The organism is Aquimarina celericrescens (assembly GCF_042682765.1).
Classification (GTDB): Bacteria; Bacteroidota; Bacteroidia; order Flavobacteriales; family Flavobacteriaceae; genus Aquimarina; species Aquimarina celericrescens.
This window is the reverse complement of record NZ_JBHUHY010000003.1, coordinates 576713-634383: the sequence shown is the minus strand read 5'-3', so window position 1 is coordinate 634383 and position 57671 is coordinate 576713. Positions and strand designations below refer to the sequence as shown.

The 57671-nt window shown below is 33.3% G+C and carries 58 protein-coding genes (2 of these 58 running past the window's edge); 23 read left to right on the top strand and 35 right to left on the bottom strand.

Features of this window, described 5'->3' with window-relative positions:
• The 3 genes in view from ACFSJT_RS06615 to ACFSJT_RS06605 are tightly spaced (at most 51 nt apart) and all read right to left on the bottom strand, a layout consistent with a single transcriptional unit that may run on beyond the window.
• Positions 1-1135 carry the 5' portion of a hypothetical protein gene (locus ACFSJT_RS06615; RefSeq protein WP_378319433.1) on the bottom strand. It extends 119 nt beyond the left edge of the window, so only the first 1135 of its 1254 coding nucleotides appear in the window; the start codon lies at positions 1133-1135; the stop codon falls past the left edge of the window.
• 51 nt (positions 1136-1186) lie between these two features.
• Positions 1187-2095, bottom strand: coding sequence for a hypothetical protein (locus ACFSJT_RS06610; RefSeq protein ID WP_378319432.1), 909 nt, complete (start codon positions 2093-2095; stop codon positions 1187-1189).
• Positions 2095-2556, bottom strand: a complete 462-nt coding sequence (locus tag ACFSJT_RS06605; protein WP_378319431.1) for a hypothetical protein — start codon at positions 2554-2556, stop codon at positions 2095-2097. Before ACFSJT_RS06605 ends, ACFSJT_RS06610 begins: the two co-directional genes overlap by 1 nt.
• Positions 2557-2747: 191 nt before the next feature.
• Between ACFSJT_RS06605 and ACFSJT_RS06600 the strand changes: the two genes are divergently transcribed.
• Positions 2748-2927: a hypothetical protein gene (locus ACFSJT_RS06600; RefSeq protein ID WP_378319430.1), complete on the top strand. Its 180-nt coding sequence runs from the start codon at positions 2748-2750 to the stop codon at positions 2925-2927.
• On the opposite strand, the gene ACFSJT_RS06595 is transcribed toward ACFSJT_RS06600, so the two are convergent.
• Positions 2924-3685: a hypothetical protein gene (locus ACFSJT_RS06595; RefSeq protein WP_378319429.1), complete on the bottom strand. Its 762-nt coding sequence runs from the start codon at positions 3683-3685 to the stop codon at positions 2924-2926. The two genes, ACFSJT_RS06600 and ACFSJT_RS06595, sit on opposite strands and share 4 nt — an antisense overlap.
• 547 nt (positions 3686-4232) lie before the next feature.
• Here ACFSJT_RS06595 and ACFSJT_RS06590 point away from each other — a divergent pair.
• Positions 4233-5681, top strand: coding sequence for a response regulator (locus ACFSJT_RS06590; protein WP_378319428.1), 1449 nt, complete (start codon positions 4233-4235; stop codon positions 5679-5681).
• Positions 5682-5930: 249 nt separating this feature from the next.
• Positions 5931-8111: an RICIN domain-containing protein gene (locus ACFSJT_RS06585; RefSeq protein ID WP_378319427.1), complete on the top strand. Its 2181-nt coding sequence runs from the start codon at positions 5931-5933 to the stop codon at positions 8109-8111.
• Positions 8112-8172: 61 nt separating this feature from the next.
• On the opposite strand, the gene ACFSJT_RS06580 is transcribed toward ACFSJT_RS06585, so the two are convergent.
• The 14 genes from ACFSJT_RS06580 to ACFSJT_RS06515 all read right to left on the bottom strand — a co-directional run bounded on the left by ACFSJT_RS06580 (position 8173) and on the right by ACFSJT_RS06515 (position 18826).
• Positions 8173-8430 carry a hypothetical protein gene (locus ACFSJT_RS06580; protein ID WP_378319426.1) on the bottom strand — a complete coding sequence of 86 codons (258 nt, stop codon included), beginning with the start codon at positions 8428-8430 and terminating at the stop codon, positions 8173-8175.
• On the bottom strand, positions 8427-9578 hold the full coding sequence (locus ACFSJT_RS06575; protein ID WP_378319425.1) for a hypothetical protein: 1152 nt from the start codon (positions 9576-9578) through the stop codon (positions 8427-8429). The genes ACFSJT_RS06580 and ACFSJT_RS06575 overlap by 4 nt, the downstream gene beginning before the upstream one ends.
• Entirely contained in the window at positions 9568-9774 is a 207-nt protein-coding gene (locus tag ACFSJT_RS06570; RefSeq protein WP_378319424.1) for a hypothetical protein, read from the bottom strand. Before ACFSJT_RS06570 ends, ACFSJT_RS06575 begins: the two co-directional genes overlap by 11 nt.
• A gap of 18 nt (positions 9775-9792) precedes the next feature.
• Positions 9793-10149: a helix-turn-helix domain-containing protein gene (locus ACFSJT_RS06565; RefSeq protein ID WP_378319423.1), complete on the bottom strand. Its 357-nt coding sequence runs from the start codon at positions 10147-10149 to the stop codon at positions 9793-9795.
• On the bottom strand, positions 10136-10342 hold the full coding sequence (locus ACFSJT_RS06560; RefSeq protein WP_378319422.1) for a hypothetical protein: 207 nt from the start codon (positions 10340-10342) through the stop codon (positions 10136-10138). Before ACFSJT_RS06560 ends, ACFSJT_RS06565 begins: the two co-directional genes overlap by 14 nt.
• Positions 10343-10768: 426 nt before the next feature.
• Positions 10769-12052: a hypothetical protein gene (locus tag ACFSJT_RS06555; RefSeq protein ID WP_378319421.1), complete on the bottom strand. Its 1284-nt coding sequence runs from the start codon at positions 12050-12052 to the stop codon at positions 10769-10771.
• Between the two features lie 255 nt (positions 12053-12307).
• Positions 12308-12931 carry a hypothetical protein gene (locus tag ACFSJT_RS06550; RefSeq protein ID WP_378319420.1) on the bottom strand — a complete coding sequence of 208 codons (624 nt, stop codon included), beginning with the start codon at positions 12929-12931 and terminating at the stop codon, positions 12308-12310.
• Between the two features lie 131 nt (positions 12932-13062).
• Positions 13063-14025 (bottom strand): hypothetical protein, encoded by a 963-nt coding sequence (locus ACFSJT_RS06545; protein ID WP_378319419.1) that lies wholly within the window; start codon positions 14023-14025, stop codon positions 13063-13065.
• Positions 14026-14032: 7 nt separating this feature from the next.
• Positions 14033-14518: a hypothetical protein gene (locus ACFSJT_RS06540; RefSeq protein ID WP_378319418.1), complete on the bottom strand. Its 486-nt coding sequence runs from the start codon at positions 14516-14518 to the stop codon at positions 14033-14035.
• Positions 14508-15521, bottom strand: a complete 1014-nt coding sequence (locus ACFSJT_RS06535) for an RHS repeat-associated core domain-containing protein (RefSeq protein WP_378319417.1) — start codon at positions 15519-15521, stop codon at positions 14508-14510. Before ACFSJT_RS06535 ends, ACFSJT_RS06540 begins: the two co-directional genes overlap by 11 nt.
• A gap of 1 nt (position 15522) precedes the next feature.
• The gene (locus ACFSJT_RS06530; protein ID WP_378319416.1) at positions 15523-16596 is read right to left on the bottom strand and encodes a hypothetical protein; all 1074 of its coding nucleotides are present in this window, start codon (positions 16594-16596) and stop codon (positions 15523-15525) included.
• A complete protein-coding gene (locus tag ACFSJT_RS06525) occupies positions 16593-17951 on the bottom strand; it encodes a hypothetical protein (protein WP_378319415.1) in 1359 nt (452 codons plus the stop codon). Before ACFSJT_RS06525 ends, ACFSJT_RS06530 begins: the two co-directional genes overlap by 4 nt.
• Before the next feature lie 152 nt (positions 17952-18103).
• Entirely contained in the window at positions 18104-18355 is a 252-nt protein-coding gene (locus tag ACFSJT_RS06520) for a hypothetical protein (protein WP_378319414.1), read from the bottom strand.
• 210 nt (positions 18356-18565) lie between these two features.
• Positions 18566-18826, bottom strand: a complete 261-nt coding sequence (locus tag ACFSJT_RS06515) for a hypothetical protein (RefSeq protein WP_378319413.1) — start codon at positions 18824-18826, stop codon at positions 18566-18568.
• A gap of 298 nt (positions 18827-19124) precedes the next feature.
• Here ACFSJT_RS06515 and ACFSJT_RS06510 point away from each other — a divergent pair, with 298 nt between their 5' ends.
• The 3 genes from ACFSJT_RS06510 (at position 19125) to ACFSJT_RS06500 (ending at position 22715) form a co-directional block, all read left to right on the top strand.
• The gene (locus ACFSJT_RS06510) at positions 19125-20774 is read left to right on the top strand and encodes a helix-turn-helix domain-containing protein (RefSeq protein WP_378319412.1); all 1650 of its coding nucleotides are present in this window, start codon (positions 19125-19127) and stop codon (positions 20772-20774) included.
• A gap of 144 nt (positions 20775-20918) precedes the next feature.
• Positions 20919-21062 carry a TIGR04149 family rSAM-modified RiPP gene (locus ACFSJT_RS06505; RefSeq protein ID WP_378319411.1) on the top strand — a complete coding sequence of 48 codons (144 nt, stop codon included), beginning with the start codon at positions 20919-20921 and terminating at the stop codon, positions 21060-21062.
• Positions 21063-21080: 18 nt separating this feature from the next.
• A complete protein-coding gene (locus tag ACFSJT_RS06500; protein ID WP_378319410.1) occupies positions 21081-22715 on the top strand; it encodes a S8 family peptidase in 1635 nt (544 codons plus the stop codon).
• A gap of 52 nt (positions 22716-22767) precedes the next feature.
• Here ACFSJT_RS06500 and ACFSJT_RS06495 read toward each other — a convergent pair whose 3' ends face one another.
• Both ACFSJT_RS06495 and ACFSJT_RS06490 read right to left on the bottom strand, forming a co-directional pair.
• A complete protein-coding gene (locus ACFSJT_RS06495) occupies positions 22768-24051 on the bottom strand; it encodes a tyrosine-type recombinase/integrase (protein WP_378319409.1) in 1284 nt (427 codons plus the stop codon).
• A 432-nt stretch (positions 24052-24483) separates the two neighbouring features.
• Entirely contained in the window at positions 24484-25071 is a 588-nt protein-coding gene (locus tag ACFSJT_RS06490; RefSeq protein WP_378319408.1) for a hypothetical protein, read from the bottom strand.
• Between the two features lie 207 nt (positions 25072-25278).
• Here ACFSJT_RS06490 and ACFSJT_RS06485 point away from each other — a divergent pair, with 207 nt between their 5' ends.
• Positions 25279-25575 (top strand): hypothetical protein, encoded by a 297-nt coding sequence (locus tag ACFSJT_RS06485; RefSeq protein WP_378319407.1) that lies wholly within the window; start codon positions 25279-25281, stop codon positions 25573-25575.
• Between the two features lie 173 nt (positions 25576-25748).
• On the opposite strand, the gene ACFSJT_RS06480 is transcribed toward ACFSJT_RS06485, so the two are convergent.
• From ACFSJT_RS06480 to ACFSJT_RS06455, 6 genes are all read right to left on the bottom strand, one after another.
• Positions 25749-26249: a hypothetical protein gene (locus ACFSJT_RS06480; protein WP_378319406.1), complete on the bottom strand. Its 501-nt coding sequence runs from the start codon at positions 26247-26249 to the stop codon at positions 25749-25751.
• A gap of 101 nt (positions 26250-26350) precedes the next feature.
• Positions 26351-26860 carry a hypothetical protein gene (locus ACFSJT_RS06475; protein ID WP_378319405.1) on the bottom strand — a complete coding sequence of 170 codons (510 nt, stop codon included), beginning with the start codon at positions 26858-26860 and terminating at the stop codon, positions 26351-26353.
• Positions 26861-26900: 40 nt separating this feature from the next.
• Positions 26901-27455, bottom strand: a complete 555-nt coding sequence (locus ACFSJT_RS06470; protein WP_378319404.1) for a hypothetical protein — start codon at positions 27453-27455, stop codon at positions 26901-26903.
• Between the two features lie 111 nt (positions 27456-27566).
• A complete protein-coding gene (locus ACFSJT_RS06465; protein WP_378319403.1) occupies positions 27567-31376 on the bottom strand; it encodes a hypothetical protein in 3810 nt (1269 codons plus the stop codon).
• Positions 31377-31491: 115 nt separating this feature from the next.
• Positions 31492-32388, bottom strand: coding sequence for a putative phage abortive infection protein (locus ACFSJT_RS06460; protein WP_378319402.1), 897 nt, complete (start codon positions 32386-32388; stop codon positions 31492-31494).
• Between the two features lie 163 nt (positions 32389-32551).
• The gene (locus ACFSJT_RS06455; RefSeq protein ID WP_378319401.1) at positions 32552-33214 is read right to left on the bottom strand and encodes a recombinase family protein; all 663 of its coding nucleotides are present in this window, start codon (positions 33212-33214) and stop codon (positions 32552-32554) included.
• Between the two features lie 194 nt (positions 33215-33408).
• Here ACFSJT_RS06455 and ACFSJT_RS06450 point away from each other — a divergent pair, with 194 nt between their 5' ends.
• On the top strand, positions 33409-36729 hold the full coding sequence (locus tag ACFSJT_RS06450; protein WP_378319399.1) for a T9SS type B sorting domain-containing protein: 3321 nt from the start codon (positions 33409-33411) through the stop codon (positions 36727-36729).
• A gap of 42 nt (positions 36730-36771) precedes the next feature.
• Here ACFSJT_RS06450 and ACFSJT_RS06445 read toward each other — a convergent pair whose 3' ends face one another.
• The 5 genes from ACFSJT_RS06445 to ACFSJT_RS06425 form a co-directional block, all read right to left on the bottom strand.
• Complete coding sequence (locus ACFSJT_RS06445; RefSeq protein ID WP_378319398.1) at positions 36772-37950, bottom strand: antirestriction protein; 1179 nt, start codon at positions 37948-37950, stop codon at positions 36772-36774.
• Positions 37951-38020: 70 nt separating this feature from the next.
• Positions 38021-38836 (bottom strand): DNA adenine methylase, encoded by an 816-nt coding sequence (locus ACFSJT_RS06440; protein WP_378319397.1) that lies wholly within the window; start codon positions 38834-38836, stop codon positions 38021-38023.
• Entirely contained in the window at positions 38805-39590 is a 786-nt protein-coding gene (locus ACFSJT_RS06435; protein WP_378319396.1) for a hypothetical protein, read from the bottom strand. The genes ACFSJT_RS06440 and ACFSJT_RS06435 overlap by 32 nt, the downstream gene beginning before the upstream one ends.
• A gap of 161 nt (positions 39591-39751) precedes the next feature.
• The gene (locus tag ACFSJT_RS06430) at positions 39752-40003 is read right to left on the bottom strand and encodes a hypothetical protein (RefSeq protein WP_378319395.1); all 252 of its coding nucleotides are present in this window, start codon (positions 40001-40003) and stop codon (positions 39752-39754) included.
• 208 nt (positions 40004-40211) lie between these two features.
• Entirely contained in the window at positions 40212-40472 is a 261-nt protein-coding gene (locus tag ACFSJT_RS06425) for a hypothetical protein (protein WP_378319394.1), read from the bottom strand.
• A gap of 298 nt (positions 40473-40770) precedes the next feature.
• On the opposite strand from ACFSJT_RS06425, the gene ACFSJT_RS06420 reads away from it, so the two are divergent.
• The 3 genes from ACFSJT_RS06420 to ACFSJT_RS06410 all read left to right on the top strand — a co-directional run bounded on the left by ACFSJT_RS06420 (position 40771) and on the right by ACFSJT_RS06410 (position 44380).
• Positions 40771-41958, top strand: coding sequence for a tetratricopeptide repeat protein (locus tag ACFSJT_RS06420; protein WP_378319393.1), 1188 nt, complete (start codon positions 40771-40773; stop codon positions 41956-41958).
• A gap of 272 nt (positions 41959-42230) precedes the next feature.
• A complete protein-coding gene (locus ACFSJT_RS06415; protein ID WP_378319392.1) occupies positions 42231-42506 on the top strand; it encodes a helix-turn-helix domain-containing protein in 276 nt (91 codons plus the stop codon).
• A 239-nt stretch (positions 42507-42745) separates the two neighbouring features.
• On the top strand, positions 42746-44380 hold the full coding sequence (locus ACFSJT_RS06410) for a S8 family serine peptidase (RefSeq protein ID WP_378319391.1): 1635 nt from the start codon (positions 42746-42748) through the stop codon (positions 44378-44380).
• A 118-nt stretch (positions 44381-44498) separates the two neighbouring features.
• On the opposite strand, the gene ACFSJT_RS06405 is transcribed toward ACFSJT_RS06410, so the two are convergent.
• Positions 44499-44876 carry a hypothetical protein gene (locus ACFSJT_RS06405; protein WP_378319390.1) on the bottom strand — a complete coding sequence of 126 codons (378 nt, stop codon included), beginning with the start codon at positions 44874-44876 and terminating at the stop codon, positions 44499-44501.
• Positions 44877-45280: 404 nt separating this feature from the next.
• On the opposite strand from ACFSJT_RS06405, the gene ACFSJT_RS06400 reads away from it, so the two are divergent.
• Positions 45281-45436, top strand: coding sequence for a hypothetical protein (locus tag ACFSJT_RS06400; RefSeq protein WP_210196187.1), 156 nt, complete (start codon positions 45281-45283; stop codon positions 45434-45436).
• Between the two features lie 20 nt (positions 45437-45456).
• On the opposite strand, the gene ACFSJT_RS06395 is transcribed toward ACFSJT_RS06400, so the two are convergent.
• A complete protein-coding gene (locus tag ACFSJT_RS06395) occupies positions 45457-46044 on the bottom strand; it encodes a riboflavin synthase (RefSeq protein ID WP_378319389.1) in 588 nt (195 codons plus the stop codon).
• Positions 46045-46130: 86 nt separating this feature from the next.
• Between ACFSJT_RS06395 and pdxA the strand changes: the two genes are divergently transcribed.
• The 10 genes from pdxA (at position 46131) to ACFSJT_RS06345 (ending at position 54824) form a co-directional block, all read left to right on the top strand.
• Positions 46131-47186, top strand: a complete 1056-nt coding sequence (gene pdxA / locus ACFSJT_RS06390) for a 4-hydroxythreonine-4-phosphate dehydrogenase PdxA (protein WP_378319388.1) — start codon at positions 46131-46133, stop codon at positions 47184-47186.
• 244 nt (positions 47187-47430) lie between these two features.
• The gene (locus ACFSJT_RS06385) at positions 47431-47970 is read left to right on the top strand and encodes a YceD family protein (RefSeq protein ID WP_378319387.1); all 540 of its coding nucleotides are present in this window, start codon (positions 47431-47433) and stop codon (positions 47968-47970) included.
• 10 nt (positions 47971-47980) lie between these two features.
• Complete coding sequence (gene rpmF, locus ACFSJT_RS06380) at positions 47981-48178, top strand: 50S ribosomal protein L32 (RefSeq protein WP_024768393.1); 198 nt, start codon at positions 47981-47983, stop codon at positions 48176-48178.
• 172 nt (positions 48179-48350) lie between these two features.
• The gene (locus ACFSJT_RS06375; RefSeq protein WP_378319386.1) at positions 48351-49346 is read left to right on the top strand and encodes a beta-ketoacyl-ACP synthase III; all 996 of its coding nucleotides are present in this window, start codon (positions 48351-48353) and stop codon (positions 49344-49346) included.
• 27 nt (positions 49347-49373) lie between these two features.
• Positions 49374-49865, top strand: coding sequence for an acetyl-CoA carboxylase biotin carboxyl carrier protein (gene accB, locus ACFSJT_RS06370; protein WP_378319385.1), 492 nt, complete (start codon positions 49374-49376; stop codon positions 49863-49865).
• Positions 49866-49954: 89 nt separating this feature from the next.
• Positions 49955-51304 (top strand): acetyl-CoA carboxylase biotin carboxylase subunit, encoded by a 1350-nt coding sequence (accC, locus tag ACFSJT_RS06365; protein WP_378319384.1) that lies wholly within the window; start codon positions 49955-49957, stop codon positions 51302-51304.
• Positions 51305-51375: 71 nt separating this feature from the next.
• Positions 51376-52488 carry an NAD(P)/FAD-dependent oxidoreductase gene (locus tag ACFSJT_RS06360; RefSeq protein ID WP_378319382.1) on the top strand — a complete coding sequence of 371 codons (1113 nt, stop codon included), beginning with the start codon at positions 51376-51378 and terminating at the stop codon, positions 52486-52488.
• Between the two features lie 155 nt (positions 52489-52643).
• Complete coding sequence (gene mtgA / locus ACFSJT_RS06355) at positions 52644-53345, top strand: monofunctional biosynthetic peptidoglycan transglycosylase (RefSeq protein ID WP_378319381.1); 702 nt, start codon at positions 52644-52646, stop codon at positions 53343-53345.
• Positions 53326-53784, top strand: a complete 459-nt coding sequence (locus ACFSJT_RS06350; RefSeq protein WP_378319380.1) for a 3-oxoacyl-ACP synthase — start codon at positions 53326-53328, stop codon at positions 53782-53784. The genes mtgA and ACFSJT_RS06350 overlap by 20 nt, the downstream gene beginning before the upstream one ends.
• Before the next feature lie 107 nt (positions 53785-53891).
• Positions 53892-54824 carry an alpha/beta fold hydrolase gene (locus ACFSJT_RS06345; protein ID WP_378319379.1) on the top strand — a complete coding sequence of 311 codons (933 nt, stop codon included), beginning with the start codon at positions 53892-53894 and terminating at the stop codon, positions 54822-54824.
• Here the strand turns inward: ACFSJT_RS06345 and ACFSJT_RS06340 are convergent.
• On the bottom strand, positions 54817-55170 hold the full coding sequence (locus ACFSJT_RS06340; RefSeq protein ID WP_378319378.1) for a hypothetical protein: 354 nt from the start codon (positions 55168-55170) through the stop codon (positions 54817-54819). The two genes, ACFSJT_RS06345 and ACFSJT_RS06340, sit on opposite strands and share 8 nt — an antisense overlap.
• Positions 55171-55297: 127 nt before the next feature.
• Positions 55298-56983: a single-stranded-DNA-specific exonuclease RecJ gene (gene recJ / locus ACFSJT_RS06335; protein WP_378319377.1), complete on the bottom strand. Its 1686-nt coding sequence runs from the start codon at positions 56981-56983 to the stop codon at positions 55298-55300.
• 127 nt (positions 56984-57110) lie between these two features.
• Here recJ and ACFSJT_RS06330 point away from each other — a divergent pair, with 127 nt between their 5' ends.
• Positions 57111-57671 carry the 5' portion of a carboxymuconolactone decarboxylase family protein gene (locus tag ACFSJT_RS06330; protein ID WP_378319376.1) on the top strand. Its footprint extends 30 nt past the window's final position, so 561 of the gene's 591 nt are visible here — the first part of the coding sequence; it begins with the start codon at positions 57111-57113; its stop codon lies beyond the right edge, outside the window.

Sequence of the window (57671 nt, the reverse complement as noted above, 5' to 3'; positions counted from 1 at the left end):
TCTTGGGAATTCCTGAAACGGGTTTGCTTGATTTTTTATTCGATCGCATGGCAATCACCACTCCTCCTGCAGCCACCAATCCAACTGCTCCGATAAGTAATGGAGTTTTGTTTCTCTCGATCCAGGGCTTCTTTTCTGTAGAAGTGCTGGTAGTTCGGTTTCGTACCACACGATTTTGAGTGGTAACTACGGAAGTAGGTCTATTTCTTCTAAAAAAAGGGGAGGGCCTGAACCCAGAAGTTCTTGGAATACCGGTTCTTATGGGCGTATTGGTTCGTGATGGTGGCAATGAAGGAACCAATCTTCTTGGTTTTTGAAACAAGGTTTGTGCTTGTTGCTTTACCTTTTGTGCCCGGCCAAAGATATTACCTATCTTACTCAGCACAGTTGAAATGCTGGCGACAGCTCCACTCGCAGTTGCCATGGCAGGTCCGGTAGCGACGGCTCCTAGTCCATCAACTTGTACTTCATTATTTAAAAAGGCTTCAAATGTATCCAGATCTGATTCAACGACGAACTTTTCGAAAGGATCATTAAATAGCTCAGGTTCATTATCAATTGTCCCTAAACCAAAGCCACTAAGTGGTACTTTTCGGTCTTTGTTCCCTTTTCCGCGTAAAATGGCTTTTCGAAGATTTCTACCTCTTCCTCCTGCTATTCGATAGATCTTTTCTGCTTTGGAAACCGCTTTTTTAAGCTTACGAAACTTGCCCATATCAATCCCCATTCTCTTTGCCTGAGCTTCGCTCAGATACCCGAAACGTAGTCGACTGGCCACCTTCATCATATCCGCTTTCATCGCCAGTAAAAATCCATTTCTTAAAAGGATGGTGGCTGGGTTTAAAAATCGATTGAAGGTTCTAACCACGGGTTTGATCACTTTTCTACCAATATTTTTGGTGAACTTTTTTAGGCCTCTTCCTATTTTTCTAAAGAATCCATTCAATCCATCAATTACATAGATATTCTCTTCGGCATCGGCATACAATACCACATTTCCATCTTCATCGAATATCTCATAAGCAATTTCTGGGGCATCATTGATGCCTTCAAGTATGAAATCGGGTTGTGTATCCATAACTTCCATATGATCTATTCCTGCGGCATCCAAGCCGTCCAATCGATGTAATTCCATAACAGTTAAAATTTTTTCAATATTCAAATCTCAAATTCCAAAGCCTTAGCCTTAGCTGATATTTGCTTTCGATTTTGTGTTGGTTTTTGTTTTTCGTTTACTAAATAGTTTTACTACGCCTGCCCCTGCAGCAATGGATATAGTGGTGATCAGAAAAAGGTCTAATAATCCCAAATCATAGTATTTTCGATTCATCTTTCCAGTAGGTGCTCTACTATGCAATCGGAACGGAGATAGTACTTTTCCTTGTTTTGCCTTTTTTGATAATGCCTTTGGAATAGAGCAACCTCGCGAGTTTGGGAAAATTTCTAAAGGTGTGTAAATCCTGTGTAATGAAATACGAGGCTGCTCTAAGGCATTGAGTCCGATAGCCAGGGTATCTACACCGCTGAGTTCGGATATGGGTTTTATATTTATAGTGTCTTTGACAAGGATATCTTTCTTTTCTGAATAGGGAACTTCATAATTAAATCGATCATTGACACAATCCAGGATAATCTCTTTTCCTGCACTGTTGACCACCGGATATACATGTTGGAAATGTTGTTTTCCTCCATATTTAGTAATTCGGATCGTATATGGAATACCCATGTTGGACAAAATACTACCAATAAATACCGTATAGCAATCGCAATCTACTCCGCTTTTACGATCAGCCCAGGTTCTAGACGGTCGACGCACTTGTTCAACTCCTCTTTTATCCATTTTGTATTGGATGTGGCCATACACGAAATGCCAAATTTTTCTACAGCTGTCAGCCACGGTCTGACTTTTTAGTTTTTGAGCAAGTAAAGCAGTATCTGATAGCGTTTCAGCAATCACTTGTTGCATCAATTTTAAGGTATCACTGAGTTCTGCCATACCTCTTCCTTTTATCACCGAGTCTTTTTGAACACTCTTTGGAATCAAAGGATCGTATCGTCTTCCGGGGTTAATATGTCTAAGTGCTTGTGCCTGCATTAGAGTTGTAAAAGGATGTTTTCTTGTTTTTCATAAGGCAATCCGTTAACTCTTGTGATTACCTGGGTTTGAATATTGAGTTGAATCGGGTTTCCGGATCGGATATCACTCACCATTTTAGTGCCTAATATCTGAATCAAGGTGAGCCAACCTGCCGATTGTATGGTGAGATCAAAATTTTTTTCGCTATTTTCTTCTACCTGGATCACTGCATTTTCTACTGCAGAAGTTCCCAGAATCTTATCCTTGAATAAAATCTTTACAAAAGGATGTTGTATTCGTAGACTTACCGGGTTTGGATTTTGAAGGGTCACTTCTGCTTTTAGTTCGATACCGGTTAAGTTCACCTTATGGATCCTTACCCGAATCCTTGAGGTGATATTGGTACTCGCCCTTTGCAAGCGAGATAGGTATCGAATCGAAAAAAAAGCTGCCAATCCTCCGGCAATCCATTTAAACATACTTCCTTGTTTTATCTCAAAGGAATAGTTTTACATGATCTCTTACAAATGAGCTTGTTTAAGCCTGTTTTGGTTATGGTTTTTTGTAGTATTTATGGTAGCTTGGTGATGTAGAAGGAGCTTGTTTACACCTATGGTATACTCTTGGTTCTTGACATCTAAAAAAGCTAAAAACAACCTAAAATACTACGATGGAAATGAGATTTTGGAGTAAGGCAGAACTTGCTATTCGATTTGGAATAAGTCGAGAAACGCTTCGATTAAAACTAAAGGAAATTGAAGGATTAAATACCGGGCGAAGGCAATTGCTGTATCCTTATGAGGTACGGATGGTGTTTAAGGCGTTTGGGGTGGAGCAAAAAATTAATTAAGTGGGGTTAAAATTAAACAATGCTCTACAATAGGGTGCATTCTTCTTAAGAAAGGCTTCCATTGATTCTTTTTTAGAGTATTCCCTTTTTTGTTCATAAGCAATGCAAAGTACCCAAGCAACTATTAACTTGAGTAAAAATAAAATAGAAGAAAATCTTTCAAACTTTTTTTCAAGACTTATTATTATACTCTCATTATAATTACAATTTAAAACTTCTCCTATTTCAATGTAGGTCTCACAACTTTTTTCTGCTATTTTTCTGAACAATCTAATAGTTCTCCTATTTTGTCTTATCAACTCTACTGCTTTTTCTATCATTGCGATAGATTCATCAATATTTTTTCTTCTCAAATAATTATTCAAAGCAATGGCATTTAATCGCCAAACTTCGTATGTACTTGAAAGATTTACAAGGTCTATTTTATGCATTTCCAATAGCCCTTCTTCAAACCTACCATATAATGAAAATACAAGTGACTTAAAATGTAAATAGGCAAAATTCATCTCTTTACTAGAATAAAACATTTGGGAACTTCTATAATTTTTAAAAATATGTTCAACATCTGGTTGCTTAAATGAATTAACGATTTTACGAAAAGAAAAATATATCATAACGCCTAAAACAATAATCAAGATCAAACTGAAAAGGAGTATGAATAACCAACTATTGGAGTTTATTTCAAACACTACAGGAACTATTGAAAAAATTAAAATGGTAATGGTAAAAAAAACAAAATAGACCAAAAATTTATTCATAACTAATTGTAATTATTGATACTAAAATACAAAACACAGAAGGCTTAAATAAAAAAGTTTGGCACAAAAAATGAATAAGCAATTAAAAATCGGAAAATTATTAGGCTTTTTATAAAAAGAATTACCCCAATAAATAATTTTTAAATTTGGATCAATCATGAAAAGTAGTTCTTTAAATCTTAAGTATAATTCAATAGTTCAGAAAACTATTAATTGGAAGACAATACAATCTCCTTCTTTATTAATAATATTTTTAACACTGTTAATAGGAATTAGTAAATCACTAAATGAATCAATTCTATTAAAGGGTGAGGCTCTTGTAATTTGTTTTCTCATTTTAATATTTCCAATTATTAGTTTTTGCTCAATTCGATATATATCTACTAAAAGGAAATATTTTGGCTTACAGATAATCCACTTAGTCTCTTTGGTTTTTACTTCAGTTTTATCATTCCCAATAATTAATTCAAAACTACAAGATAAAATAGTACAAAATGAATCATTGGAAGTAGCTTATGTGTTTGTATTTTTCAGTTGTTACCTCTTTATGAAAGAACTTATTAAAGCAATTGACAATCAAACTATACTTGATCGCAAATATTATCTAATTATGTTACCTCAGGTAATATTACTATGTATACATTTTGCTTTTTTTGACAAAACAGATTTTTTAAAGATTCTAATTTTGCTCTCTATTGCAATTCATTTTCTCTATACGGTACATCTTAATATTCATAAGAAGTTTCCTTTAATCAAATTTTTAATGCTTAACACAAACGGAATCATTTCGTTAGCATTCTTTATTATGGTCTTTAATAATTGGGCATTTTGTATGTTAATACTCTTAGTTATTCTAATAACCCTTTGGGGAATTATTGATGTGGATAAAAAAAATTACAAAAAAATATTTGAGGTAGATAATCTTAAAAAGGAGTTCAATGCAAGAAAACAAATGCTTACTAATTTATCTCATAAATTTCGAACTCCTCTTACCAAAATATCTCTTGTAATCCAACGTAAACTAAATGAAACTAGCTTATCAGAAAAGGACAAAGAAGAATATGAATTAATTCTAAAAATCATACAACAACTTGCAAATCAAGCAGGAGAAATTTTGGAATACTCCAATTACAATGGCGTTTTGGATATCTTTGAAAATGAAATAAATAAAATCGTAATTCCTGAAGAAGAGGTATCGGAAGAAGTCAAAAACTTAAACCCAAAAAAGAGAGAAAAACCTTTAGTATTAATTGTAGAAGATGATCAAGTAATCAGGAAATACCTTAAGGTAAAATTTGAAACTCTTAATTATCTAGTTAAAACAGTAGAAAATGGTAAAGAAGGAGTTAAATTTGCCAAAAAGCTTATTCCGGATGTTATTATTTCTGACATCATGATGCCTAGTTCTGATATTGATGGAATCTCCTTAACAATACTTTTAAAAAATGATTATGCTACTGAGGATATTCCTATTATTTTACTTTCTGCCAAAGCTAGTTCTGATGATATTTTGGAAGGAACTAAAATGAAAGCAGATGCTTATATTACTAAACCACCTCCACTTGGTGTCTTAGAAGAAAAAGTTTCTAATCTGATAAATATAAGATGGCATTTCTGGGCAAAGTACAAGGATTCATGCTTAAAACTTACTCCAGCACAATTTACTTCTCATGATGTAAAGCTGATTAAAAGGATTAATTCAGTCTTGAAAGAAAAACTCTTCAACAAAGAGTTTGGAGTAAAAGAATTTGCATTCGATTTGGGAATAAGTCAAAAGCAGTTAGGTCGTGAGATATCGCGCCTATACCATAAAAAACCATTGGAGTATATCCATTTTCGAAGAATTGAACATGCATCATACTTACTTACAACTTATGTGAAAGAATTTGTTGGAGAAATTGCTGAGTTAGTTGGATATGAAAATGAAGAAACTTTTCGGAAATATTTTAAAAAATTCTACAATTGTTCACCTTCAGAGTATAGAAAAAACAATTAAATCACTGTTTTAATTATTACTTTTTGACTTCATACCTTTAAAACCTCCTTTATTTACTAGGGTTATCAAAGAGTGTCCATTTTGAGGGGTGTTTTAGTCGTTTTTGATCCTACGTACTTGTACGGTTTTGCCATAGCTTTGACTCAAAACTAAACAAGTGCGCACTTAATAGTTTGAAAATTAATGATAGTCAGAAAGTCTTATTTGCTTTCTGAATTACAAAATTTATTAATCTAAAATTATTAAGTAATGAATGATTTAATTTTATTAGTTAACCAAATCAACCTTAAAAGAGCTGTTAAACTTATTTTATCTAGAAAAAAGTTTTTGGATGAATTAATAAAAACTTTTTGCTTGTTAACCTTATTTTCAAGTTCTCTTGTTTGTTCACAACAACCAGGGATCTACAAATTTGAAACTGCTTTAAAAAGCAACATGTATTTGGATGTTAAATGGGCAAATACCCAAAATGGTACTCCATTACATTTATGGCCAGGGAATAATGGTAAAGCGCAAAAATTTATCCTAGAAAATGCAGGGGAAGGATATCTGTATATTAAATCAGCTTTAGGCAAGTATTTACATGTTCAAAACAGATCTAATAAACCAAGAGCCCTTGTATTAATATGGAGTGGTAAAGGAAATGATAATACTAAATGGAAATTTATAAAAGCAGGTAATGGTTATTATTATTTAAAATCGAAAAAAGGAACTTTTTTGGATGTTCAATGGGCATCCACTAAACCAGGTACTCCAATATGGATGTGGTCATATAATGGTGGAAATGCTCAGAAATGGAAATTAATTGATTTAAATAATCCAACATCTAACTATCCTTCAAAAAAGGTTTCTGGGCGTGTTGTTCGAGGAAAAGCGCAATATAATACTCAAGAAAAAATTCTTAAAGAGGATTACGATGACGAAAGTCTACAACAGTATTGTACCTTCAAACAAATTTCTGTCGATGAAAGTTCACAAGAAGATATTGGTTTTCTAATTACATCTGGTGATGCATCCGAAGTTTATCCTGGAGCAATTTACAAGAGTAATGCATTCACCGAAGGAACCTATGCTAGACCAAATTTGAAATATCAAGATTACAAAATTACAATTGATTTAGTAAGTAGTTCAAGTGGGAATACAGGTAAAAAGGTTCAAGCCGATGACCAAGGAAATGTTTATAAATCGGATGTTTATAATGCCATGTCTGATTTAATAAAGGTAAATCAAAGTGTTATTAACCCAGCCAGTTTCACATATACAATTCATAAGATTGAAGATCAGAGAGATTTAGATGTTATGGCTTATGGTGAATTTAATGGTTTTGGGGCTTCATTAAAGGCAGAATTTAATTACTCTCGAAAAACTAAGAAAAATCTCTATGTTGTAAGATTTCATCAAAAGTATTATACAATTTCCTTAGACCGTCAAAATATTGTTGATGTTAATAAGTCTCAAGATCAAGTTAAGAATGATGATGTTTACATTTCTGAAGTAACTTATGGAAGAGCTGGGTTTCTGAAGATAGATTCCGACTACGACGAGGAAACTATACGTGGAGCTGTAGAGGCAGCCTACAAAAACATTAATTACAATCTTAAGTTAAAAGGAGGGGTTACTCTTAGGCAAGTAGCAAATGATTGGCGTTTTACTGCTTATGCTGTTGGAGGGGATAACCAAACTTTTATAAATCTTGAAGGTTTCAATCGCTGGGTTAAAATTTCGAACTGGAGACCAGAAATAGCTCAAGTCCCAATAGGGTATAAACTTAGTTTTATAAATAATCATCAAATTGCAGATGTTAGAGTAACCGCTAAATACACAAAAAGAGAATGTCGCCCTTACACAGCAACTAGAGTAACATTTTTGGGAATAGAAATATCTAATGGTTGGCATAATGACGATTGTACTAGAATCGGTCACGACATATATATTTCCATGGCTAAAGTTGATAATAAAGGAAATATAGAAGAATACTACAATGGCTTTAAACAAGATAGATCTGTTTCTACAAGACCAATACTTAGTCAATGGTCTCAACATGAAGGTTATCATCGAGGAAGAAAAATATTTATAAAAAGACCGAAAGAAATAATCCGGGGTGGCACAATTAATGTTGACAATCCGAAATCTGTTCCAACATATGTAGAATTTAAAGTAGATCAAAAAGCCTATGAAAATAATCAAGTGATTTTAATATTAGAACATAAATTAAACTCTTGCCATAAATGGGGTGATTTTAGTACTGATTTTAACTGCGGAATAAGAACAAAAAATGGAAAGTTTATTGTTACAAAACGTTTAAAAAGTGATTTATTATCGAATAATGGTTTAGAAGGTAAGGTCTTCAATTCAGGCAACATCCCAACTGAGAACAATGATAGATGGAATCATAAATGGAAAGTATGGTATAAAGTGAAGCAATTCTAAAACTAATTTAATGACAGTTAGTTTATAAATGAGCCCATGAGATTTCATGGGCTTATCTCCATTACAATACCCTCACCCCATTCTTAAACTTAGCCAACTCTACACCTTTAACTCGATTTTCATAGATAATAGCAGTTTCCCAGGTACCTTTTAGTTTTCCTTGAAGTAACATTTTTTCTAATCTTTGCATTCCGAGAGCTTTATTGAGTTTTGAATTTCGATGACTTCGGTCCAGAGAGTAGAAGGTACGAGAACTTCCATCGTAAAAATAGACTACACATTTGGTTAAGGCTATTTGGGGTAGGTTGGTTGGCATCATAGTGTAGACAATTTGATCAATATTCGTTGTAAACTTTGTTCATAGGCTTTAATAAGGGCCTCATCTCCATAATTGGCAATGCGTTTACGTTGTAAACTGAACAATTGTAAACGGGATTTGTGTTTGTGTTTTCCTTCTCCTTTATGATGTGCGAACCATTCGGCTTCGGTTTTCTGGATCAGGATCTGGTTTCTGATATTTCGTTTTAAGGTTTCTTGTTTGATAAACCACTCATAGGTTTTGTTGAATCCATTTTTCTTGTTTTCAGGATGGAAATACAAATGTGCAGGAGGAACCCATCGATTAGGATTTCGCTCTAACCATCGAGATACCATATCCACCCGTTTGTAGAGGATTTCCTGGTAGTTTTTCCAATCTTTTTTACTGCCTTTAATCTTGAATTTTCGATATACCGAGGCCCAAATCTGATTCAGGATATCATTTTCTTCAGGTTGACTTAGCATAGCATCAGGATACAATATCACTTTGCTGTATTTCCAGAAATCTTTGACCAAGTTCAGTAAAAAAGCCGACTCCGACTCCCAAGTGCTTGAATTTTTCTCGCACCTGGTTTGTGATTTTGAGTCAGAAATTCGGCTTTCCTCCGTGTTCATGTCTTGTTCGTGTAGAGTTCCTGTAACATAGTTATCTTTTTGCTCGTGAGCCTGTGGGCGAACTCCTTCTTCTGGAGTTGTCATTATATCAACATCCCTATTATTACTTATTTGTTCTTGTTGTACATGAACTAATGGGTGTAAATTTTTCACTCTTTCAGAAAAAATTTCAGTATTGATCCATAATTCGATTCCGGATTTTCCATGATGTACTTCTTTGAGGATAAACCCAGCTGCTTTTAATCGCGCTTTATGATTCATAATGGTCCTAACCGTACATCCTTTACAACTTGCCAAACTTGGGTTGTAGGTTCTAAATCCTGGCATTCCCTTATCAAAGGTGTCTCCAAGTTGTATGGCCTTATTTAGTTGTTTGGCATACAATCTTGTAATCAGTTCTGCGGTAGCCCTATGGTTGGCATTAAGACGTTCTTTGATGTCTTGTTTGTTTTGATTATAGGTATCAATAAAGGATTTGGTTGCCTTAAACAGCTTCCCAAAATCATAGTTTTGCCTGTTGGGTTTATTTTCCATGTGTTTTGCTTTTTAAGGCTTGTAATTCTAGGATAGATTGCAAAATAGAATCATAGCAAAAGATGGTATGACCTATTTGCCTTGTAAACATCTGTTTATTGATTTCACCAAACTGTTTACTTACATGTTCTAAGAATTTGATTTGTTGTTTACGGCTTTCTTTTAAGAAAACGATTTGTTCGTCTAGGGTGAGCATAGTATAGTGTTTACAGGTTTACATGACAATATTTCTTTCTAAATACTCAAGGATACTTTTTTTCGAATAGCGAATTACTTTCTTTCCTGCCTGAGAAAATGTGATTTCGTTATAATCACGTAGTTCCTGTAGTTTTGACTTACTCTTAATACCCAATATACTCTTAGCTTCTTCGGCATCAATCCAATCTGTTGCAGGATCCGAAAAAGATTTCATAGCTTCAATTTTTGCATCTCTCACGGCCAATTTCATTAAACGAATAAAATCATTAAGCAACTCACTATAAGCATCAGATTCTAGTACAATTAATTTTACTCGATCTTCTTTAGGGAAATTTCCACTTTCTTCTAATGGTAGTTCTTCAATGTTTTCCATAAATATATCTTTCTAGTTTTTGAAGTACTTCTTGTCTTGCAACATATCCGTCATAAACAGTAACAAGATTTCTCAAAGGAAAAATTGTGTTCAATCTTCGAAATGATTCACTCCCAACACTAATTATTTCATTGTCAGGAAATAAACATTCTAAGTCTGATACAGGCTGTTTACAATGATTTTTTAAAGACATTTACCTCGATGTTTTATATTTTGGTGTAAAGAGAAGGATTTGAAAAGCATTAAAACAGTGGCAAAAGGATGGACCACCCCAAAATAATTTTTAACTAATTGATTTCAAGACAAATAAAATTGTTAAAACTGAACAATTAATAAAAGGATGGTCTATATTTGTGGCCATGAAATTAGAAAATTCGTTCAAGAAAACCACCCTAAAGCAACCCCCTTTTTTAGTGGAATCGTTGGATAAACTTGAAATTGGTCAGCATCTGAGGAAATTTATGGACCAAAAAGGGTACACTTGCATTAAACAGTTGGTGGATATAGGGGGACCCGCCCTTCTTAAACTAGAAGGTTTTTCTTATCTATGTCTATATGACCTCCTGAAAGTGCTGGATACTTATGGAGATATTAGTTTGTTAAGTGAGAAATAATTTAATTACTCCATCCTACCTAAATCATTAAGCATGTGTTGCAAATAACCCCGCATTCTTTCTTTAGTAATATCAGATACATTATAATATCTATTATCTAGATTCTTTACTGATATATTCTTTGTACTTTCATTGTAGTAAGATCTGGAAACAAATTCTATCAAGTCTTTTTTCTTTCCATGAGTGATACCTGCTTCGTAGCAGAGTTTGGTAAATAGGCTTATCTCCTCTACGGTCATATTCAGTTTAAATTTTTGGGTATTGTTATCATCCTTTGATTCTAACTCTGCCATCTTTTTTGTAAGCTCGATTTCATTGACCAAATAATCCATTATACTCGTCTTTAAGTGGGGTAATTTTGGATTGAATCTTACCTCGGTTTCTATTATTATACTTTTGTATTTCCTATGGTATTCGTATAACTGTTTTTGATAAATATTCAGGTTTACCTCTTCTTCAAGTTGAGATTTGATCTCTTCAATAACACCGAAATAGATTTTGAAAGTATAGAAATCGTATCTAATAAAAAATTCAACCAACTTCTCAATAGAAGGTTTAGGCTCAGTGTTTAGCAATTCATATAGAGCATTAATAAATATAGAGTAATACTGTCTATTATTATAGGTTAGAAAACTTCTCTTATCTTGAATCGTTTTATTCAAAAAACGGACTAACTCTTCATTAATTTGGTCCGGCAAATTGATTGCTCTAAGCTTTTTTACTAGTTCTCTCACTTTTTTTTGATGAGAAGCGATAAACCACAGCTGCTGGGTATATGAAATTTCTAAGTCCTTGTCCATATATGATGGATAATGGTTTTCTATAAAGTCTAACACATAACTTAAATTGGTGTAGATTATCTTATAGATATCTTGTGTCTTTTTTTTATCAGAGATTTGAAATACAGATATTCTGTCTTCATCATAAAAATAATGCTGTTCGATGGTTTTTAAGTGTCCATTAATGAGCATCTGTAAATCATGTACTGTCTTTTTAAAGTCTTTTACATTTCTGTTATTCTCGAAGAAATCTGTGTACAATTCTTTTTGGATGCTTTTACAGATTAATTGTATCAAGATATCATAGTAGTAAAACTTAAGATGTTGATATGAAAGTTCTTCCAAATCAAAATCTCCAATAAAATATTTTTTCAATTCAAGATAGTGTCTAGCCTTAAGTTGTACCTTATTTTTTATGAGAAAAGAATATAGTTCTTCTCTTGGTATTTGCGATACCCCAGGTCGCAAATCATCATGAAAAATACGATACAGAATATCCATATACTCCATACAGTAAGATGTTTGTGTTGAATTAGTATTCTTTTGTTTTCCAATTTGACCAGTTTCGGTTTAAGGTAGGACTACTGGTGACTATAAATGAACCATAATTATTCACTGAACACACTTTAATAATGTCCAATAATAATTTTGACTCTGAGCCAATAGTTAATGTTATAAAAACAAGTATTCCGCGCCCCCCAGACGAGTAAACTGTATTCCTTTAATCTAAAATTGTAATAATACTAATCTATAAACTATCTTACTTTAGTTAATTTTTTGTGTTATTTCTTCTGTCAATTCAATGACCCCGTTTTCATTTAGTTTACCCTCCTTATAGACAACTTTGATTCTTTCTGTACCAACAATAGCATTATAATTTTTATCGCAATCATAAGTTTTAATAGTATCAGCCACATAAATTCTATAGTCACTTTTAATTGTCATACTTTCTATACATTCATAACATGGGTCTGGGCCGCAATAACCTATAGAAATAGGCTTTGAGTTAATACGCTCTCCATTTAATCTGTATGTTGTTATAATTGGAATGAAACAATCTGCTGATCCAAGAGTGATGGTAGTAATGTAATTCCCATTAGAAGGAATTATTCCATAAATATGTTCATATTTTGCATCAGACGAGTATTCTGAGCTTATTTCAAAATCAAGCTTCGGCAATTCAAGTATTTCATCTAAGCAACCATTAATTATTAATGGTAACTCAACCTTTGGGAACTGATCCATAAAAACTTGAAATTGATCATTTACTTCTTGAGTTTCTGAAATTGGTTTTTCACTCTTTTTTGATTCTATTTTCGAATTGCCTTCATTACCCTTTCTACAACCTCCAAGTATAATCATTACAACAACTAACATTATTCTTTTCATCTAAATGAGTTCATTTATGTTTTCAAATTTCTACTTCGATTCAAACGGTAGCTTATTGTTATTGAAAAGTCTATTTACAATACTCTTTCGCTTTAAAGGCCTATTTTCTTTCCAAAGTAAGTCTATTTTATCTACTGCAATTTCACAGGCTGAATACCAATAACTTTATCAGTTTCATCAAACAAAATTTTGATCATCTCTTTGGGTGGAGTCAATGTATCTTTTTTATATCGATAGAATAAGCTTAAATAAGTATCACCGGTCATAGTCATTTGAACCCCATGATGATACATTTTTAACTCTTGGCTAAAATCAATATTACTTATCAGATCTTCAATCTGCTGATTAGTTACTCTGTCAATCAGTCGCTCTGATAAAAATGTCTTTGACTTTTCCATGTCTCCGTTCCTTAGTGTCAATAAGTATGCTTCGCTCTTAATCGTAAGTTCTTTGAGCCTTTTCCCAATATCAGCTTCATTTCTTTTCTTTTGAACATCACGAGTAATATACAATCTTATTCTATGAATAGGGTTTTTGGTTGTCCTTCCTATTTGCTCATAATAATTAGAAATCATAATATATAAACTTACTTTGGTGCTATCATTTGGGGTCCAAGTATTTGATTTTCGAAGCCCTTCTTTTTTATCAATTAAAGAAAGGTCCTCAAGACTTCCTTTTATTTCACTTTTACCAAAGATCTTTGTTAACTTATCTTCTAACTCAGTATATTTTTTTATTAAGGCTTTTTGAAAATCCAGAGGTTTTTTGTTGTTTTTACTTTTTTCAAAGTTTCTAACATCCCACTCGTGTAAAACTTCTTTTATGATAGAATCTTTTTTAAAAAATAAATATTTTGTTTTTAAGTCAGGAATTATTTCTTCATCATGAAAGAATTGAAGAGGTTGTGCCAAACCTTTACCTTGCATATTAAGATATCTAGAGGTATAAGGAACTTGTTTACTCCCTCTTTTTATTTCATAATCTATATAATATGATACCTTTTTATTATGAATATCGTAATCAAAGTTTTCACCTTGACTCATAACGAATAATGGAAACATTAGTAGATAACTAAAATAAAGCTTCTTTTTCATCTACAATTTACTTTTGAACCTTATCAATTTTGGCTAAATCTTTTACCAACTCATACATTTTGTCGGCATTAAAAAACTCTCCTTCGTCTATTTGAAATTTTGTTTTTGGGTCAACCTTAAAAATTTGTCCTGTAACTTTGCCATTAGTATATTTTTTAAACAAAAACTTATAATCAACAAATCTTTTTCCTTTTAAATAAACATTTAATAATGTAACATGTTCTTTGTTTTGTTTTCCAGTCTGTTTGAGAGAATCACGATGAATTTTGCTAAAAGACTCCATAAAGTTTTTGATTATAGTACTATCACTGATTTTTAATGTTCTTAAAGAATCTTTTGTATAGCTCTGAATTTCTTTTAGTTTAAAACTCTTAAAAGGATATTCGGCATAATGAATGTCTGTTCTGAAAGCAAATGGATTTTTCTTACAACTTATCAAAATGCATATTAATATTATCCATATAAGTTTTTTCATATCTTTTTTATTTTTCATTTGAATGATTTTTTAAATTTCCCCATCCTCCAAACATTCTTGTAACCGCATTAGTCCTACTTATACCTCCTCCTACACCGGAAATATTCAATAAATTGCCTGTGTAACTAGAACTTTCAACTGACATTCCACCCCCAAAAGGGACATTAGGTATTCCTATAGAATATATCGTAGATTCTCCCATTATGTCTTGAATCATTAAAGATTGTCCATTGTTAGACTCTAAATATCCAGTATATACACCTCCTCCCAGTGCTAACCCATAAGAACTTCCACTGGTTCCAAAAACACCTACTGCATCAAGATTTCCGTTTTCTGCAAATAAAGCAACATCAATTGAAGATGTATTACCTTTTCCAAAAATAGCTTCTAGTCCGAAAGAAATAATAGGAGTTGCTCCTTCATTCGGCATTTTATTTAACAAATTCCCAATAATAGGATCTATATTTGTTTCAATTATTGCTCCACTTTCGGTTTCATGTGTTTTATTCGTAATCGGGTCATGACCTTTTATTACATCACCTACTAGATCAGGGACAACAATATCTGTTTGTATATCTTTATCTACTTCTTTGGATATTAAGTTTGCAATTAAAACTTCTTCTCCGCTTTCGTTTTCTCCCCAAACTCTTATATCTATTGCCGCTCTGCCGTCCGGATCAACATACATTAAGGGATTGTTATACACAAAATTATAAGGTGACCAATCTACAAATTGATCACTTAACGGATCCGGCTGAAACCATCGACTCATCACCGTAGGTTCTGCTCCGGCCTCTGTAAAGGTAACAGATTCTTCTATAAAACTGGTAATTGTATTGTTTTTTACATTTAACATTACAGAACCAATGCGTACAATACTATCGTTATCAAAATCTTCAATGAATTCTCCGTCTGATAATGTTGCAATACGTGGATTATAGTTGTATTTCTCAAATGGATTTTGTGCCTGGGTAATGCCACCACACCATAATACTAGTAATAAAAGCCCTAATTTTTTCATTTTAATTTGATTTATTCCTGTTGGTTATTTCTTTGTTTATATATTTTTCTTGCTCAGCTTGTAAAGCGTTAAGCCATTTTAGATACATTTCTTCGGGCATCCTTCGATATCCCGCATGGTGAATTGTTGCATACTCATGTTGCATGGCCAAAAAAGCTTCTTTATATTCTTCATTTTCTCTTATTCTTGTATTGAATTCACCACCTTCTTGCTGTATTTTTTGTTCAAGGATTTTTTTAAGGGTTTCGGCTCTCAGGATTCTACCATTGATATAATGCGGATAGGCTTTTAAAGCCATTTCACATGCCAATTGTGGAAAAGCACCATCATTGGCTGGAAAAGCCCGGTTGTACCCTTCGGCCAGATCTACCAAACACATGGCAATACTTTGTTTGTCGCTCAGTGCTTCCATATACAATTTATTGACCACCGCATCCAGATGGATGTACCCCGAAGCCATTAGCCAGGCATCGTTCGGAAACTGTCCGCTAGTAAGTTCGGTATTATACCAACCGTCTTTTCTATTTTGGTTCTTGATATATACATGGTTAGGTGCTAAGGCTAAATATGCATTAGTGCCTAATTCTTGCGCTAGTATTTTATATAAGTAGGGTAAAGAGTGACAATTCCCTTTTCGGGTTTGTAGCAGTTTGGATACAAACATATTTTCCCAATTCTTTCGCCCCCAGATATCTTCAAAATCATAGGTAAAAGGGATATGTTGATACTTACCTGTTTCATTGTAATAAGGGATCGTATCTTTTAATACCGAAAACAGAACCGCCTGTTTTTTTACCAAAAGGCTATCCTGTTCTTTATATAGTAAAGAGCGATTCTTATAAATTGACTCGGTAAACTTTGTTAACCGATCTATTTCATCAGTAAAGGCAAGGGTATCTAGGGTACCATGTAAATAAGCATTCTCAACCAACATCACCGCTTTTTTAAAGTCGATTTTAGTTGTGTCTGCAAGCATTTCGTTAAGTGATACTAATGCTTCTTTGTAAAGTGTTTCTCTATCCTGCGCAGTTGCGGTAATCCCTACCAATAAGAGTATCCCTATAATCTTTCTCATAGTTTTGGTAGCGGTTTGGTAAGTTTATGTAGTTGCTCTTTCATGGCTTTTTGTTGTTGATTATCTTTTTGCTTTTGCATGGCTGCCAACCACTTCTGATACATGGCATCTGGCATTTTTTTATAACCTAAGGTATCAATGGTTTTATGCTGATGTACCATTTTTTGAAATAGGGCCAAGACTTTCGGATGCTTAGGTAATTCTTGTTGTATGTTTTCTTGAGTGATTCCTAATTGCCCAAAAACATGCGCAACCATTTCAGTATAATAATTGGCTTGAGTAAGCAATGCCGTAATATTATTAGCATCTAACGCTAAAGCTTTTTGTAGTGCATCTTTGGTAAACCGATCATGTCCAAACTTTTTTTGGTAGCCCATGGCAAGATCAGTATACATTTGCGACAATAGTTCTTGTTGCGACAGCGGATGCATATACAATTTGTTTTGTATCGCTTCAGCTTTGATATATCCGTTTTGCAGGATCAAGGCATTGGTGGTCAATATCTGGCTGGTCAATTCTACATTGTGCCATTTCATCCCATTATCATCAGGAAACTTGATATAGGTATGGTTAGGTGATCGGGATAGATGTGCGGTGGCATCAATCTCTTCGGCAAGCATTAAGTATAACAAGGGTAACGAATGACATTGCCCTTTACCAGATTCTAATAGTTTGGCGACAAACATTTTGGACCAATCTTTCTTTCCCCAGATATCTTCAAAATCATAGGCCAAAGGTAAATGGGTTAATCCACTTTTTGTTTTTAGGGTATCCGAAAAAAATTGAAACAACATCAGGTTTTTGGCAACATTACTGTTGGTATCATAACCAAACTCTCGCATTTTTTCTTTGATAAAATCTCCGGTTTGTTGAATCACTTTGTCAAACTCGGTGTAATCCGTTTCGTGTTCATAGAAAGCATTCTCGACGGTAAAAACGGCTTCTTTTACTGAAAAAGTCATATTCTCAATTCCTTTTAAGGTTGTAAATGCCTTCCGGTATCTATCCGCACCATTTTCGTTATAATAGGAAGGAAGATTGTAGGGTGTAGAAAAGTGACTTACAGCTTCGTTAATTAAAACTTGCGCCCTTTTTTGCTTTTCTTCTTGCTCCTTTTGATGCTGTTCTACCTCATCTATAAGTTGTTGGTTTTGATGTTGCTGAGTACTGTACGATTGTGATGCAGGAAAACCTTGAGAAGCTCTGACTTGATTAAAACCTGGAGTCGCGACCTGCATACTATAGGTTTGAGGTACGGTCGGTGTATTAACTACAGGATACTGTGCAAATACAACTGGCATCACCCCTAAAAGAGTGATGTATTTTAAAAAAGTATGTAATCTAGCTAATTTCATTTTTTGCAATATTAATAGCTACTAGTTTCATTTTCTGAAACTCTACATTTTTTTATTCATTTTTCTTTGGTTTGATATTGTACCCTCTCCAAAACCTTACTCTTTTTATTACCTATTTGAAGAGGGAATACAATACTCAACCACTCAACTTTCTAAACTCTCAAAGTCTCCCTATTGTAAAAACCAAATCGAAATCCAACCTCTTCTGCATATACAAAACTTTGTAAAGTATCATCGTATATAATCGGGGCATTAAAGTCTCTCATCAAATGTATAACCCGATATAGTTTTGTTTTTGACACTCCTAAACGACTGGATAACTCTGTTGGATTACCTGTTGCCTGTAAACGAATTAGCTGATCCACTCGTTTTATAAGTTCTATTTGTTTGGCGATAATATTCATTTTGCTGATTTTTTTGATGGTTAGTTTTTCCCTTACTTTTTGGTTCTTACACTTTATGAATTTTGGCATATAGTTGATAGAGTAATTTTTTACAAATCTGGGTTAAGCCATATAAATCCAATATCAGTATTAAGAACCTGTTTATTGTTTTATCTAATTTTGAATATTAATTATTCCCTTATTTTTTTGTTCCTCGCTTATTGACAGTTTTCAAGAAGCCTTTGGATAAAAAGAAGCACATGATTTTGGCTTCTTGCCGAGCAAAAAAAGATTTCTCGCCCTATAAATTAATTGCACCGCTTCTTCGCAAGACTTGCCTTTGTGATAAAGGTTTTGAATCCATAAATAAATGATAATCTCATAATGGCTGCAATGCACTAAATCATACATAAATTGATCTAGTTTAAAATGCAATGCCAGGATAGTATCCACTATAAACTGGCTTTTTTTATCATACCCAGAATATGCCATTTTGATTTTTTTGTTGAATCAAATGTATAGGGTGAGATAGGCTGGATGCAAATGGAGTATATTTAGATTCATGAAATTACAGTATAAATTCATGAATTTTAAACATAAATTTTTATAATAAAATATTAATCCACAAGTTGTTATTTAAAATTCTTTTCGTTAACTAGAGTTTTGTTTCAGAATAACTTTAATAATTTTGCTTGAAACCTATTAGCATTTTATGGTAAGATTTTTACAGGTAATATTTCTTTTTATTTTTATTTCCTCTTTTGCTCAAACAAATAGTGAGAGTAGTTTTTTGACAATTGAAGAAATAAACAATTTCAAAATTCCGGATTCTTTAAAGGAAATATCTTTTGAAGAACTGAAAAACAAATTCTATCAGGATTCCTTAGATTCTCACGAAAGACTATATGCAAAAACGTATATAAAAAAGGGAGTCAATGCAAATGATAGTTTGGAGGTAGCAAAGGGTTATTATCTTCTGTATGTCATTTCTAAGGATTCAGTAGCCCTATCTCTTTTAGATAAGGGGCTAGAGTATTCAAAAAATCGTTCAACAGAGGAATATCCCGCTGTATTTTATTATAATAAAGGAGATTTTTATTTTGACCATGCAAATTATAAAGAAGCACTCAATAATTATTTTGTTGCGTTTAATTTAGCCAAAAAGAATAATCCTTTTCTAGCATATAATACTAAGTTTAATATAGGATCATTAAAAAGCAGAATCGGCAAGTACGAAGAAGCACTAGAAATTTTTAAAGAATTTTATAATTATGTTTTATCCGAGGATTCAGAATATCCAAAGGAATATTATCACAGACTAATACCAATGATTTCTCTTTCAGATACTTACATGAAGTTAAATATACTTGATACAGCAACAGTAATTAATAAAGAAGGAATCAAAATTGCCTTAGCGAATAACGACAAAGACATGTATCATTATTTTGTAATGAATGAAGGGGTAAATTTGTTTTTCAAAAAAAATTATACGAGTGCAATTGATAGTTTGAAAAAAGCTATCCCTACATTAATTAAACTTAATGACAAATCCAATATGATCTTCACAAGATCTTACTTGGGTAAATCCTATCTTGAGAAGAATAAAAAATCGGAAGCCATTATTCAATTCAAGAAAGTGGATTCATTATTTAAAGATTATAAGGGTATAACTCCCGAAATACGAGAAACCTACAAAATACTTATAGATTTCTATAGAACAAATGAGGATAAAGAAAACCAATTAATTTTTTTAAATAAACTCATTAAAGTGGATAGTATTTTGAATACCAACCACAAATATTTAAACGAAAGAATAATCAAAGATTTTGATACTAAAAATTTGGTCCTGGAAAAAGAAAAATTAATATCAGATCTTCATCAATCAAACACTTTTAAATCCGGCAGTATCATTTCGTTATTTATAGGACTAATAATTGTATCGACATTGCTACTACTCAACTATCGTAAACGTCAAGGTTATAAGAGAAAATTTGAAGAACTAATTAGTCAGAAGAGCATTGCCATAAATAATCCCAAGGGCATTAAAGAAAAACAAGTATTGACAAACTATTTATCCGAAGATATTATTAGCGCAATAGAATCGGGTCTTGAAAAATTTGAATCTAATAAAGGGTATTTAAATCAAAATGTCTCTATTAGTTCACTAGCAAAAAGCATCGATACTAACTCCAAATATTTGTCGGTTTATATAAACCAATATCAACAAAAGAAATTTACAGATTACATTAATGACTTAAGAATTCTAGATACAATAGAAAGATTAAAAACAAATCATAAATTCAGAAAGTATACAATAAAAGCTATTTCAGAAACAGTAGGTTTTAGTAATCCTATTTCTTTTTCTCAAGCTTTTTACAAAAAAACAGGAATAAAACCTTCTTATTTCATAAAAGAGTTGGAAAATAGTTCTGGAAAATGAAAAAGAAATATTTAATTAAAAATCAATAATTTAAATGTTTTAAAGAGCTATAAATTCATGAATTTATAATATATCATAGTATATTCTAGGGCAGTTTATCCAAAATAGTTTTACTTTCGAAAAAAATCATAAATCATTGAAAAGATGAAGAAAACAAAAACGATTCCATTTGTAAAAGTAAAGATCTCTAAACTTAATTCTAACGAATTAAACTTTATTCGTGGCGGAAATCATGATATAAGACCTGAATCTAAAGCTTTAAAGGTTTGTAATTCTAAACTGTGCTAAGATCTAAAAAAAGATAAGATGAATAGAAAATCCTTTATGTTGTTATTAATTTCAGTTTCCTGTTTTGGACAGGGTATGAACAATTTTTCTAAAGAGATTATTTTGTTGAATCTCTGTCAAAAACAACCAAATGATACCTTATTGAAATCATGGCAACATAAAGATATTTTTTTAGACACCATTCAAGGAATAAGCTCAGAAAAAGCGTATGAAGAAATTTTATCGAAAAAAACTGGAGTCCCTGTTATTGTTGCAGTAATTGATGGAGGTATTGATATTGATCATGAAGACTTAAAAGATCAAATATGGGTTAATGAAAAAGAAACCCCTGATAACAATATAGATGATGATCAGAATGGATACATCGATGACATACATGGTTGGAACTTTTTAGGAAACACAAAAGGAAAAAGTTCTTATTATGCAAGGCGGGAATTTATAAGAATACTATACAATAAGGGATATTTGAATAAGAAAGGGCTTGTTATATCAAAACAAGAAAAAGATTCTTTAATTCTTGAAGCTATAAATTTTTATAAAAAAGAAAAAAGTTTATTGGATGAAGATCTTGAATACATCGCCGAACAAAATGCCTCATTAAAAAATATTAGAGTAAAGCTTAAAGATTATTTTCCTGATCAAAAGTATAATCTTGAAAAACTTAAAAGCATTGATACCTTAAAAAGTCCTGACTTAAGTGATGCCGTAAAAAAACTTCATGAATATTTGACTTATGGTTTGACCCAAGAATCGGTTGACAATTATGAAAAATATGTTCATATCATAAAGGATTATAAATTGAATTATGCTTATGACGATAGGAAAATTTCAAAAGATAATCTTCATGATCTTGATGATACCAATTATGGCAATAACATTGTTATTGAAGATAAATCAATAGACACTCATGGAACTGCTGTCGCAGGAATGATAGGAGCAACTAGAAATAATAATATTGGTATCGATGGTATTGCAGATAATGTAAAATTAATGACTGTAAGAGCTATACCTGAAGGCGATGAATATGACAAGGATGTGGCTCTGGCGATACGATATGCCGTGGACAACGGTGCCAAAGTGATTAATATGAGCTTTGGTAAATTTTTCTCTCCCAATCAAGAAATGGTTATAGATGCTATACGATATGCTGCCAAAAATGATGTTTTATTGGTACATTCGGCTGGTAATGATAGTAAAAATATTGACAAATACGATTATTACCCTGTGGATTATAGTAATAATCAAGAATTTTCCCAAAACTTTATTAATGTAGGCGCTCTGAATTGGCTTTTAGATCATAGATTACCTGCTTATTTTTCTAATTATGGTAAAAGAAATGTCGATGTTTTTGCACCTGGTGCCAATTTATATACTACTGCAGTTAATAATTCTTACGTAACGGAAGATGGAACGTCACTTGCAGCGCCCATAGTATCTGGAATTGCTGCGGTAATACGATCGCACTATCCAGAACTTACAGCTACACAGGTAAAAAATATTATCTTGGATTCAGGAAACACTTATCATATTAATGTGAGGTATCCTGGAAATGCCGAAGGTCCTAGAATTCCATTTTCAGAACTCTCTAAATCTGGTAAGGTAGTGAATCTGTATAATGCCTTACTTATGGCAGAGCAAGTTTCTAAAAATTAATACTTGTATCAAGTATTGACCTTTTTAAATTTTTGATTAAACATAATTTGTCTTAGTTAAAGATCTTATCCGCAGCTTCATCTAAAACTGCATTTTCAAAGTCCGCAAAATAGGCCTCTGTAGTATAGTAATTTGTGTGACCTAACATATCACCCACTTGTGCTTTAGAAACTCCTTTTCGAATTCCTGCAGTAGCAAAGGTATGTCTTGCTACATAAGTAGTAAGCTTGGTATCCAACTCCAGTTCTTTACTTATAGTTTTAAGTCTTCTATTATGATTCCTTAGCCGACTTGAATATAACTCGTGAATTCTTTCCTCAGACTCAGTATGAATGACATCCTGAAGAATGGGAAAAACCAAATCCTCCTTAGATTTTTCAGCGGTGTAGAACTTAAGCATTTTATTAATCTCATTTGGAATCAGAATATCAAATTCTCTAACATTATTTCCTCTTTTGGTTTTTCTACGTTTGTATTGTAGTCTTCCCTTTTTTATAGCGCCTACTTTTAGGTAGGCTATATCCATAAAATTCATCCCCCGCATATAGAAGTTAAACAAGAAATAGTTTTTATGATGCCATAGAGAAGACCCTTCTGGATAATCTAACTCTTTAATTTTTTCTATAACATCTAGTCCAACAGCTCTTTTTTTGGTATGCTGTTGTTTTATAGAATAGCCATTTTTGCCAAACGGATAATGTTCTTGCTTCAGCTCTGTGTTACCATCTTTTATTACCAAGTTAAAAACCCTTCGAATAGATCGTAGTCGAACTCCGAGCCCATTAAGCGAGTTTCCTTTGTTTAAATAATATGCCTCTAAGTTCTCAAGAAAAGTCTCATCAATTTCTGTAATCAAAGGATCTTCTCCCCCATTAAAAGTAACCACCATTCTAATAGCATCTTCTATTGCATCTGCCATCCCAAAACGTTTGGCTTCTCGATATCGTTTTGTTACGATTTTACCGTATTCCTGTAAACGGGTGATATTATTGATTTTGTGTTTTACTTTTTTATCAATTTTATCATTGGCATATTCCTCTATCTTATCCTCAATCAAACTTGCTAATTGCTCTACAGACATACTTTTCAAAAATGATTCGCACTCTAGTAAAACATCGTCTGCGGCTTTCATACGATCTGTCAAGAATGCATTAGCACGAACTGAGTTAGGAAATGAACTTTTAAATTTTCTTCCTTTTTCGTTCCATAGATTTGGTGAGACTATGTAAGGTGTTTTTATATCTTTTCTTTTTCGTTGATGACTTACTCTTTGTACCAACGGAAAAGTGTCTGATTTTTTATTTCTGGTATCCAGAAAGAAGAAGATTTTTGCCATTAATTTCTTGTTTGAAGTAACAAGTCTAAAGTAAAACTATATTGAATAACTTCAAAGATTTTTTGCCCACTTTTTGCCCACTTTTTTCAGTTTATTACAGTTTTATTCAGTTCGATATAAGTTCTTTATTCATAAAAGTATTTGATTATTAGTTGATTACATATTACATAAACCCAAATGAATCTTTTTATGAAGTTACTCATAATCAGGGGGTCCTTGGTTCGAGCCCAAGTGGGACCACTTTGTAAATCAAAGAGTTACGATTGTAAAATTTCGTAACTCTTTTTGTTTTTAAAGACTTTGCCTACAATTTGCTCGGTTTTTGCTCGGTTTTCATGGGTTAAAATAAGTTCATTCAGTCTTATTTAGGCATACAATGTCATATATTCTCCAATTTATAGACTTGAATAAACCATAATTTCAATAGGATATTTATGAAGTCGCACTTCTAGCCTCAAGCCATTTGCTAACTCTATAATACGTAGTTTTTCCGATACCAAATTCTTGACAAATGGCATCCATATTTTTATTTGGATTAGCTTTTAAATATTCATTGATCTCCAGTGTTTTTTGTATGGACTGGTTGGTAGGTTTTCTTGGTCTTCCTTTGTTCATATCACTATCATGATAATCGAAAGTCTTTATGTGTTCCAAATCAAAGATGACATCATCTTCTTTTAGAATTTCCATTCCTTTTGTTGTTTTAAGCACTCTCGAAGTGATCGATGTAATCTTGTTTTCTTTGAATTCCTGAATATAGTTGTAGACATAAATAGATACATTGTGTTTCTTAAAATCCTGCACCATAACCTTGTCTCCTATTAAACCTTGTATAATTGGTCTTTCTTTTTTTACAAAGTCATTCCTTTCTTTAACAACCCATCGTATATTTACTTCCTTTTTATTCATAAGGCGGTCTCTAAAATTCTTTTCAGCCAGGAATTCTATCAAGGTTTTAGTTTCTTTTTTTGAAGCAAAGCGTAATTCAAAATTGTATTTATCGTTAAGTGTAGCTGTCATTGATTTGTGGGAATTTGTTGACGATAAATATCTAAATAATAAGTGTTGAGTGCAAACACCTAAACAATTGTATTATTTATAAAGCTTAAAGCTTGGTCAAATTTAGACTTAAGAACAATCCAAGAGGTTAAAAATCATTATTAATATTTTACGGTAAAACCGTAATAAATATTGGAATTATTCCTATTTTTAGGATTTATTCCAAAAATGAATTATAAAAGAGAACATGTAATCATTGATCGAACATTTGAAGAACTAATGATTGAACGATGTTATATCATTGATCAATATCTAATTGTCCGAGATCGAGGACAATGTTATGCAGAATTGCGTTATGGTAAATACACCTATAGAAACCACGAAGGGGAATTTACCATGCAAAAAAGTCTACTAGAACTTAAAAGAATATTTATAGGATTGATTAATAAATATCACTCTTTTGAACACGAAGGGTATAAATATACTTATCATAGGGGTGCTTGGGAAAGATTCAAAATTAAATAATAACGACCTCTAAAAGTTTTGAAATACAACTCACGGGAAAGAGATAGTGTCTCTTCGTAATCTCATAAGGATTATTAATCGTTTTATTGAACTTTTAACATTTGGGATAAGAAGTGTGACAACTATAGGAAGTCATGTTTTTATCCCTTATAAGTTGCTGTAACTTTTTTATATTATTTTAAAAATAAGCTTTTACACTTAAGTTTTATTTCTTTTACAGTATCTATTATGCTATTTAAGTCTAGAATTTCTCCGCGAATAACAAGAGTGTTATTATAAGAGTTATATCCTCTATGACAATCCAAACCAAATGATTGTAAGGAAGGATTCATAACAAAATCCGTATATGCATAAATATTCTTGTCTTCAAAAAAATCACTTATGAAATCATCATAGTGCTCAAATTTATTTCTGAACTTCCTACTTCTTAAAACACATTTAGAATCAATTTTCAGGAGTTTCCTAAGTTTTTGACCTCTTTTTGCGTATTTACTTTTTGGCCACAGAATTTTGGAAATGTTACTTGACGAAATTAAAATAGATTGAATAGCTGACCATATTCCAATATGATCAAATGCATCTACAGATTTTTTTAAACGCTCATGAGCATGTGATGCAAGATCAGCTTGGAAAATTATTTCTGATATAAAAGCGCCTTCTTGAATTAGTTTCATGTTTTTTCAACAAATTTGTTTTCAAACTACGCAATTATTTTACGTAATTAAATTTTATTTATATCATAATTGTATAGAGATCAATTTATTGAACTTTTAGTTTATAAAAAGACATTTTTATCATTCAATTCGATTCCAGAAATAACGACACCATACTTTCCAATCAACCCATTTCTTCCCAACATTGATAGTTTACAATAGGGTTCATTGCTCCAGCTGGGATTATCCGAGAGCGCTTGCTCGAATTGGATCTTATTTAATTGTCCTAATTGCTCTATCTCGACTTGTTCATTTATTTGAATTAAGATGATTTCATCCCATGGCTCTTTAATTCTAGTTGTACGTTTTGATTTGTTTTCTGAGGTAATCGTCTTTACCGAAATTCTCATCTCATCTTCACAAATTAAATCATATCCTTTTTCGCTAGAATTGTTATTCTTTTTTGGATTTCTACCTTCATTTTTTAAAAATTGATAAGCTAGAAACTCACCTATCCTACCTACAATGTTATCATTACCAGATAATTCTGTTGTTTTATCTGCGATATCTAAAAATTTCTTTCTTGCTAACAGGTATTCTCTTGCCGTTTTTCTCAAGTTACTAATATCCATTTGGGACAAATTTTGTATTATCGTTTATTTGAACTTTGGTTTAAAGAAATTCAATTTTATATTCTAATTGGTCACATATATGTTCTCGATTAGTAAAATCACAATTTCCTTTAAATGTTATGTTTTTTATTGATTCCTTCGAATGATTAACGTAGATATTAACATTCCTCCAAAACCTTGTTATAATTTTACTCTCAGGTTCTTGGATTTCCATTCCCAAAAAGTCAGGCTCTATTATCAATTCGGCTTCTTCGTAAGGACGCTTGATCAATTTATCATAATATTCAACATCTGATGTAGAAAATAATAAGTTATTTCTTAACCTAGCTTTAGGAAATTCTTTTTGAATAGTTTCCAAAATTAATTGGTCAATATTATCCTTAGGATATTCATCGTGTTTAAGATACTTTAAAGGGCGATGCAAGGAATTTCTATTTTTAGTTTGTTCTGTGAAACTGTACTTGCTAGACAACTCACGTTTATAGATTATGAAACCTGCAACAATGTCCATATCATTACTATTAGAAGTTATCAATTCTATTTTTTTGATTATTTTCATTTCACTTGTTGGTAATATCTTAAATGTATTTGTCATCGTTTAATTGAACTTTCCTAAAGGCAAAAAGTCTGATTTATTATTGCTTGAAAAATTCAGTATTCAATAAATATTAAGACCCAAGGAAAAAGAAATAATCATTTATAAAAGTTAATTTAGGCTATTCTGTAAGGCATCATCATCCATTCTCTTACCATCAAATTCATAACCATCAGCCAAATTTCTGTAGACAGCCGCTACGTTAGGATGTGTAATTTTAATATCATCTGCAAGTGAATTAAAATGTTCTGCACGATCTCTTTCAATAAAGCCTCCCGATCCAGCAGGTCTAGAAGTGAAACTTTGCCGATTAAACACTTGCATTCTAAACCCAAAATATACGTCTTTGCTATTGAGACGCTCTAATGTATCACAAATGACCTCTGGGAAAAACAAAGGCTTACCTTGATTAGGATAACGAGCTAATAATTCACCAATCTTACGATCGGTAACCAATGGTCTATGATTTTCGATTGCGAGCTTACGAACTTCATCTATCCAAGTATTTAATTCTTTGGCTATAATTGTTCCATCAGCTTGCAAACCAGGAATTAAATTAAAATTGGATAAAATATAATATGCATTTTCGCCTAATTGCTTTCTTACTTGTGGATCATATTTAGCAATTTCTTTTTCCCGTAAGTCATCATCGTCTGGAAAAAAATGGTTCTTTACAAAGTCCATGTATAATGAAGGTGCCTTGGCTATTGCTTGGTACAAATACTTCGGGATAATACCGTGTCCTAATCTATCGAATAAGAATAAGAATTTATATTCAATTTGCGCCATCCTATCAATGTCTAATCCTTCTCTGTTTTGTAAATCTTCAAATACATCTCTAACAAAGTGATGGTCAAGTCTCACATGTTTTGGTTCATTTTCAATACTCAAATCTAGCTCTTCAAGTATTTTAATGAGAAAATCGGATTCTAATTTTCTACTCACCCTTAAATGACTTATTGTATTTAACACAGCAATAGGTCTATTAAACTTCATATACTTTTCGACAGCAAAAACGACAGATTTCTCATCATTTAACATGTGCCAATTTTCATTCTTCCAAAAAGTCTCTTCGATATCCTCATTTTTGAGCGAATCTACATATTCAAATAACTCTAAATCAATCTTAAGGGCAAGAAGTATTTGTGTTAGAGTTGTATCATCATAAGTACCTGACTTACGAATTTTTTCAAACATTTTAATTATGTTTTCCCTTCCTACCAATCTTTCCTTAGAACCTATATAACTCGAAAGCAACCATTTTTCTTTGGCATCTTTTGATTTTAGTAAATCTATAATTTCCAATTCCTGCTTTTCGTCCAAGTTTGAGTTAACTAATGCCGCACCATAGTTATATAGATTCTCAACTTTATGTGCCAACTCGATTACTTTTTTGACATTGTATTTTTCTATCACTTCAAGAACAAATGCATCTCGTAATTCCCCTAGATTTTTATCTCGCTGGTTATAATCATCCATTATTTCTTCAGGAATTCCACTCATAAATTGCGGATGATGGTCTTCAAATAAATACGATTTAGCGAGAATCAAATCATCAGGCTCAAATTGCAAAGCTGTTTCTTCCATCTTTAATAGTTGCTCTTCTGGTAATGCCCAATCTGTTTTAGAATAAGTTCTGTGGCGTCCAATTAAGTTTCGGAAAGCATGATATATAAGTGCTTTATCTTCGGAATTTGCATTCTTGAATTTATCAAAACACTCTAAAACTTTATCAATCTTTCCCCAGTTGATGTCGTCTAATTTGTCTATCAAGGTTAATGCCTTAGGTAAATCTCCAGCATTAGTGAGTTCTATAAGACTATCAACAGAGTAATCATGCATATTGTATACCTCTTGATGTGTAACAGACACTTTTCTGGTTTCAGAGAAAAGTCTCCATCTCATTTTATGTGCTCCAAAAGCTACATCAGAATTGCTGTAAACTAAGCTTGAGAAAAGTTTAAATGCAATATTTGGATATTCTTTCTTTAAGATTTCCAAGACTTGCTTTCGTTCTTTCATGTTAGCATTGGTTTGTGGAAACCAAATACGAAAGATACTTTTTAAAGAATTATATGGACTATTACTTGTAGGTAGTTTTTCAGGTTGAAGTTCAATAAGCTTACACAAAATTCTAACCACATTTGTAAGGTGCTCAGGCATCCAAGCAATACTCTCCAAAGCCCATAATAAGTTTGGCAAATCGTTAGAGGGGCTTAACAAACCTCTTTCCTCTTCAAAAAACCCCATAACTCTTTTATCTTCAATTGCAATGAGTATCTCATTTACAAAAACTTCTGGAGAAGCTTCAGCTAGTAAAGAAAGGTTTTGCCCTAATGACCTTAAAGCATTTGTGTCGGCAAGATTTAAAATGTGACCAACAATACGATCTACAAACATTTTCGGCTTATTTAAAGCAGAAAACTCATAGTTTTCGGCTAACACAGAAAGTACGACTAATGTCTCACAGATACCTTTCTTCAAGTAATACGAATATTTAGGTCTTGCATTATAAAAAGATGCCATATATCTTTTTTCTGGATCAAGACCATATTTAGGATTTGTTTCCGTCAAGACCAATTTTGCTATTTCCTCAAAACTCTTAAGGTCATTTTCTGTTACATATTTAGCAAGATAAACCCAAGAATCTGCATGAGATATCAGACGCCATTTTGAGCCAATATTATAAACAGGTGTCCCTTCTTTATGTAAAATACCTTTTAGATATTTCGCATAGCCATCAAAGTCGTCACCTGTCATCCTTTCAATTATTTCCCTATCGCCTTTTATATTGACATCAAATCGAGAAACAAATAGAAAGGATATGAAAGAAGAAATAATCTCTTTTTCCATCCATATAGGCTGTTTTGATGAAAAATCCAAGCTCCTCCTTAAAACGGAAATATCTCTACCAGTATTTTTTGCAAATAACCTAGCTTGTTCTGAATCAATACCCATTTTCTCTAAATTCTGAACAAAGACTTCTTGATTAACGATTGATAAATTAATGACATTATCTTTATCTGAAGAGTAACTATTACTGACTGGAACTATAACCTTGTGGCCTTTTGTAACGGCATTATTTATATCAACTTCACTAATTAGAAATTTTGGTATCAAAATCAGTGGACTCTTACTTTGAGCAAGCTTCCTAAAACTATCCTGATTTTCTACTATTAAACTTTTAGTATGAAGGCTATCTTTAAGATTATCTTCTAAACTTTGTATTGAAGCCAAAATAAAAGCTAGAGATTCTTCACTAGTATTGGACTTTACGAATCTCAATAGTCCTGTATCCTCTATTAAAGCTTCTGCCAGGCTATCCTTTTGCTTAACTCTACCATCAACCAATAGTCCTTCTGGAAACTTCAAATTTCCTTTTGTAGACCACTGAATCCAATACTCGTCTGCACATTGAACACCTGAAACAGGTTTCCCTAAATGTTCGGCCAACCAGATTTCAACAGACGGTGCAAGTTCTAACCAATGTTCAATATCAACAGCATCATAAAAGCGAACATCAGCCCATATTTCCTCTGCTTTTTTTGAAGATGCCCATTGAGACTTCTTAGTATATTTTTTTAATGTAACATTGATATAACTAGTTTCATCTTGAATTTTGCCTAAAGGGTCTTTTGTCCTTTTTTCATAGTCTTCATCAGCCTTTTTCTTTTTCTTTTCAGTTACTCCAAACTCCCATACCGAATTACCTTCTGGAACATACAAGTTACCTTCCTCTGTTTCAAGATCTCCATCGTAGCCTCCAACCTGAACGTCATCTCCAAAAGGGAAATCTATTTTCTTTATGTTTTCAATTTTAATACCTGCTAGTATTAACTTTCTTATTAAGAGAGGAAGTAAGCTTTTGCATTCTAATGTGTCTGCCCAATGTTTAAGGTCTGTGGAGGTAATTAGCTTCATATTTTTATTTTACTTTATAATTGATTTTCACCTTAGTTTTATTGATTTCAGTGAGTACTTTATCGTATTTTTAGACTATGACCTAGGAAAGGGTTTTACATAGGACACGTTGTTATTATGCACAGGATTTTCCGTCATTTTTATTTAAGTATGCTGAAGGTTTATACAATTCCAATAGATTTTTTTGTTTGATATCCATTTGAGGTAAATTCTTTAAAATTGCATATTCTTCAATGAGTGGTTTGAATTTTTCTATTCCATTGTCACTCAAACAATTGTAGAAAAGCAGTAATAGTTCGTAATCAGAAAGTTGAGCTCTTACTATTGATGTGTATCGATATCTTTGGATATAATTACATAAGTCATACTTTTCTTTGTTTTTGGGAATATTTAAGTCTAAATTTAATTCGGTTCCAGTAACAAATTCTGTTTCGTTAATCATTTTAAAGATTCTGTAAAGGTTTCTAAAATAATGTCCGAAGTCAGTTTTTCTTTGTTCATAAAAACTTAAATACAGCTTATTTGTATCAATACCACCTTTTATTCTTTTATCGAAGTTATTGAACCTATCTTGAAAAACATCTCTCCCTTTGACTGTTCTAGTTTCTTTGCTGTATGGATCATTCGCATCAATTTTTTTTTCGTAATCTATGTCATTAACGATTTGATTATGTAATTCCAACAAGTTAAAAAAGGTGTTTTCGAATCTTTGGATTTTGAGTGTCTTGTTTTGAATAACAAATTCAGCCCTTGTTTCTCGCAATTCTTTTCTTTGATATCCCAATTCTTTTCTTTGAAGTAGAATGGTAAAGATGATTCCAGCAAATGCTAATCCTGAAAATAGAGCATTTACTGTTCCGAACATATCGCCAAGAGTTCCGCGTTCATTCGCTGGCATATCTTTCAGTTCGCAATAAGTGTAATACCATAAACCAAGGATTATAAGAACAGAAATAATTCCAATTATATAAATTCCTAAATCGCTTTCTGTGTCTTTTTCTTTTTTACTCATAAAGATTGGCTCATCTTGTGCATAACATTAGTTATATAATTACTAGTAACTATATATTCTCAATACTCGAAATATAGTTACCCAATTTCATCGATTTATTCAGTTTTATTAATGTCTAATATCAATAAAATATGGATAGCTTTATTACGGTTTTCCACAGGAACTAGTTTTTTATATGTTTTTCGCAATAAGCATCATCAATCATTTGACCTTTATCCCAAAAGAGTTTTTTACAAACTACACAGTTTCTTCTCCCTTGATGAGCCAAGTACTTGTACAATGTTGGTTTAGATTTTATATCAACCAACTTCATAATATCAGTTATTGACAATTTGTTATCCCGATAATACTTCTCTGCCAATATTGCTTTTTTCTTAGCTTCTTCATTTAACCCTCGTTTACGACCAAATTGTACACCTCTTCGTCTGGCACTATCTAATCCGGCTCTGGTTCTTTCTATAATAATGTCTCTTTCCATTTGAGCGATAGCACTAAACAGCGTAAAAATAAATTTACCATGAGCAGAAGTAGTATCCATAAAAGACTCTTGGATACTTTTAAAAGAAACTCCCAGTTCGTTAAACTGCTCCACCAACTTCAGCATATGAGAAACACTTCTGGCGATCCTATCCATCTTCCAAACAATAACAATATCGTCCTCCCGGAGTTTATCCAGCATTAAATCTAAATTCTTACGATGTGCTTTTGCTCCAGAAGAAATATCTTTATAAATATTCTTTATATCTACTCCAGCTTTTAATAAAGCATCAACTTGTAAATCTAAATTTTGAGAACTTGTGCTTATTCTGGCATAACCGAATAACATTGTGGGGTATAGTTAATCCCTTAAAGATAAACTTAAAAATTACACGAATTAAATATACCGTGTGGAATTATTTACTGAGTATTAATGAAGAAGTATAGAAAAACGGTGAGTTTTTTGTACAGATATCGCATTTTATTACAAAAAGAAATAATAAAAAATATTACCCTATTTTTGCAAGCTTTAGTAAGGTAGCGATGAAATTATATAGAAATAGTTTATTTACACTTATCCTTTTATGTTCCCTTGTGGGTAGTGCACAGAATGAAGCTTCTGTGTGGTATTTTGGTCGGCTCTCCGGATTGGATTTTGGTTCTGGAGCTCCTACGGCACTCATCAATGGACAAATGATCACCAACGAAGGATGTTCTACGATTTCTGATAGTAATGGAGATTTATTGTTTTATACTAATGGAGTGAAGGTCTGGAATAAAAACCATCAACTCATGGCCAATGGAACCGATCTTCATGGTCATTGGTCCAGTACACAATCTTCCATTATCGTTCCGCAACCAGGATCAGATCATATTTATTATATAGTCACTGTTGACGAGCCTCAGACTGAAAACGCTGCATTCTATCCAGATCCCAATCCAGATCCACTACACATCAATATCTTTGATCCTACTTCGGATTCTGACGATGGTCTTAATAATGGATTGAATTATTCTATTGTTGACATGAATCTAAATGCAGGATTAGGAGAGGTGATTTCTAAGAATAATCATTTGGTTACCTATAATCCTTCAGATATTGAACAAGTAAAGCTGAAATGTTCTGAAAAAATATCCGCCGTCTACAATGAAGACGAAAGTGTTGTTTGGGTGGTAACACACTTTATTGACAAATTTTATGCCTTCAGGATTGATGCTTCCGGGATGAACCCTACACCAGTCACCAGTGCATCACGCTCTATACATCCCATCTCGGGATATACCTATAACGCTATTGGGAATCTAAAATTCTCCCCTGATGGAACCAAATTAGCCATGGCAAACTGGTCTGAAGGCACAATAGTAAATGAAGCGTCCCATGGTAGTGCGTACCTGTATGATTTTGATAAAGTAACCGGAAGGGTTTCAGGAGGAGTGCAATTACTGAACCTGAATCATCCATACGGTGTAGAGTTTTCTCCAGATAGTAAGAAATTATATGCAACCGTACAGGAGTTTGATTCCTTCTCAAGTTATATTTATCAGTTTGATTTAAACGCAACTGATATCCCCGCTTCAGGACATCGTTATAATGCTATTTCCGATGCAGGAAGTTTGCAACTAGGGATCGATGGAAAGATTTACATCGCCATGCCTAATATGGATTTTATATCCCAGATTAATGATCCCAATGCATTAGGAGATTTGGCAGATGTAGAGTTTTATTCCCTATTTTTAGAAGGAAGAGTTGAACCCTATCGAGAAGGTAAATTTGGTTTCCCTACATTTATACAATCTTTCTTTGAAACTTCTATTGTAGCAGAGGATCTTTGTTTTGTCCAGGATACACAGTTTAACTTATCGAATACCGCAGACATTGCTTCAGTACTTTGGAATTTTGGTGACCCTTCAACAAGTGCTGCTAATACATCGACTGATCTGGAACCCGTTCACAGGTTTTCAGCACCGGGAACCTACACGGTTTCTGTAACTGTCACCACTACCAACGGGGTAGTGAGTACCATCGATACCGAAATTACGATTTCAGAAATACCTATTGCTCATATGATCAACGATGTTAAAGCATGTGAAGACCGCTACAATTTTGGGTATTCTTCAAACTTTGATGTTTCTACGATTGAAGCTCAGGTATTGGGCGGACAAACAGGAATGGTAGTTTCCTATTTTGATCAAAGCTTTTTGAGGTTACCATCTCCGCTTCCTAACCCCTATACCAACGATGTTAAAGATAGGGAAACTATTACTGTAAGAGTTGCCAGTGCAGATAATCCCATGTGTTACTCGGAGACTTCTTTCGATCTGATCGTGGAGCCTTTACCATTAACCAACCCGGTAACAGATATTTATGCCTGCGATGATAATACTGATGGGATTACAAGTTTTGATGTTCGTCATGTAGAAGCTACTATTTTTGGTGGTCAAACTGGATTAACTATTGAATATCTTGATGGACAAGGAGTTCCTTTGCCCAGTCCATTACCAAATATGTTAACCAATTCCGTTAGGGATAGGGAAACAATTACAGCCCTGGTTTCTGGTCCTACAAATAATTGTAAAGCAGAAGTAACCTTTGATTTGGTAGTAAATCCACAACCTATTGCAAATACTTTAGAAGATTTGATCGGTTGCGATGATAATGATGATGGAATTTCGGAATACTTTGACACCTCAGGTATTGAATCAATGGTCATTGGCGATCAAACTAATATGACCATTTCCTATTACGACATTTTAGGGAATCCTATTTCCTTAAGCAATCCTTATACCAATAGGACTGCATTCCAACAAGAGATTATTGTACGTATCACTAATACATTGACCAGTTGCTCTGCAGAAACCATGTTGGTATTAAATACTTCTTCCAAACCTAAGATCAATACTCCGCAAGATATTTACGCTTGTGACGAGGGGGATGGATATGCAAGTTTTGATACTTCACAAGTTATTTCTGAAATTATAGACAATCAAACTGGATTAAATCTTCTCTTTTCGGATTATGAGGGTAATCCATTACCGGATTTGTTCTCTGGAACTTATCAAAATAGTATTCCTTATGTCCAAACTGTTTTTGTTAGGGTAGAAAATGCATTAAATGCTACTTGCTATTCGGAAACAAGTTTTGATTTATTGGTAAATCCACTTCCTGAAATTGACCTGGAGCCTACCTATTCATTATGTGATTTGGATCCATCCTTGTATATAATGACACCTGCAGATTTTGATTCCTGGGTATGGATCTATGAGGATGGCACCTTAGTTTCAGATACCTTTGAAGCTGATCTTGTCGAAGAAGGAGGATATACGCTAACAGTTAACAAAACAGAAAATGGTATTCTGTGTGAGAATTCCTTTTCCTTTACACTGATTCGTTCCGAGTTACCGTCCATTCGGGATGTGAATTTTAGTAATTTCGCTGACAATAATTACATTGAAATCCTGGCTTCCGGAGATGGGGATTTCGAGTATTCGATTGATGGGACGACCTACCAAGATAGTAATTATTTCGATACTATTACAGGAGGAACGTATACTGTTTTCGTCAGAGACAAAAATGGATGCGGAGAAGATTCTAAAGAAATTACAGTGATCGACCACCCCAAGTATTTTACACCTAATGGAGATGGCTTTCATGATTATTGGCAAATTCGTGGTATAGAAAACCATCCAACCGCCATTATCCATATTTACGATCGGTTGGGAAAACTGTTAAAACAATTATCGGCCCAAAGTATAGGTTGGGACGGCACCTATAATGGAAAAGTGATGCCCTCATCAGAATATTGGTTTTCTGTTGATTTGAGAAATGGCAAACAATTCAAAGGACATTTTTCTATTATTCGATAAATAATAATTCTGTAAAAAAATGTAAGGTTACCTTTGGGATTGTTAGTTAGTACCTTCTATAATGTGTTGTTTATAAATATTGTATTGTATCCCGGTGATCCCGTATCGATTCTTGCTGGTGATTGCATAATTATTGGTAAATGAATCATCGGCTTTTACCACTTCGATATTAATCCCTGCGTCATAAAGTGGAGCAGTCCCACCCCGGATGGTTCCCTTGGTGGTCCGCTGAAAAATAACAATAAAAATAGTATTGGGATGTTCTTTGCGCAATCGGTCAAAATCCTGGGAAGGCAATCCGGTTTTATTCCAACTGTCAATAATGATGACATCAAAATCTTTGGCTGCTTTTGAGATGATTTTATACCCTTCCGGTAATTGGTCTGTAATAAATATATTGTTCTGGTTTTTTGGTTGTAGATATTCCTCTTTCATACGGGTGATGAGATCCGATCTACTACCAATTTCTAGAGAAAAAATAGCAATTCGATTACCTATTTCAGCAAAGGCATCCGCCAATTGATAGGTAAATCTCGTTTTACCTCCACCTTGATCACCTTCGATGGTAATAGCCAGTTCATATCGTTCTAAATCACCTAATAATTCACCTAAAGCTCCATTAAGTTTAAATGTGTTGGTCGACCGGGTTAAAGGTTGTGCATTTATTGGAAAGAATAGACTTGGTGCAGCTTCCTCGATTGCTATGTTTCCTAACTCTTGATTAGAATCCGGTTGATTTTTAAGCATCTTTCTAAGTTCTCGTAACCATTTTCTATTAATCACTATTTTAACTTGTTCCTCTAAAATGAGGTTGTTGTGTTGTACAATTAATTTCTCTTGGATTTGCATCAGGTGATCTGCAGCCGGAGAGTCTTTATTAATTTCTTTTTTTGCGATCGCTTTTTGCAGGTCAAAAATGTACTGCTTAAGTTTATCTCTAGATTGGATTGTTCTGTGCATCTCGAGAAATCGTTTGATAAATTCCAATTCTATTATTGAGATACCACCCAGAGTTATTTGCTTCTTCTGTTTGGGTATATGAGTATTTAATTTATCCAGGTAAATATCGATCGTTTCTTTAATAAGTGGTTCGGTATGATAGAAATCCCTAGCATCCCTCAAAAACTGATGCCCTTCCTGTAGAATTTTAGGTAGTTTCTGGATTTCTATAGTGGTGATTGCTTGCGGATAGGTACCGAACGTAATAGCTTGTTTTTCCATAAAACAATACTACCTAGTACAACCGTATTGCTTTCGGGATCGTTCTATTTCGTTCTGGTTAAGTCTAATTTTACAATCGTAATTTTAAGGCCCTGGACCTTATTATCATTCTTTGCAATTCTGGGAAACCTAATAAGTTTGATATCTTCTTTTGGATATTATAATTGGCTGTGAGCACCTCAGTTTTCTTTTTATTGGTCTGTTTGGTTACAGCAACTTTCTTTTCTACAACATGTTGATCCCATTTGTATTTTTTCTTGTAGGTATCCAAAACTGTAGAAGGGTAGCTGCTTAACAAAAACTTACCTTTTATCTTACTTAAAAGCTCCAATAGCTCTATAAAATCCTTTTCTGTGTATCCTTTATAATGTCCCATATCTGAATTAAAATAGGGAGGATCCACATAAAAGAAGGTGTCTTTGGTATCTCTGCTTTTAATTACGGTAAGCGCATCGTTGCATTCGATATCTACCAAATCTAGTCGATCACAGATCTCGTTGGTAAAGGCTTGTTTCTTATTGAAAATGGTTTTAGACACTCCATTAGTTTTCTTTTCATAAGCATAGCCTCCAAATATCCTGGCCGAAAAACTCATATTGGTTTGTACCCAAAAGGCCCAAGCTTTCTTGATTTTATCTTTTTCATTCTCATTCTTAAGAATAGCTGCAGCTTCTTTATGCAGTTTCCTACTATGAGGTGTTGCTTGGATTAATGTATTCAGTTTTGAAAACTCTTGCTTACATACTTGATAAAAATTAACCACATTACCATTAAGATCATTGATTACTTCTGCAGAGCTGGGTCCTTTGGCAAAAAAGACGGCTCCCCCACCTACAAAGGGTTCGCAATACAAATTAAGGTGATCGGGATAAATGCGCAGTGGCATCAATCTCTTCAGCTAGCATTAAATATAACAAGGGTAAGGAATGACATCGTCCTTTACCGGATTCCAATAGTTTGGTCACAAACATGTTGGACCAATCTTTCTTTCCCCAGATATCGTCAAAATCATAAACTAGAGGTAAGTGCTTTAACCCGTTTTTTGTTGTCAAAGTGTCCGAAAAGAATTGAAACAGTATAAGATTTTTAGCCACATTGCTATGGGTATCATAACCAAACTCTTGCATTTTTTCCTTGATAAAATCTCCAGTTTGTTTGATTACGTTGTCAAACTCACTGTAATCTGTTTCGTGTTCATAAAAGGCATTCTCAACAGTAAAAACAGCCTCTTTTAAAGAAAAGGATTTGTTCTCTATTTCTTTTAAGGCAGTAAATGCCTTACGATAGCTATCTGCACCTTTTTCGTTGTCATAAGATGGAAGATTGTAAGGTACTGAGAAGTGACTTACTGCTTCGTTTATTAGTGCTTGTGCTCTTTTTTGTCTTTCTTCTTGCAATCTTTGATGTTGTGCTACCTCATCTATAAGTTTCTGATTTTGTTGTTGTTGAGTACTATACAATTGTGAAGTTGGAAAACCTCGAGAAACCTTGCCATGATTAAAACCTGGAGTAACAACCTGCATACTATAGGTTTGAGGTACGGTCGGTGTATTAACTACAGGATATTGAGCGAATACCATAGGCATTATCCCTAATAAGATAATAGACTTTACAATACTATGTAATCTAGCTAACTTCATTTTTTGCAATATTAATCGCTGTCAGTTTCATTTTCTGAAACTCTACATTTTTTTATTAATTTTTCTTTGGTTTGACTATTGTACCCTCTCCAAAAACACACTCTTTTACTTTTACTATTGCCTTTTTGGAAGAGGGAAACAATACTCAACTACTCAACTTTCTAAACTCTCAAAGACTCTCTATTATAAAAACCAAATCGAAACCCAACTTCTTCGGCATATACAAAACTTTGTAAAGTATCATCGTATATAATCGGGGCATTAAAGTCTCTCATCAAATGTATAACCCGATATAGTTTTGTTTTTGATATCCCCAAACGATTGGACAATTCCGTTGGATTTCCTGTTGCCTGTAAACGGATTAGCTGATCCATTCGTTTTATAAGTTCTATTTGTTTAGTTATAACATTCATGTTGCTGATTTTTGATAGTTAGTTTTTCCCTTACTTTTTAATTCTAATACATCATGAATTTTGGCATATAATCGATAGGGTAATTTTTTACTACTTTGGGGTAAGCCATATAAATCCAATATCAGTATTAAGAACCTGTTTATTGTTTTATCTAATTTTGAATATTAATTATTCCCTTATTTTTTTGTTCCTCGCTTTTTGACAGTTTTCAAGAAGCCTTTGGATAAAAAGAAGCACATGATTTTGGCTTCTTGCCGAGCAAAAAAAGATTTCTCGCCCTATAAATTAATTGCACCGCTTCTTCGCAAGACTTGCCTTTGTGATAAAGGTTTTGAATCCATAAATAAATGATAATCTCATAATGACTACAATGAACCAAATCATACATAAACTGATCTAATTTAAAATGCATTGCCAGGATGGTATCCACTACAAACTTGCTCTTATTGTCATACCCAGAATGTGTCATTTTGATTTTTTTGTTGAATCAAATGTATAGGGTGAGATAGGCTGGATGCAAATGGTGGTATATCCAATTTATAAAATGAAATCGTTCAATTTATAAATTGACAACAATAGTTAAATATGTTAATCAAGAGAAAATAATTAGGTTTAGCCTATGTGTCTCTTAATCCTTGTATATTTGCCTAAATAATTTCATTCTTAGTAGATAATGTCTTGGAAACCGATTGAGTAACTAAAGACTCTTAACAACAATTCAAAATTTATTGTATCCAAAAAGAGAATTAAATAGCAATAAAACCTACATGAAGAGATTTATTTTTTTTGCTACATATACCTTGTACTTTACTTGTAACCTGGGAGTATCAGCGCAAGACAATCCTTCAAAACCCGACAAATATATAAATCTATCAACGAAGATCGAAAAAGCTTCTGATTCATTGCTTGAAAGAACATATGAAGAGCTTGAATCTCTATTCAAAAAAAATATTAATGATTCTGTCCTTTCAAATATTTATGTAAATACATATTTGAAAAAAGCTAAAAATGAGAATGATAGTTTGCAAATGGCTAACGGATATCTTTTTGCTTCGAGAATAAATTCAAATTACGTAGAGATTGAATATCTCGATAGCCTAATCAATGTCTCAAAAAATTTGAACAGCACTAATTATCCAGGCTTAGGATATTTAATTAAAGGTGTTTGTTACTACGATCTTGAGAATTACAAAAAGGCCATAGAAAACTATTTGATCGCCCAAGAATATGCCGATACAAATAATAATATAGAACATCAAATTGCTATAAAGCATAATGTGGGTCTTTTGAAAAACGCTATTGATGCTCACAAAGAGGCATTAATTATTTTCAAGGAAAACCTTGAATTCATAAAAACTCAAGATACGATCAATGAATATCCTCATAGCCACATTACAACCTTATTTGCAATAGCAGACTCTTATCATAGAATGAATTTAGGTGATTCTGCTACATATTATGTTAATAAGGGTCTAGATAAGAGTTATAATAATAAGAATAAATATAAGTATACTGACTTTTTGTTGTTGAGTGGAATTAACAATTTCATGTTAAAAAAGTACCAAAAATCGTTAGATACTTTACTGAAAGCATCCAAAAGGATCCAAGATTTTGAATCATACAACCCTAATAAGGCATATTGTTTTATTCAAATTGGAAGAGCCCTGCAAAAATTAGGAAAAAAGGAAGAAGGTTTTTCTTATTTAAAAAAAGCAGACTCTATTATTACACCAAATAATTATACAGATGAAAAAAGAGTTGCTTACGAATTGCTAATTGATCACTATAAGGACATTGGTGACATTGATAATCAACTCAAAATGATGAGTAAATTAATTATTTTTGATAGTATTTATTATGCAAAAAACAAAAATATAAAATCCGATATCATTACAAAATATGATACTGCTCTGCTTATAGATGAACGAAACGATATTATTAATCAATTAAGATAAGAAGAGAAAAACAAACATCCAACATAGGAGTAATAATTTCCATAGGAATCGCGTGTCTTTTTCTCTTTCTGTTAATTAATTACTACAGAAAGCAAAAAATTTATAAAAAAAGGTTTGATAATATTATTAAACAGACAAAGATTAAAGGAGAAAAACTAATAAAAAATGATTTAGAAAAAGATATTGGGCTTTCTGATGAGATAATTTCTGATATTCTTAATAGATTAGAAAAATTCGAACAGAATAATGGATTTATAGATCCTAACATCAAAATGAACACTTTTTCTAAAAAGCTTAAAACAAATTCTTCTTATTTTTCAAAAATAATTAATATTTACAAGGGAAAAAACTTTACAAATTATATAAATGATTTAAGGGTTGACTATTCTATAGAAAAATTACAGAATGACAAAAAATTCAGATTATATTCAATAGAAGCTATTAGTAGAGAAGTGGGTTTTGGCAGTACTCAATCATTTTCTCGGGCCTTCACTAAAAAAACCGGACTAACAGTATCTTATTTCATAAAAAATATTGAGAATCAATAGTTTAAAAAAATGATACCTGAAAACATAAATGATAATTAAGTTTGTTTAATTAAAAATCTTTAGAATTAAGAAACCTTTTCAATTTGAGAGTTCACAAAAGATTGAAATCTATCCATACTTTTCTATTAAAGAATTATCGATAAGGTAATTTTTTTATTAAAATCTTATCTACAGCTACATATTAAAAACCAAGTTAAAATATATAATTCAATGCTAAAAAATTTTAAACTCAGTTGATTATGAAAAAAGTTTTTCTTTTTTCGTATTTGTTATGTTATTATGGTTTTTCACAAAACATAAATAATTTTTCCAAAGATATTATTGCCATAAATCGTTGTGAAAAACAATTAAATAATGAAATATTGAAATCATGGCAACATAAAGATATTTTTTTAGATACCATTCAAGGAATAAGCTCGGAAAAAGCTTATAATGAAATTTTATCAAAAAAAACTGGAGTCCCTATTATTGTAGCAGTAATCGATGGAGGTATTGATATTGATCATGAAGATCTTAGGAATCAAATTTGGTTCAACAAAAATGAAATTCCAAATAATAATATAGATGATGACAGGAACGGTTATGTTGATGATATTCATGGCTGGAATTTTTTAGGAAATACTAAAGGAAAAAGCACATATTACGCTAGATGGGAATTCGTAAGACTTTTGAATGATAAAGGATATTTAACAAAGAAAGGGCTTGTTGTTTCAAAAGAAGAGAAAGATTCCTTGCTTCTTGAAGCAGTCAAGTTTTATAAAAAGGAAAAAAGTGTCTTAGATGAAGATCTGAAATACATTGCGGAACAAAATTTGGCATTAAAAAATATTAGGGAGACACTTAAAGAATATTTTCCAAATCAACAATATAATTTTGAAACTCTTAAAACGATAGATACTATTTCAAATATAAATTTGAGAGAACCAGTAAAAAAACTTCATGAATTCTTGACTTATGGTTTGACTCAAGAATCCCTTAATGATTACGCAAAATATGTTTATACTATAAGAGATTACAAATTAAATTTTGCTCATAGCGATAGGAGGATTTCAAAAGATAATCTTGATGATATTAATGATACTAATTACGGAAATAATATTGTTATAGAGGATAAATCCATAGATACTCATGGAACCTTAGTTGCGGGAATGATAGGTGCAACCAGAAACAATAATATTGGTATAGATGGTATTGCTGATAAAGTAAAGTTAATGATCTTAAGAACAGTACCACAAGGCGATGAATATGACAAGGATGTTGCTTTGGCGATACGATATGCCGTGGACAATGGTGCCAAAGTAATTAATATGAGTTTTGGAAAATTTTTCTCCACGAATCCAGATATGGTTATTGATGCTATACAATATGCTGCTAAAAAAGACGTGCTCCTAGTACATGGGGCAGGTAACGACAGTAAAAATATTGATATGTACAATTTCTATCCTTTGGATTATAGAAATAACATGGAAGAGTCTCAAAATTTTATTAATGTTGGAGCTTTGAACACCTTTTTAGATCATCGTTTGCCTGCCTATTTTTCCAACTATGGTAAAAATAATGTAGATGTTTTTGCACCTGGTGTAGATTTATATACCACTGCAGTGAATAACAAGTATGAACTAGTCGATGGTACTTCTTTTGCTGCTCCAATCGTTTCTGGTATCGCTGCTGTAATAAGGTCACGCTATCCAAAACTTACAGCTAATCAAGTAAAGGATATTATACTAGATTCTGGAAATATATATCATATTAATGTGAGGTATCCTGGAAATGCCGAAGGTCCTAGAATTCCATTTTCAGAACTCTCTAAATCTGGTAAGGTAGTGAATCTGTATAATGCCTTACTTATGGCAGAGCAAGTTTCTAAAAATTAATACTTGTATCAAGTATTGACCTTTTTAAATTTTTAATCAAAAAAATTGGTTTAACTAAAGATCCTGTCCGCAGCTTCGTCTAAAACAGCGTTTTCAAAGTTATAAACATGGTTTTGATCTACACCAACCTAATATCATCTTTAAATAACATATGGATATATTCTGCATGAATTTCTGCATGATGTTTATGCTCTAAACAATGAAACAGTAGATGTATCAATCCATAGTCGCCCATGGTATCTCGATATTCATGTTGTTCTTTGTTTTTTACCCATAAAATGAAACAACATAAATGACCGATCTCTCCTAGTTTTTCTGGATCTTTCAAGCATTTACGAAACTCATCTGTCTCCATAAGGGCATACTCATTATACTTTCGTTTACAAAAGTTGTAATCAAAGGTGTGCTTATATAACTGTAGCTTTCTGTTTTGTATTTCATAATTAATACCACTCATAACATAAAAATCATTTGCATTAGGTATTTCTATAATCATAGTAATACGATTTGGTTCATGTATCATTTTACAAAACGCATGCCACGACTTTAAAAAAATAACTTAATAAAAGGTGAAAAAATCTTAAAATCTATAGTGAAAAATCATTCCTGTGAAATTGGAATTATTCCATGTCAAAGATACAAAATTTGGAATTATTCCAAATATTATTTGTTCGTTTTCTTCGTTAATGAATACAAGATTATTATATAAGTATTTGTTTTATAGGTTTTTAAACTCAGAGTTATGTAATTATTGTTAATAAAACCTAATAAGTTTATTTTCAAAAAAAAAGATGACCTATTACTTTTACTTTAAGAATTTGATACATTCTGGTATGTTTTTTGGGGAAGGAACCACTAGAATGAAAAAACGGGAAAACAGGTCAAATCAAATCATGTATTATGCAGTATAAAGTAATTGATGCAAAAAGTCAGTATTTTGGCAAAGTATTAGATTTCCAATCCTGCTCTACTTTGAGTGATTTAGGAGGAGTACTCTTAAAAATAGGAAGAAATAAAGTTTCACTTTTTAAATTTAACGAAGTAGAATTGGTGTAACCGCCATTCTACTTCTTTTTTTATCCTAATTCTGTGATTCTTTTTACATATTTACCGATCACATCAAACTCTAGGTTTACCACAGTTCCAACTGCAAAGGTATTAAAGTTTGTATGTTCATACGTAAAAGGAATAATTGCTACGCTAAATTCGTTTTTCTTAGAGTTTACTACAGTAAGACTCACTCCATTCACAGTAATAGATCCTTTTTCGATAGTGATATTACTTAAACCGGGGTCATAATTGAATGTAAAATACCAGCTACCATCAGCTTCAGAAATCTTAGTACAGGTAGCAATTTGATCCACGTGACCCTGTACAATATGTCCATCTAGTCGATCGCCAAGTTTCATCCCCCGTTCCAGGTTAACGACATCTCCCTCTTTAAGAGTATTCAAATTTGTTTTATCTAATGTTTCTTTAATCGCAGTAACGGTATAGGTATCATCATCCAAAGACACTACAGTAAGACAAACACCGTTATGAGCCACACTTTGGTCAATTTTTAATGCTGAAGTAAAATTCGCTTGTACGGTAATGTGCAAATTTTCTTTATCTGTTTTTAAAGATGTTATCGTTCCTAATTCTTCGATGATTCCTGTAAACATAAATGCAAATTATTTAGTTAAATTTGTTCCCTTGAAGGTTGAAGTTTGATTTTAAACTTCAAAAATACTGATAAAGTAGTTTAGTAATGAAGAAAGAAGAAAAAATAAGATTAGGAATCTCTATCGGGGATCTAAATGGTATAGGAAGCGAAGTTGTTCTCAAAACTTTTGAAGACCCAAGAATGCTAGATTTTTGCACCCCAGTCATATTTGCTTCGGTAAAAATTCTTTCCTTTCTCAAAAAACAGTATGAAATCAATGCTAACCTGCATGGTATAGATAAAACTTCTCAGATCCTGGATGGTAAAATAAATGTGCTGAATGTCTGGAAAGAATCTGTAGATATTAATTTTGGCCAAGTAGATGAAAAAATTGGAGAGTATGCCATAAAATCTTTAAAAGCTGCTACCCAATCTCTTAAAAATAATAAAATTGATGTGCTGGTGACTGCTCCTATAAATAAACATAGTATCCAGTCCGAAGAATTTAAATTTCCGGGACATACTGATTATCTGGATCAGGAACTCGAAGGAAACAGTCTTATGTTTATGATCACAGATGACCTAAAAGTAGGATTGCTTACCGATCATGTTGCGGTAAAAGATATTGCAAATACGATTACTCCCGAACTCATTGAACAAAAAATCAACACTATACATAATGCTTTAAAACAGGATTTTGGTGTGTCGAAACCCAAGATCGCAGTTTTGGGCATTAATCCTCACAGTGGAGATAACGGTGTGATTGGTAAAGAAGACGAAGAAATCCTAAAACCAACTATTCAAAAAATTCAAGAATCAGGAAAATTAGTATATGGCCCTTATGCTGCCGATAGTTTTTTTGGATCTAATAGTTACAAAACTTTTGATGCAGTTGTTGCCTCCTATCATGATCAAGGACTGATTCCTTTCAAAACGCTTTCGTTTGGAAAAGGAGTAAACTATACCGCCGGATTAAATAAAGTACGCACCTCACCCGATCATGGGACTGCTTTCGAAATTGCCGGAAAAAACAAAGCAGATCACAGTTCATTTGAAGAAGCCGTTTTTGCTGCCTTAAAAATTTATAAAAACCGAAATCAATACGCCGAGATCACCAAAAACCCATTAAAAAAACAACCTCGTAAACCGCAGCAGAAGTAAGTGAGTATTTTAGTGGTGAGTCGTTGAGTAAAAAACATATTCTTTTTAAGCCTGAGAAAACTTATGTTAAACCCTATTTACCTACATATTCACTTGCTAACACACTCAAATACTCAAATACTCACAAACTAAAAGACTAAAAGACTGATATAATTTTGTTTACAAAAAGGCTTTCATAACGATTTTTTATTATCTTTGCACCCGCCTTTACCAAATAGGTAGGCACCTTGAAACTGATGATGAAATGATACAACTGAAAGAGTACACTATTCCTTTTGTTGGACTGAAGCAAGGATTACACCAGTTTGAGTACGATATTGACAATACGTTCTTTGAGCATTTTGAGTATGACGAATTTAATGCAGCTGCGGTAAAAGTTGATCTGGAGTTTAACAAGAAAACAACTATGTTAGAACTTCAGCTTAATATAACTGGTACTGTAAATGTAAATTGTGATCTCACCAATGAACCTTTTAACTTACCTATCGAAAATGAATTTCTTTTGGTAGTTAAGTTTGGAGACGAATATAATGATGAAAATGAAGAACTTCTTATACTTCCCCATGGAGAATATGAAGTTAACATTCAACAATACATATATGAGCTCATTGTTTTGGCACTGCCGCACAAAAGAGTTCATCCTGGTGTGGAAGACGGAACATTAGATTCTGATATACTCGAAAAGTTAGACGAACTAAGTCCAAAAGAAAAAACAATAGAGAATAATAATGAGGAAACAGATCCTCGTTGGGATAAATTAAAAAACTTATTAAACGATAAATAATAGCTAAGCAATGGCACATCCTAAGAGAAAAATATCGAAAACCAGAAGAGATAAAAGAAGAACTCATTATAAAGCTTCTGTACCACAAATTGCTACAGATCCTACAACAGGAGAAGCACATTTATATCACAGAGCTCATTGGCACGAAGGTAAATTATACTACCGTGGTCAAATAGTAATTGATAATACTGAAGAAGAAGTAGCATAGGCTAACTGTTAAAATTTCAAATAGAGCTCTCACAAAATGTGAGAGTTTTTTTGTTTTTAGTTGAATATGTGTCAAAATCCGATTATTTTGCGCCATATTTGTGTATTATTTAGTAATTTCGACGACTTTTTAGGCATTATTTGTGCTATAGTTCGTGAATTAAAACTAAGATATGAGTAAAATCACAGCCGCTATCACAGCTGTAGGCGCATATGTGCCAGACTATGTGTTAACTAATGACATATTAGCAACAATGGTTGACACAAACGACGAATGGATTACCACTCGTACGGGTATCAAAGAACGTAGAATACTCAAAGATAAAGACAAAGGGAGTTCTTTCTTAGGCATAAAAGCCGCTGAAGATCTAATTGCCAAAAAAAATCTCGATCCCAAAGAGATCGATATGGTGATTTTTGCTACCGCTACGCCAGATCTTCCAGTTGCAGCAACATCTGCATATGCAGCATCTCAGATAGGAGCAGTTAATGCTTTTTCTTATGACTTGCAAGCAGCTTGTTCTAGTTTTTTATATGGAATGTCTACCGCTGCAAGCTATATTGAATCAGGAAGATACAAAAAAATATTACTTATAGGAGCCGATAAAATGTCTTCTATTATAGATTATACCGATCGTACCACATGCATTATTTTTGGTGATGGTGGTGGTGCTGTGCTTTTTGAACCAAACGAAGAAGGTCTTGGTTTACAAGATGAATATTTGCGCACCGATGGTATCGGAAGGGAATTCTTGAAGATTGAAGCCGGAGGCTCTTTGTTACCTCCTTCTGAAGAAACTGTTGCAAAAAGACAACACTTTGTGCAACAAGATGGAAAGACAGTTTTCAAATATGCTGTTTCTAATATGGCAGATGCCAGCACAAAGATTTTAGAACGCAATAATATGACAGGACAAGACGTTAATTGGCTTATTGCACATCAGGCCAATAAACGGATTATTGATGCTACTGCAAATAGAATGGGGTTAGACGACAGTAAAGTTCTTATGAATATCCAAAGATACGGTAATACGACTTCGGCTACTTTACCCTTATTATTGCACGATTACGAAAAACAACTCAAAAAAGGGGATAACATAGTATTTGCCTCATTTGGTGGAGGTTTTACTTGGGGTTCCATTTATCTTAAATGGGCCTATAATTCCTAAACAACTAAACACACAATACCCAACATTATGGATTTAAAAGAAATTCAGAATTTAATTAAGTTCGTTGCCAAATCAGGAGCCAGCGAAGTAAAGTTAGAGATGGATGACATTAAAATCACCATCAAAACTGCATCAGATGAAAGTAAGGAAGCCACAATAGTTCAACAAATTCCTGTTGGCAGTGCTCCTCAACCTGTTGCAGCAGTACAACCGGCGGTTCCCACACCAGTGGCTCCGGCAGCTACAGAAGAACCTTCTTCAGAAGAAGACAATTCGAAATACATAACTATTAAATCACCTATCATAGGAACATTGTACAGAAAACCGTCACCAGACAAACCCATGTTTGTTGAAGTTGGAGATACTGTAAAGGAAGGAGATGTGCTTTGTATCATTGAAGCAATGAAGCTTTTCAACGAAATTGAAAGTGAAGTTTCAGGGAAAATCGTAAAAGTATTAGTTGATGATGCCTCTCCGGTAGAGTTTGATCAGCCACTTTTCTTAGTAGACCCATCATAACCCTATTATAAAATTCCAATAAACAAATCCAAAAATCCAACCCGTTGGAATTTGGCGCTGGAATTTGAGATTTTTAAATTTCGAAAGTTATGTTTAAAAAAATTCTAATTGCAAATAGAGGTGAGATTGCCATGCGTGTAATCAGAACCTGCAAAGAAATGGGTATCAAGACCGTCGCAGTATATTCTACTGTCGATGCCGAAAGCCTTCATGTTCGTTTTGCTGATGAGGCCGTTTGTATTGGTCCTGCACCAAGTAGTGAATCCTACTTGAAAATGGCAAATATAATTGCTGCAGCAGAAATTACCAATGCAGACGCTATACACCCTGGATATGGTTTCTTATCAGAAAATGCTAAATTTTCCAAAATCTGTGAAGAGCATGAGATCAAATTTATCGGTGCCAGTGCCGAGATGATCGAGAAAATGGGAGATAAAGCCACAGCAAAGGCTACTATGAAAGCTGCAGGAGTACCTACTATTCCCGGAAGTGAAGGGATTCTGGATTCTTATGAAGAAACAGAAAAACTTGCAGATGACATGGGATATCCGGTAATGCTTAAAGCAACAGCTGGAGGTGGCGGAAAAGGTATGCGTGCTGTGTGGAAAAAAGAGAATCTTAGAAAGGCCTGGGATAGTGCCAGACAAGAAGCGGCCGCTGCATTTGGTAATGACGGTATGTACATGGAAAAACTCATCGAAGAGCCTCGTCATATCGAAATTCAAGTGGTTGGTGACAGTAACGGAAGAGCATGCCACTTATCAGAAAGAGATTGTTCTGTACAAAGAAGACATCAAAAACTCACCGAAGAAACTCCCTCGCCATTTATGACCGACGAATTGCGTGAAAAAATGGGAGAAGCTGCGGTTAAAGCTGCAGAATATATTAAATACGAAGGTGCCGGTACCGTAGAGTTTTTGGTAGACAAACATCGTAACTTTTACTTTATGGAAATGAATACACGTATTCAGGTAGAGCACCCTATCACAGAACAGGTAGTAGACTACGATTTGATCAGAGAACAAATATTAGTGGCTGCAGGAGTACCAATCTCAGGAAAGAATTATTTCCCGCAATTGCACTCTATAGAATGTAGGATCAATGCAGAAGATCCATATAAAGATTTTAGACCTTCACCAGGTAAAATTACCAATTTACACATTCCTGGGGGGCATGGAGTACGTGTAGATACCCACGTATATAGTGGATATATCATTCCGCCAAACTACGATTCTATGATTGCGAAGTTGATCACTACAGCACAAACACGTGAAGAAGCTATCAACAAAATGAAAAGAGCACTTGATGAATTTGTAGTCGAAGGAATCAAAACTACAGTTCCATTCCATAGACAATTAATGGATCATCCGGATTACGTTTCCGGAAACTATACTACCAAGTTTATGGAAGATTTTGAAATGGAAGAACCCGAAGATTAAATAAAATTAAGCCTCATTATTGAGGCTTTTTTTATGAAATCATTCTATCTTCGTTTTAATAGAATACGCAAATGAATTTAAGTTATTGGGAATACAAAAACTGGTTATCTAATATTGATTTTACTATTATTGGTAGCGGAATCGTAGGACTTTCTTGCGCACTTCGGTTACGCACTAAATTTCCTGGAGCTAAAATACTAATTCTTGAACGCGGTATACTACCCAATGGTGCGAGTACAAAAAATGCTGGATTTGCGTGCTTTGGGAGCTTATCTGAAATTATCGATGACCTGCAATCGCATACCGAAGAAGAGGTTTTACAACTCATTAAGAAAAGATATGATGGGCTTCAATTATTGCGACAAAATTTAGGGGATAAAACCATTGACTATCAACAATACAATGGATATGAAATTTTTACCGATAATGATGAGTCATTATTCTCGACATGTCTTTCGCAAAAAGATAAAATCAACTTACTGTTAAAATCCATTTTTGGTAGTTCCGTATTTACTACGCAGGATAACATTTTCAATTTCAAAAATATTCAGTCTCAATATATTGTAAACCAATTCGAAGGTCAGATTGATACTGGTAAAATGATGGATGGATTATTGAAGAAAGTACAATCTGCTAATATCAATATTTTAAATAACTGTAAGGTTACAGGACTTAATGATCTTAACACTTCTGTAGAAATAAAAACCGAACATTTTACGTTTTCTACTAATAAAGTACTAATAGCGACGAATGGTTTTGCGTCTCAATTAGGAATTAAGCAAGTAAAACCAGCTCGTGCACAAGTATTGATCACCAAACCTATTGATAGTTTGCCTATCAAAGGAACCTTTCATCTGGATAAAGGATATTATTATTTTAGAAATATAGATGATAGAATTCTTTTTGGAGGAGGTCGAAACCTGGATTTTAAAACTGAAGAAACCACCAAATTAGGTCAAACCCAATTAGTACAACAAAAACTCGAACAGATGCTAAGCGAAATCATTTTACCAGATATCGATTTCGAAATTGAACATCGCTGGAGCGGAATTATGGGCGTAGGCAATCAGAAAAAGTCGATGATCGAACAACGTTCAAACAATGTGTTTTGCGGTGTACGCCTTGGCGGAATGGGAGTTGCCATAGGAAGCATTGTTGGCACAGAATTGGCAGATCTTTTATAGATCTTAATCTATATGAAGGTATGAAATAAGCCATAATAATTAAGTTGATACCAGCCGAAATCGAAGATTCACGGACTCCAAAAAAAATAGCAGATCGTGAGTAAATGATTATAGGCGATTCCATCTGACCATCAAAAAACAATGAAAATAAACAGATGAAAAGGATTCTTCGTTTCTTATTAAAAAGCTTCATTGCTTTTATGTTACTTAGCCCACTCTGGGTATTAAGTTACAAATGGATAGATGTTCCTGCTACACCACTAATGGGAATTCGTAAACTACAATCAAACCCAAAACATACAATACAACATAAATGGATTCCCTTGTCTAAGATCTCCATGAATCTACAATTAGCAGTCATCTGTAGCGAAGATCAACGTTTTACAGAGCATCAAGGGTTTGATAAAGAAGCAATTGAAAAGGCAATAGAAGAACACAGGGCTGGAAAACGTTTGCGAGGAGCCAGCACCATCACTCAACAAACAGCAAAAAATGTATTTTTATGGCCTAAGCGCAGTTGGATCCGTAAAGGATTAGAAACCTATTTTACGTTCTTAATCGAAAAATTGTGGAGTAAAGAACGTATCCTCGAAATCTACCTGAATAGCATCGAAATGGGTAATGGAATTTATGGTGCAGAAGCTGCAGCAAAGTTCTGGTATAACAAAACTGCAGCAGATCTGACCTCAGAAGAAGCTGCGGCAATAGCCGCTATCTTACCCAATCCAAGAAAATATTTAGCCAATCCGGCATCAGAGTATACCCAAAAAAGAAAAGAATGGATCTTTATCCAAATGCGTAATTATGGTACTTTAGTATTTGACGAAGAACAAAAAAATGAATACCCAGGATATTAAACAAAAACTGTTAGACAAATGTAAGCAGTATACAGATCAACGCTTACAACGTATTCAGGCTATCATCACAGATATACAAGAATCCCTAACTTCAGAAACCAAAAGTACTGCCGGGGATAAGCATGAAACCGGACGCGCTATGCTACAATTAGAGCGTGAAAAAGCCGGGGCACAACTCGCCGAAGTCCAAAAATTGCAGGAAATTTTGCACAAAATCGATGTTTCACTTTTATCAGATCGTGTTCATCTGGGCAGTTTGGTAGAAACTTCAAATGGCTACTATTTTATAAGTATTTCAGTAGGCAAAATAACCATAGATAATCAATCATATTTTGCCATTGCAGTCAACTCTCCCTTAGGAAGATTACTACTAGGTAAAACGGTAGGGGATCATTTTAATTTTAATGGAGAAAAGTTTACTATAATTAAAACGTTTTAGCTTTCCATAATTTTTTGAATAATCATTCTAGTAGTAAAATTTTCAAACTCTATATCATAAAAAAAATGATTTTGAGTAAATTGCCGTATCATAAATCATTTTTAACAATGCGGAATTTTCTTATGCTAGCCCTGGTGGGACTACTTCTCTTTTCATGCAAACCTTATCAGAATACCAAAATTCGGAAAAATCAAATTACCTATGAAGATTTCAGGGCCGATCAGAGATTATATCCTACAGATGACGGATTAATTAAATATATAGATAAAGGAGAAGGTCCCGTAATTGTACTTTTACATGGGGTACCAACTTCGGGTTGGTTGTATCGCAAAATGATCGATCCTTTGGCCGCTAATGGCTATCGTGTAATCGTACCCGATATGTTAGGCTATGGATCCAGTGATTCTCCCGAAGGTTTTGAGATCTATAATGCCAAAAATCATGCAAAACGTCTCTTAGAACTTATGCAATCATTGGGTATCAAAACCTGGTCACAAGCTATACACGATGCCGGTGGTTTATGGACCTGGGAGCTCATGAGACAGGCGCCCAACAAAATTGAAAAACTAATTGTTTTTAATACGATTATTTATGAAGAAGGGTTTTATCCACCAATAAGAATGAAACCTGGAGGAATGGCAAAAACAGCCATGTGGGCTTATAGAAATGGATTAACAACAAACACATTACTGAAAAATTTGTTTGAACAAGGTCTAAAAGAGAATACCCTAAATACATTGGATGTAGAAGGGTATAAAACACCTTTATTAGAAGGTAAGACACAGGCAATGTATTACTTCTTTAGCCAAACATGTAATGAATTGCCAGATTATTCTGATGTTTTTGAGAATGTTACTATTCCAGTTTCAATAATGTGGGGAATACATGATACTATGTTGCAATGGCCCCCACAAGAAACCAGGGCCACTGATGCTCTAAATGTAAAATCCGAAGATATTCATTTTGTAGATGAAAAACATTTCATTCAGGAAACAAAAGCTGAAGAATTGGTATATAAGATGATTGATTTTCTTAATTAAGACTTATATTCTTTACCCAGTTTTTTAATTCAACTTTGAAAATAGTACCGTTAATTAATTCGTGGATTTGATCTAGCTCCTCTTTATTTACAGCAAGATCGATTTTCTCTGAAGGGGTACGCAATAGTAATGACCTGCAGTTTTGAGGATCCAGACATTCTTCGCAACATTGTGTTTGTTTCGTTGTGATACAGGAGTCTGAAAAATCTTTTAATTCGTTTAAAGTAAGTAGAAAACCAATATCTCTAAATACCAATTGAACTCTGGGTATCGTTAAATGTGTTTCTTTCTTCCAAAAAAATGAAATACCCACCTGGTTACTGTAAATTTTATCTATAGGGTTCATGATGAATCAATATTTGATTCAAAAATACTAATTATTTATAATCAATCTAAATAAAAATAAGTTAATTTGTCTTTTGGTTTGGCTTGTGGTGAGCAAAGTCAAGGCGCTCAAAATAACAAAGCATCAGTTAATTGATGTCTTTCAATTTCAATTGTAGAGAAACCGTTCCATTCCATTCATTTTCATCGATGGTGTACGCGGCCTTAAATGTTTGCTTTTCACAAATCAAATCACGTTTAGCCCCCAGATTAAAACCAATAGCACCAATTACAACGCCGTTTTTCTGTACTTTACATTTTAGATGTTTTTGATCTGCTCCTACGCATTTACTGTGCCCTGTATCTTTAATACCTTCAGTCATAAAAACCGGGGTCATATTCCCAGGTCCATAGGGTGCAAACTGTTTTAAAATACGATAAAATCGCGGTGTTATCTGATCCAATTCTATTGTTGTATCGATAGAAATTTCTGGAACAAGTAGCATTTTATCGATGGTTGAAGAAACGACTTCTTCAAATTTTTGCTTAAAAGATTCGAACTCTTCTTCAAATAATGTTAACCCTGCAGCATATTTATGTCCTCCAAACTGTTCGATATGATCAGAGCAAGCATCCAGAGCATTATATACATCAAAACCCTTTACCGATCGGGCAGAAGCAGCTAACTTCTCCCCGCTTTTGGTAAAAACCAGTGTAGGACGATAATAAGTTTCTGTAAGTCTGGAAGCTACAATACCAATAACTCCCTTATGCCAGTTTTCTTCGTATACAACGGTTGTAAATCGATCTTCTTCTTTGTTATGAAGTATTTGCGTGAGCGCTTGTTCAGTAATGCTTTTATCGGCATCTTTTCGATCATTATTGTACATTTCTATTTCTGAAGCATACTGCATTGCCGTTTCAAGATTTTCTTCAGTAAGCAATGTAACGGCATGCAATCCATGCTTCATTCTTCCAGCTGCATTGATTCTGGGAGCGATAATAAACACCACATCGGTTATGGTTAATATTTCTTTCTTTACTTGCGATAACATTGCTTTAAAACCAGTTCTTGGGTTTTCATTGATCACCAATAAACCATAATATGCCAAAACTCGATTTTCTCCGGTAATGGGTACTATATCAGCACCAATTGCAGTGGCCACCAGATCCAAATAAAGCATCAAATCGTCTATAGATTGGCCTTTGTTTGATGCTAAAGCCTGAACCAATTTAAATCCCACTCCACACCCACATAATTCTTTATACGGATATTCACAATCGTTTCGCTTAGGATCTAAAACTGCCACCGCATCCGGAATTTCATCTCCAGGACGATGGTGATCACAAATGATAAAATCAATGCCTTTTGATTTGGCATAAGCAATTTTTTCTAGTGCTTTAATACCGCAATCCAAAGCAATTATCAAAGAGATATCGTTATCGTGAGCATAATCGATTCCTTCATAAGATACTCCATACCCTTCATCATATCGATCCGGAATGTAGGTGGCTACCTGGGGGGACATTGTTTTGAGATAAGAAGACATGAGCGCAACCGAAGTAGTCCCGTCTACATCATAATCACCATACACCATAATATTTTCATGATTGGCAATGGCATTCTCAATCCTTAGGACCGCTTTATCCATATCTTTCATCAAAAAAGGATCGTGCAAATCTTCTAATGAAGGTCTGAAAAATTTTTTGGCTTGTTCATAAGTTTCTATTCCCCTTTGTACCAAAAGCGATGCAATGATAGTATCAACATTCAAGGTCTTGGCCAAACTATCTACGGTTGCTGCATCAGGTTTAGGTTTTAGTGTCCATCTCATTCGTTTGGTATATTCAAATTTTAAAAAATCCAAAGTACAAAAAACATCTTGACCACTCTCGTTTTGACATTAGTTTTGTATTTTGCTTTGCCAAGAAAATTATCTTAACTCAAAAACACATAAACACATGCCTTTAGTAACACCTCTTTCTGCCGATCATGATCTGGAAACCAAAGAATTGGCAGAATTTTTTAATGAAACCTTAGGTTTTTGTCCTAATTCGGTACTCACTATGCAAAGAAGACCTGCTATTTCTAAGGCGTTTATCAATCTTAACAAAGCTGTGATGGCAAACGAAGGCCGTGTCACCTCAGCCTTGAAGCGTATGATTGCCTGGGTAAGCAGTAATGCTACAGGATGTAGATATTGCCAGGCACATGCTATTCGAGCTGCAGAGCGATATGGTGCAGAGCAAGAGCAATTAGATAATATTTGGGAATACAAAACGCATCCCGCATTTAGCAATGCAGAACGTGCTGCGCTCGATTTTTCGTTGGCTGCCTCTATGGTTCCCAATGTGGTAGATAACAAAATTAAAGAGGAATTGTATAAATATTGGAACGAAGGTGAGATTGTAGAAATGTTAGGAGTTATTTCCTTATTTGGATACCTTAATCGATGGAATGATTCTATGGGAACAACGGTAGAGGAAGGCGCTATCGAATCTGGCGAAAAATACCTAGGCAAA

Coding starts and splice junctions, on each gene's coding strand:
- ACFSJT_RS06610 (WP_378319432.1), bottom strand. CDS start 2,095: ATGCAGGCACAAGCACTTAGACATATTAACCCCGGAAGACGATACGAT.
- ACFSJT_RS06605 (WP_378319431.1), bottom strand. CDS start 2,556: ATGTTTAAATGGATTGCCGGAGGATTGGCAGCTTTTTTTTCGATTCGA.
- ACFSJT_RS06600 (WP_378319430.1), top strand. CDS start 2,748: ATGGAAATGAGATTTTGGAGTAAGGCAGAACTTGCTATTCGATTTGGA.
- ACFSJT_RS06595 (WP_378319429.1), bottom strand. CDS start 3,685: ATGAATAAATTTTTGGTCTATTTTGTTTTTTTTACCATTACCATTTTA.
- ACFSJT_RS06590 (WP_378319428.1), top strand. CDS start 4,233: ATGAAAGAACTTATTAAAGCAATTGACAATCAAACTATACTTGATCGC.
- ACFSJT_RS06585 (WP_378319427.1), top strand. CDS start 5,931: ATGAATGATTTAATTTTATTAGTTAACCAAATCAACCTTAAAAGAGCT.
- ACFSJT_RS06580 (WP_378319426.1), bottom strand. CDS start 8,430: ATGATGCCAACCAACCTACCCCAAATAGCCTTAACCAAATGTGTAGTC.
- ACFSJT_RS06575 (WP_378319425.1), bottom strand. CDS start 9,578: ATGGAAAATAAACCCAACAGGCAAAACTATGATTTTGGGAAGCTGTTT.
- ACFSJT_RS06570 (WP_378319424.1), bottom strand. CDS start 9,774: ATGCTCACCCTAGACGAACAAATCGTTTTCTTAAAAGAAAGCCGTAAA.
- ACFSJT_RS06565 (WP_378319423.1), bottom strand. CDS start 10,149: ATGGAAAACATTGAAGAACTACCATTAGAAGAAAGTGGAAATTTCCCT.
- ACFSJT_RS06560 (WP_378319422.1), bottom strand. CDS start 10,342: ATGTCTTTAAAAAATCATTGTAAACAGCCTGTATCAGACTTAGAATGT.
- ACFSJT_RS06555 (WP_378319421.1), bottom strand. CDS start 12,052: ATGGAGTATATGGATATTCTGTATCGTATTTTTCATGATGATTTGCGA.
- ACFSJT_RS06550 (WP_378319420.1), bottom strand. CDS start 12,931: ATGAAAAGAATAATGTTAGTTGTTGTAATGATTATACTTGGAGGTTGT.
- ACFSJT_RS06545 (WP_378319419.1), bottom strand. CDS start 14,025: ATGAAAAAGAAGCTTTATTTTAGTTATCTACTAATGTTTCCATTATTC.
- ACFSJT_RS06540 (WP_378319418.1), bottom strand. CDS start 14,518: ATGAAAAATAAAAAAGATATGAAAAAACTTATATGGATAATATTAATA.
- ACFSJT_RS06535 (WP_378319417.1), bottom strand. CDS start 15,521: ATGAAAAAATTAGGGCTTTTATTACTAGTATTATGGTGTGGTGGCATT.
- ACFSJT_RS06530 (WP_378319416.1), bottom strand. CDS start 16,596: ATGAGAAAGATTATAGGGATACTCTTATTGGTAGGGATTACCGCAACT.
- ACFSJT_RS06525 (WP_378319415.1), bottom strand. CDS start 17,951: ATGAAATTAGCTAGATTACATACTTTTTTAAAATACATCACTCTTTTA.
- ACFSJT_RS06520 (WP_378319414.1), bottom strand. CDS start 18,355: ATGAATATTATCGCCAAACAAATAGAACTTATAAAACGAGTGGATCAG.
- ACFSJT_RS06515 (WP_378319413.1), bottom strand. CDS start 18,826: ATGGCATATTCTGGGTATGATAAAAAAAGCCAGTTTATAGTGGATACT.
- ACFSJT_RS06505 (WP_378319411.1), top strand. CDS start 20,919: ATGAAGAAAACAAAAACGATTCCATTTGTAAAAGTAAAGATCTCTAAA.
- ACFSJT_RS06500 (WP_378319410.1), top strand. CDS start 21,081: ATGAATAGAAAATCCTTTATGTTGTTATTAATTTCAGTTTCCTGTTTT.
- ACFSJT_RS06495 (WP_378319409.1), bottom strand. CDS start 24,051: ATGGCAAAAATCTTCTTCTTTCTGGATACCAGAAATAAAAAATCAGAC.
- ACFSJT_RS06490 (WP_378319408.1), bottom strand. CDS start 25,071: ATGACAGCTACACTTAACGATAAATACAATTTTGAATTACGCTTTGCT.
- ACFSJT_RS06485 (WP_378319407.1), top strand. CDS start 25,279: ATGAATTATAAAAGAGAACATGTAATCATTGATCGAACATTTGAAGAA.
- ACFSJT_RS06480 (WP_378319406.1), bottom strand. CDS start 26,249: ATGAAACTAATTCAAGAAGGCGCTTTTATATCAGAAATAATTTTCCAA.
- ACFSJT_RS06475 (WP_378319405.1), bottom strand. CDS start 26,860: ATGGATATTAGTAACTTGAGAAAAACGGCAAGAGAATACCTGTTAGCA.
- ACFSJT_RS06470 (WP_378319404.1), bottom strand. CDS start 27,455: ATGACAAATACATTTAAGATATTACCAACAAGTGAAATGAAAATAATC.
- ACFSJT_RS06465 (WP_378319403.1), bottom strand. CDS start 31,376: ATGAAGCTAATTACCTCCACAGACCTTAAACATTGGGCAGACACATTA.
- ACFSJT_RS06460 (WP_378319402.1), bottom strand. CDS start 32,388: ATGAGTAAAAAAGAAAAAGACACAGAAAGCGATTTAGGAATTTATATA.
- ACFSJT_RS06455 (WP_378319401.1), bottom strand. CDS start 33,214: ATGTTATTCGGTTATGCCAGAATAAGCACAAGTTCTCAAAATTTAGAT.
- ACFSJT_RS06450 (WP_378319399.1), top strand. CDS start 33,409: ATGAAATTATATAGAAATAGTTTATTTACACTTATCCTTTTATGTTCC.
- ACFSJT_RS06445 (WP_378319398.1), bottom strand. CDS start 37,950: ATGGAAAAACAAGCTATTACGTTCGGTACCTATCCGCAAGCAATCACC.
- ACFSJT_RS06440 (WP_378319397.1), bottom strand. CDS start 38,836: ATGCCACTGCGCATTTATCCCGATCACCTTAATTTGTATTGCGAACCC.
- ACFSJT_RS06435 (WP_378319396.1), bottom strand. CDS start 39,590: ATGAAGTTAGCTAGATTACATAGTATTGTAAAGTCTATTATCTTATTA.
- ACFSJT_RS06430 (WP_378319395.1), bottom strand. CDS start 40,003: ATGAATGTTATAACTAAACAAATAGAACTTATAAAACGAATGGATCAG.
- ACFSJT_RS06425 (WP_378319394.1), bottom strand. CDS start 40,472: ATGACACATTCTGGGTATGACAATAAGAGCAAGTTTGTAGTGGATACC.
- ACFSJT_RS06420 (WP_378319393.1), top strand. CDS start 40,771: ATGAAGAGATTTATTTTTTTTGCTACATATACCTTGTACTTTACTTGT.
- ACFSJT_RS06415 (WP_378319392.1), top strand. CDS start 42,231: ATGAACACTTTTTCTAAAAAGCTTAAAACAAATTCTTCTTATTTTTCA.
- ACFSJT_RS06410 (WP_378319391.1), top strand. CDS start 42,746: ATGAAAAAAGTTTTTCTTTTTTCGTATTTGTTATGTTATTATGGTTTT.
- ACFSJT_RS06405 (WP_378319390.1), bottom strand. CDS start 44,876: ATGATTATAGAAATACCTAATGCAAATGATTTTTATGTTATGAGTGGT.
- ACFSJT_RS06400 (WP_210196187.1), top strand. CDS start 45,281: ATGCAGTATAAAGTAATTGATGCAAAAAGTCAGTATTTTGGCAAAGTA.
- ACFSJT_RS06395 (WP_378319389.1), bottom strand. CDS start 46,044: ATGTTTACAGGAATCATCGAAGAATTAGGAACGATAACATCTTTAAAA.
- pdxA (WP_378319388.1), top strand. CDS start 46,131: ATGAAGAAAGAAGAAAAAATAAGATTAGGAATCTCTATCGGGGATCTA.
- ACFSJT_RS06385 (WP_378319387.1), top strand. CDS start 47,431: ATGATACAACTGAAAGAGTACACTATTCCTTTTGTTGGACTGAAGCAA.
- rpmF (WP_024768393.1), top strand. CDS start 47,981: ATGGCACATCCTAAGAGAAAAATATCGAAAACCAGAAGAGATAAAAGA.
- ACFSJT_RS06375 (WP_378319386.1), top strand. CDS start 48,351: ATGAGTAAAATCACAGCCGCTATCACAGCTGTAGGCGCATATGTGCCA.
- accB (WP_378319385.1), top strand. CDS start 49,374: ATGGATTTAAAAGAAATTCAGAATTTAATTAAGTTCGTTGCCAAATCA.
- accC (WP_378319384.1), top strand. CDS start 49,955: ATGTTTAAAAAAATTCTAATTGCAAATAGAGGTGAGATTGCCATGCGT.
- ACFSJT_RS06360 (WP_378319382.1), top strand. CDS start 51,376: ATGAATTTAAGTTATTGGGAATACAAAAACTGGTTATCTAATATTGAT.
- mtgA (WP_378319381.1), top strand. CDS start 52,644: ATGAAAAGGATTCTTCGTTTCTTATTAAAAAGCTTCATTGCTTTTATG.
- ACFSJT_RS06350 (WP_378319380.1), top strand. CDS start 53,326: ATGAATACCCAGGATATTAAACAAAAACTGTTAGACAAATGTAAGCAG.
- ACFSJT_RS06345 (WP_378319379.1), top strand. CDS start 53,892: ATGCGGAATTTTCTTATGCTAGCCCTGGTGGGACTACTTCTCTTTTCA.
- ACFSJT_RS06340 (WP_378319378.1), bottom strand. CDS start 55,170: ATGAACCCTATAGATAAAATTTACAGTAACCAGGTGGGTATTTCATTT.
- recJ (WP_378319377.1), bottom strand. CDS start 56,983: ATGAGATGGACACTAAAACCTAAACCTGATGCAGCAACCGTAGATAGT.